Below are 55,467 nucleotides of genomic sequence, written 5' to 3' on the forward strand. Positions count from 1 at the left end.
CGTATCACCAAAGCTTATGTCGAGAGCGTCATCGACCAGTCGTTGCGGCGGCTCAACCTCGACCGGCTCGATCTGGTTCAGTTCCACTGGTGGGACTACGCGGCGCCGCGCTGGCAGGAAACCGCTGGCTGGCTGGACGAGTTGCGACAGGCCGGCAAGATCGACCGGATCGGCGGTACCAATTTCGACACCGATCGCGTCGAGGCGATCGTCGGCGCAGGCGTCCCGCTGACTTCGATGCAAGTGCAGTATTCGCTGCTCGATACCCGCCCGGCGAAGCGGATGGCTGCGCTCGCGGCGGAAAAGGGCATTGCCTTTCTGTGCTATGGCACCGTTGCCGGCGGCTTCCTCGGTGACCGCTGGCTCGGCACGGCTGAGCCTGTCGAACCTTATGAAAACCGGTCGCTGGTCAAATACAAACTGATAATCGACGATTTCGGCGGCTGGGATCTGTTCCAGGCGCTGTTGCGCAGCTTGCGTGCGGTGGCGGACCGGCATGACGTCGACATCGCCACCATCGCCAGCGCTGCAATGCTGTCGCGGCCTTCGGTGGCAGCCGTCATCGTCGGCGCGCGCAGCCGGGCCCATCTTGCCTCGAACCTTGCGATTTCGAGCATCGCCCTGACCGACCAGGATCAGCAGCAGATCGCCGCTGTGCTCGATCAGGCGCGGCAGATCGAAGGCGACGTCTATACGCTCGAGCGCGATCGCCACGGCCGCCATGGCGCGATCATGAAATACAACCTCAACAAGGGGGCTGCCTGAACGAAGGCAGCCGCTTCGCAGACCAACGAGGCCGTGTCGGGAGCTCGGCCATAACAAAGGGGAGTACAATGAAGAAACATCTGTTCGCCACCACCATGCTCGTGGCGTTGGCCGCCTCGGCGGTGCCGTCACTTGCCGCCGATTGCGACATCACCGTCGGCCTCGTCATGGAATTGACCGGCCCTGCCGGCGAATACGGCCAGGCCGGCGCAAAATCCGTCGAAATGGCTTTCCGTGATTTCAATGAGGCTGGCGGCGTCGGCGGCTGCAAGCTGGTCACCGATACACGCGACAGCCAGAGCCAGGGCAATGTCGCCGTCGATCAGGCGACGCAGCTCGTCAACATCAAGAAAGTGCCGGTGGTGATCGGCGGCATCATCTCGTCGGTCTCGATTCCGATCCTGACTTCGGTGACCGCGCCGGCAGGCATCGTGCAGGTGTCGCCAGCGTCGTCTTCGCCGACGCTGACCGCGCTCGGCAAGGATGGCAAGACCAACGGGGTGTTCTTCCGCACCATCACCTCCGATGCGCTGCAAGGGACCGCTGCAGCCAAATACGCGATCGACCAGGGCCTGAAGAAGCTCGCCATCATCCACGTCAACAACGACTTCGGCGTCAACATGGTCAAGGAATTCGCCGACGCGTACAAGAAGCTGGGCGGCACGATCACCTCGACGACGCCCTACAACGAAAAGCAGGCGAGCTATTCAGCCGAGGCCAGCGCCGCGATGACCGGCGAACCGGAAGCGCTTTATCTGGTCAGCTATCCGGTCGACGGCGCGACGATCGCACGCGCCTGGATCTCGGGCGGCGGCGCGCAGAAATTTCTGCTCAACGATGGCATGAATTCCGCCGAGTTCATCGATGCGGTCGGCGCGCAATATCTCAACGAGGCCTATGGCACTTCGTCGGGCACCAGCAAGACGGCGTCGACCGACTATTTCTATGGCGCCTATGAGGCTTTCTCCGGCGGCATCAAGCCTGATGCGCCTGCCGCCGACCGTTCCTACGATGCCGGCGCGATCGTGGCGCTGGCCATCGCCAAGGCAGGCAAGAGCGACGCCGCCGCGATCAAGGCCGCCATTCCGGAAGTGGTCTCTGTCAAGGGCGAGCCGATCCACGCCGGCAAGGAAGAGTTCGCCAAGGCACTGGCCCTGATCAAGGACGGCAAGCCGGTGAAATATGAAGGTGTCATCGGTCCGGTTTCCTTCGACCAGTACGGCGATATCACCGGTCCGTTCCGGCTTTGGAAGGTCAAGGACGGCAAGGTCGAGACGGTTGGCGAGATGAGCGCCGACGAGGTCGCCAAGACCAAGGCGGAAATTCAGAAATAGAATCGACGTCTTGTCATGGAAGCTCTTGGCCCGTTCTTCAGTCCGAAACGGCGGACGGGCCAAGTTTTTGGGCGATTAACCGGCCGCGCCTGATTAGGCCGGCGGCACGAACGAAAGGACCAATTCTTAGCGAAACAGCCTGGGAATTTGACCGAATAGACGCTCGCGGGAAAATCTTAAAGTTCTAACTTGCGGGACCTTGATCTGATCATGACTGTGGAGCAGTATGCGCGCCGCAGCAGTATTCATTTATTGAATTAAACATGATCAAAGGCGATCAAAGCACAACGCGCGCGTTGAACAGGCGGCTGGTTCTCAATTGCCTGCGCCGCGAGGGCGGACTCAGTCGCGTTGAAATCGCGGCCATGACCGGCCTCAGCCCCGCTGCGGTCACCGGGGTCACCGCTGAACTCATCAACGAAGGCATGCTCGTCGAAGGAAAGGGCATGCAAAGCACCGGTGGGCGCAAGCCCATCCCGCTCAACATCGACTATCAGCAGCATTGGTCGATCGGCTTCAAGCTCATGCCTGACAGGGTGGAGGGCACGCTGACGGATCTTTCGACGCGACCGATCAGGACATGCAAGGTGCCTTTGGCCAGCCATGATCCCGAGGCGGTTGCCGCTGCGGTGGAAACCGGTGTGGCCGTGCTGCAGAAGGAAAATGCGAATGCGCGAAAGCTTGTCGGCATCGGTGTTGCCATGCCGGGGCTTATCGACGTGAATCGCGGGGTCTGCCTGGAATTCCATGACTTCGGCTGGAATAATGTGCCTGTTGCCGATTTGATCACGGCGCGCATCAGCGTTCCGGTCTGGGTGGAAAACGACGTCAATGCCTTCGCCATCGCCCAGCACTTGTTCGGATACGGGCGCACACGTGGGTCTGCCCTGGTGCTTGTGATAAGCGCCGGCGTTGGGGCTGCGCTGATCTTCAATGGCCAGATCCATCGTGGTGCGCGCTTCGCGGCGGGTGAAATCGGCTTCGTGCACCCGGACAGGAATGGTGGGGCGACGAGTGATCGGCTGAGCTGGAACCGGCGCCTTTCGGTATCGGGAATCCTAAGAGGATGGCGGGAGCTGCGGGAGGGAGAGACGGGCGACGATTTGCTGGCCGCGGCTGAAAACGGTGACCCGCTGGCAGTGACCTATCTGGGTAAGATCGGCCGTGAGATCGGCGAACGGCTGGTCGGCATGATCGATCTCATCGATCCTGAGGTCGTCGTTGTCGGCGGCGAGGCGGTGCGGTTCGGCAAGGCCTTGATCGATCCTCTCGCCAGGGCGGTAAGCGAGAATTCCTTCGGGCCGCCGCCGCCGCTGGAGGTGGACTGGGACAACAATGTCTGGCTGCGTGGCGCGTCCGCGCTCGCCATCCAGAAGTTCTTCGATTTTGAAAGCGCGGCCGGGCATCAGCGGAAACTGGCCAACTGACCGTTACGGCCTCATCCCGATTGCGAGCCGTCAGCCGCCGCGCTCGATATGTGCGAGTGCGGTTCGCAATTGCGCGGAAAGTTCCGGGTCCTGCACAATACCCGCCGCGTCGAGATTGCGCCCCAGCAAGGGCAATGTGATCGACGCTTCTTCGATCAGCCGTGCCGACATGGTCTGCAATGTAAGCCGCAAGGCCGCGTCGGCATGCGTCGATCGCTGCGAGGCGTTGATGACGGCAACCGGCTTGTCCGGGAATTCGAAGCTCGAGACCAGCCAGTCCAGCGCATTCTTCATGACGCCGGCGACGCCGCGTGCATATTCAGGGCTGCAGATGAGCAGGGCATCAGCGCCGCCAACGGCTTCCCGCAGCCTCGACACCGGTGAGGGCGGCGTTTCCGTATCCCTGTCCGGATTGAAATGGGGCAGCGCTTCCAGCCCGTCGAAGATCGTGATTTCAAGCGATTGCGGCGCGAGCATCTGTGCCGCCTGGAGCACGGAAAGATTGGAGGAGCGAGCCCGCAGGCTGCCGCAGATGGCAAGGATATTCATCGTCTTCTCGTCTATGCCACACGCAGTTGGCAGCGGTACCGGGAATCGAAATCGACACAGTCTATCGCACGGATCTTCTTGATGGTCCTGTCTCGTCCTGCCGCCCGGCGCGCCGGTCCTCGCTCGAAGGGGATCTTATTCGCCTATCGAATGACCTGTTTCCAAAAGATCGCTTTGCCCAACAATCGTGCGAGCAAATACTGGGTCATCCCGGCGGACCACAGGTTGCTTGAGGTCTCGACACAAGGTGGCTTCGTAGATGTTTGTCCATATCATCCTGGCGAAACAGACCGCCGAATCCATTGAGCACTTCGAGCGTGCCGTGCGGGCGTATCCCCAAGTTCTGGAGTGTTTCGCGATCATCGGCAATGCGGACTACCACTTGAAAATCGACGCATCTGATCTCGACCAGTACGAAACCCTCCGCGAGAGCATCCTCAGTCGCCTTCCGGGCGTTCGCAGCATCAAGGTCAATGTCCCGATCCGGCGCATCGCGATACGCGCCGAACCGGGCAGCTGATATGCTGTTGCTATTGGATCTTTTCGCCTTCAACTTCCTCAAGGAGCCAGTTCCGAAACGCTAACAGCGGTGCGTAGTTGCCGCGCTCCGATGGATGCGCGAAATAGTATCGATCCTTGCCAGGCACGGCTTCGGACAGTGCTGGCATTAATTGTCCTGCGGCAAGTTCTTCCCTGATGAGGAAGGTTGGCACCAGAGCCAGCCCAAGCCCGTTGCGCGCTGCGCGGATCAGCATCTCGAACAGGTCGAACATCATGCCGTGGATGCCGTCTGCCTGGTTTCCATGACCCTCGAGCCAGCGCTCCCATGCGTCTGGCCTGGAAAGCAGGATCAGAAGAGGCGCCTTGCGAATATCCTGCGGCTTGCGGAATTCATGCCGTGCCACAAGATCGGGTGATCCAACCGGTAGGACGCTTTCGCCGAACAGGGGCGACATCGTGGCGCCCGGCCATTCGGCTTTGCCGAAATGAATGGCGGCATCGATCGAATCCAGATTGAAGTCGAACGGGGTAGAGCGGGTAAAGAAGTTGATGTTGATGCCAGGATAACGCGCCACGAAGCGCGGTAGCCGGGCGGCAAGCCATCGGGTGCCGAAGGTCGGCAAGATGCCCAGATTGAGCGTGCCGCCAAGCGGGTTGGCCCGAATGTTCAACGAAGCCGTGCTGACGCGGCGCAGGGCCTCGCGTATGTCGCGTGCGTAGCTTTGCCCCGCCAGCGTCAATCGGATGCTCTGTTTCTCGCGCACGAAAAGCTCGAGCCCCAACCGCTCCTCAAGTGTCTTGATCTGACGGCTGACTGCACTTTGGGTCAGGCTGAGTTCTCGCGCAGCATTGGAAATGCTGCCCGTTCGCGCGGCGGCTTCGAAGGCGTGGAGCTCGTGGGTCGGCGGCAGGAGGCGTCTGGGAATCTGCATGCTTATTCCATCTTGGAATGACCTATCCCCCTTTTATTGATTTCCTCGACTGATCTTTCAAGGGAGAGTTTCGGGTGTTGCAACCCGATCCCGGACCAGCGCACTCAACCCGTTCGGAGTGATCTCTCCATGTCCACGCTCCCATCGTCCGTAAATGTCGATCCTTTCCTGTTCTCCCTGACCCAGTTGGAGGATGCCGCGCGCGTCGTCCGAAAGGCGCTTGCCGCGACACCGCAGATCGCCTGGCCCCTCCTTGCCGAGAGAAGCGGGGCGCACGTGGTTTGGGTCAAGCATGAGAACCATTTGCCGACCAGCGCCTTCAAGGTGCGCGGCGGCCTGGTTCTCGCCGATGCGCTCAAGAAGGGTGTCTATGGCGAGGTGCCGAAGGGCATCGTTACCGCGACCGTGGGCAATCATGGATTGAGCCAGGCTTTCGCCGGCCGACAGGCCGGCTTCCGCGTTACCATCGTCGTTCCGGAGAACAACAACCCGGAGAAAAACAAGGCCCTGAAGGCCATGGGGGTGGATCTGATAGAAGCGGGGCACGACTACAGCGCCGCTTATGACATCTCCCTCGAAATCGCCAAGGAGCGCGGCCTGTTCCTGGTCGAGCCATTTCTGCCCGAATTGATGCGAGGCGTTGCCACCTATTCGTTCGAACTGTTCAATTCCGTGCCGGACCTCGATACCGTCTACGTCCCCATAGGCATGGGCTCGGGGATTTGCGGCATGATCCGCACCCGTGACCTGCTCGGCCTCAAGACCAGGATTGTCGGGGTCGTTTCCGAAAATGCTGCCGCGCACGCGCTCTCGTTCAAGGCGGGTGAGGTGGTCACGACAGACAGCGCCAACACGTTCGCTGACGGTGTGGCTGTCCGGATCCCCAAACCCGAACCGGTCGCCATCATCCGGCAGGGCGCCGAGCGCATCGTGGAAGTAAGCGATGGGGCCATCGAGGAGGCGATACGCGCCTTCCACGAGGACACACACAACATGGCGGAAGGTGCGGGCGCGATCGGCCTCGCGGCCTTGCTTGGCGAGCGCGAAAAAATGCGGGGCAAGAAGGTTGGCCTCGTCCTTAGCGGCGCCAACATCCGCCGGCCGCTGCTGGCCAAAATCCTCGCCAACTGACAGCGCTCTTCGGAATTGCGGCAGGAAAAGCCTGAACCATCATCACTTTGATCAACGGACAAGGAGATTGAACATGACTGGCCTGATCGAGGCGCGCCTCGCTGAACTCAAGATCGAATTGCCTCAGGCGGCAGCGCCTGTCGCCAACTACGTACCTTTCGCGGTGACCGGAAACCAGGTCCATACCGCCGGGCAGGTTTCACGCTGGAATGGCGAGTTCCTCCATGTCGGGACCGTCGGGAAAGACGTTTCCGTCGAGGATGCCTACAGGGCTGCACGCATATGCGGGCTTAACATCATTGCCCAGGTCCAGGCTGCCGTCGGCGATCTCGACCGGGTGAGACGTTGCGTGAAACTGAATGTCTTCGTCCGTTCCGACGACAATTTCACCGAACAGCCGAAAGTCGCCAACGGCGCCTCTGACCTGATGGTCGAGGTTTTCGGCGATGCCGGCCGGCATGCCCGCTCCGCCATCGGCGTGAAGCAATTGCCGTTTGGCGTATCGGTGGAAATCGACGCCGTATTCGAGTTCGCGTGAAGCGCGTCAAAGCCGGGGGCAAGGGGCGGTTAAATGGTTGGACTGAAGGTTACACCGCGTGGGTTATGGGAGGTGACCGCGCCGCCGGCGCCATCTCTCGTCGCGCTTGTGCAGACGGTTCAAGCTGACGTCGTCATCGTCGGCGCAGGCGTGACAGGCCTTGCCGCGGCACTTGAGCTTGCCAGCCACGGTGCCGATGTCGTCGTTGTTGAAGCCAACGATCCGGGCTCTGGCGCGATTGGGCGAAGTTCCGGGTTGGTCAACGCCGGAATGTGGATCCCGCCCGAGCAGGTGCGGTCCATCTTGGGCCGGGACCATGGAGATCGGCTGCTGCACGCATTGGGCGAGGCGCCAAGGGATCTTTTCGCGCTGATCGACAAATATGGAATTGCCTGTGACCCCGAAAGGGCTGGGACTCTACAATGTGCCGTCGGTGCGAACGGCCTGAAAGCAATAGAGGAACGTGCCAGATCGTGGCGAGGGATCGGCGCCGACGTCGAACTGCTTGATGCCGAGCAGACGCGGATGCGTATCGGGGCAGCCTGCTATCGTAGCGCGCTGCTCGATCGACGGACGGGAACCGTCCAGCCGCTTGCCTATGTTCGAGGCCTCGCACGTGCTGCCGTGGCGGCCGGGGCGCGGATCTTTATCCATTCGCGGGCTACAGGTTTCGAGTCGGCGCCAGGCCGTTGGTGCGTGCGGACCACCGAGGGCGAAGTCGTTGCCGACAGGGTTCTGATAGCAACCGATACCTATGCAATGTCGGACGACTTCGATCTCAAATCCGAATTCGTGAACTTGCCTTATTTCAACATCGCGACGCGCCCTCTAACTCAAGGGGAACTCGCTTCGGTACTGCCATCGCGGCAGGCGATCACCGACACGAGAAAGGTTCTCAGTTCTTATCGTCTCGATCGCGACGGTCGCCTGATCATCGGCAGCGTTGGGGCGCTTTCCGGGGGCGGCCGTTCTGCGCATGTGGCCTGGGCAAGTCGGGCAATCAACAGGCTTTTCCCGCATCTTGGGCAGGTCAGCCTGGATTTCGGCTGGTATGGCGCGATCGGCATGACGGACACTCATCTGCCGGCGATCCATGAACCCGCCCCGGGTATTCTCAGCGCCGGCGGCTACAACGGTCGCGGCATTGCCGCTGGAACCCTCTTTGGTCGCGAAATCGCGCAGTATTTCCTAGGCCGCCGCCACGCACGGGAGCTACCCGTGCCGATTTCCGTGGTGCGCCGAGCCAAGCACAAATACGTGCGTGGCATTTTCTACGAGTGGGGCGCACGCATGGTTCACTTTGCTGACAGGCTCCAAGTGAGAAGAAATCAAACCCAAACCGCAGCCAGCAGCAGGGCGGAAAGGTAGAGACCGACGCCGAAGGAGAAATGCGCCATCAGGCTGCGCAGTCGGGCCACGGTTGGCTTGGGTGTCCGCGAAGCGGCGATGCCGGCGCCGAAAGCGGGCTGCATCACAAAGAACGGGGCCACCACACCGGCAATGCCGACCGCGAGAGCGGGCAGGGGAGTTGGGTGGTGGATCCAGTCCAGGCCTGTAACCAACATCAGCAGAGCGGCGAACGCGATGCCGATGGCGTAGTGTGCCACCCACCCGATCGCCGCCTCTCCCGGAATGGTGGCGGCCTGCCCGATATTGGCATGTGCGAAGCGCCCTCTTGGAAAATGGCCGATCCAGCGCCCGACCCAGGCATAGTCGAGGGAAGGAATGCCGAAAGCGCGTTTCAGGAACAGCGCCCACAAATCCATCACCACCGTTGCCCCGACGCCGAGCGCGATGGTGCGCAGGGCAAACTCCAAACCGTTGTCCATCATACACTCCTGGCAACCATGATTGGCCGTACATAACGGTCAATGGAAAAACATTCAATGGATTGATTGAATGATTGTGTGATGCTAGAACGCACTCATGACAGACAGTGACAGCCATCATCCCATCTTCGACCTGTCGGCCGACATTGCCCGCACGCTCGGGCATGCGCATCGACTTGTGCTGCTCAATCATATCGCGGAGGGCGAGAAGGCAGTGGAGCGGCTGACGGAGCTGACCGGACTTGGTGTCGCCAACACGTCCCAGCACCTTCAACACCTGAAGCGCGCTGGCCTCGTGCAGACAAGGCGGGACGGCAAGCGAGTGCTTTACCGGCTGGCGAGCGGGCCGATCGAAACGGTGCTGGCGGCATTGCGCACCCTGGCCGAACACAACAACGCGCAGTTGCGCGACCTGATCGAAGGCGGCGCATCGAGCGCGGCGCGGCTCGAGAACATTTCCCGCGAAGAGCTCATTCGACGTTTGCAGGAAGATTCTATCGTGCTGCTCGATGTTCGGCCCGTAGACGAGTTCGCAACGGGTCGTCTGCCGGGCGCGATCAACATTCCGGTTGAGGAACTCGAATTGCGACTGGCGGAACTGCCGCGCGACAGGCTGGTCGTCGCCTATTGTCGAGGTGTTCGCTGCGTCTTGTCGGGTGAGGCGCTGGCGATCCTGCGGACGCATGGCTGGGTGGCGCGTCGTTTCGAGGACGGCATTTCAGACTGGCTCGGTGCCGGCCTGAACGTTGAAGGCGGGCACTACAACAGCGGTTGACGGTCCGCAGCGACCGAACCGCCTTTTCCAGAAACTGGACTGCAGGCTCGCGCGAGCGGGCCACGGACTTCTGCGTTCTATGAAAGGAACTGAAATGACGACCTCACCGGTGGCAAGACCCGGTCTTGCCTTCACGATGCTGGCTTTCGTGCAGTGTTCGCTGATCTTCACGATTGCATTGATCATGGTGCCACTGCCGAAGATCGCGGCCGAGTTCAACCTTGCTCCTACGGACGTGCTCCTGCTGCAGGTTGCCTATGGCCTGCCTTTCAGCGGCTTGCTCCTGTTTGGCGGCCGGCTGGCAGATCGTTATGGCGGCAGGCGCATGTTCGTGCTTGGCCTTGTCCTGTTCGCCGCCGCCTCCGTTGTTGCTGCGATGGCCCCGAGCTACGGGATACTGGCGGCGATGCGTTTCTTCGAGGGCGTTGGCGGCGCGATGATCGCGCCCGCCGCGATGTCGGTGCTGCACAGGCTGTTTCCAGGCCCGCGGGACTTCGGCCAGGCCATGGCGACATGGGGCGGCGTTTCGGTTCTTGGAGCCATTCTCGGTTTCGTGGCCTCGGGCATCGTCACGACATGGGTGTCGTGGCGTTTCATGTTTGCGGTGCCGATCCTGGTTGCGCTGATCGCCCTGATCACAAGCGGCGTGCTGCTGCCGCAGGATGGTGAGGCCGCCGCCGCCGAGAGGCCACGTCTCGATCCGCTCGGCGCGTTGTTGGCGACGGCAGGAATCGTTGTCGGCAGCTATGGTCTGATCATGACGGGTGACTATTCCTGGACGTCCATGCCGGTGCTGGCGCCACTGGCCGCTTCCGCGATCCTGCTCTCGGTGTTCTTCGCCGTGGAAGCAAAGACGCGCGATGCCTTGCTGCCACCAGCTTTTCTTGTCGATCCTTGCCGTATCACGGGGCTGCTCGGCATGATGCTGGCTGCCGTCGGTTCAATTGCCATCGAATACATCCTGTCGCTCTATCTTCAGCAGGTGCGTGGCTGGGCACCGCTCGCGACGACGCTGGCTTTCCTGCCCTTTGCCGTCGTCCTCATTGTCACCAACCATCTTTCGCCGGCTCTGGTTGGCCGTTTCGGTGCCGCACAGACGACCATCGGCGGTCTCATCGTCGGAGCGCTCGGGTTGGGGCTGCTTGCCGGGCTTGCCGGAGACACCAGCTATGTCGTCGGCTTGATGCCCGGAACCATCCTGGTCGCCATTGGCATGTCGCTGATGTTCTCAGGCTCGGCCGTGCTGTCCATGACGAATGTGCCGCTGCGCCAGGCAGGCCTGGCCGGCGGCGTCATGAACACGGCGATGGAACTGGGGCCGACGGTCGGGCTGGCGGTACTGATGTCGGTCGCCGCGACCCAGGCCGATGTGGTGCGTGGTTATGGCTGGGCGTTCGGCATCGCGTGCCTGCTCTACATCGTGCTGGCACTTGTCGCGGCCCGTTCCAGCAGGCAGGGAGCCTGTGCTGCCGTCGCGCACGGCTGATTGGCGCGAAAGCACCGGGCGACGCGACTACCGACTGGGCTTCGAGCCGACCGGATGGTCGCTTTGCGCGCTCTCTTTGGGCACATGCGTGTAGTCCGGTGAGTTGGCGCCATAGAGGTCGTTTTCGGCGATCTCCCGCCATTGCGCATCGACGTCTTCAGGCGCCGATGCCTTGGCCCTGTCGTGGCGCGCAAGGCGCCGCACCCAGCGCGGCATCATCTGTCCGAACAGGCTGGCCGTGTGTGACATCGAAATGCTCCTCCTGTTATCGTCGCCCGGCGGCGACGCATCTCATGTCATTGCCCGCCAACGCTCCGGCAGGCTGACGACGTTGGTGGTTTCGATGGGCTCGCGTGATCCGACGAGCTCGACTTCGGCCCGCTTGCGCAGGCGTGCTGCGTCGAGGAGCATGCTGCCGGCCCAGCGATAGACGTTGTTGTCGCGTACGATCTCGCGCATGCGGTGCATGCGATCGCGCTGCTCATCGGACGTCATCGTCAGCGCATGCCGCAGCGTTTCCCCCATCGTGGCGGCATCGAAGGGATTGACGATCATTGCCTCCAGCAACTCCTTGGACGCGCCTGCGAACATCGAGAGGATCAGCACGCCCTGTTCGTCGTCGCGCGCCGCGACGAACTCCTTGGCAACGAGGTTCATGCCGTCATGGAGGCTGGTGACCATGCAGACATCGGCCGCGCGATAGATCTCGTAGACCCGCTGTCGCGTGTGGTGTTCAGCGACGAACAGCACGGGGGTGTAGCCATCAGAGCCATAGCGCTGGTTGATCTCGTCCGCACAGTGCTCGCATTCGCGGTGCAGTTTCTCATAATCGGGCAGGGTGCCGCGGCTCGGTGCCGCGATCTGCAGGAACGTCACTTTGCCGATCCATTCGGGGTGTCGCTCGAACAATTCGCCCAATGCGCGGAACCGATCGACGATGCCTTTGGTATAGTCGAGCCGCTCCACACCCACGCACAGCTTTACGTCGTCGGCAATGCCGAACTGGGTCCGGATGCGCTCCCGACACTGTGCGACAGCCGGAACCTTGCCCAACTGCGCCGGCGGCCATTCGATCGAAATCGGATAGGCGTGAACCAGACTGATCTGACCCTGATAAGAGATCGCCGCGTCTTCGCGCTCGATGCGCGTCTCGAGGAACCGGTCGACGCTTTCGATGAAGTTGTTGCAATGGAATTGCGTGTGGAAGCCGATGATGGAACTGCCCAGCAGCCCGTCCAGGATGCGTTCGCGCCAGGGACAGATGCTGAAGACTTCCGAGTTCGGCCAGGGGATGTGCCAGAAGGTGATGATGATCGCGTCCGGCAACTGCTCTCGCAGCATGCGCGGCAGCAGTGCGAAATGATAGTCCTGGACCAGCACGATCGGCCGTTCGTTGCGGGCTTCGGCAACGACGGCATCGGCGAATTTTCGGTTGACGCTCTCATAGGTTTCCCAGTCAGACGCCCGGAAGTTCGGCCGGGTGAACGCGATGTGGCAGAGCGGCCAGAGCCCTTCATTCGCAAAGCCCAGATAGTAGCCTGCATGCTCTGCTTCGTTCAGCCAGACACGGCGAAGCACATAGGAGGGGGCATCGGGCGGTACGGCGACACGATCATGTTCGTCGACGGTAAGATGGTCCGCCGAACCACCGCCATAGGCGATCCAGGTGCCGGCACAGGCGCGCGTGATCGGCTCGAGCGCTGAAACCAGTCCGCTTGCCGGCACAACCAGCTCAACATCGTCGTCTCTGAAATTGTGGATGTACGGCTCGCGGTTGGAAACCACGATCACCTGGGCTTCGGGTAGCTCGGTGGCGAGAATCTTGCGAAGCGTGTCGGGCGACCATTTGACCAGCGCAGCGTCTGCCGAATGACCGTTCTTCTCAAATTCCCGCAGCAGTGTCCGCACCGTATCAGGGGTGGTGTCGGGAGGGGCGGAGGGGCGTCTGGACTTGCCGGACCGCATCAACGCTGCGGTGAGCGCTAAACCCGCCAGACAGAAGGTCGCCAGAACTGCAAACCACAGGACTGGAAGCGAGTTCGCGAAATCGCTGGTTGTCATAAATGGTTCTGCTTCCGACCGGGCAGTCGGTTGCATCTCCCGTGTTTCGAGAAGAATTGCCTGCGCTGCAGGTATGGTGTCCAACGCGACGTTGGCGCGATGGTTCCGGTTTTCAACTGCGCACGATCAACGGCACGAGCCCTTCATGCTGATCGGCAAGGAACGCACCGATGCGATCGCCGACGCGCTGAAAGGTGAGGTCGACGGCGACGGTTCCGACCTGGAGGTGACGGATCGTCAAATTGTCGATGCCGATCGGCAGGCGAGGGTGGGTCACTTCGATGGTGCCTGTCCATCCATCCACGTGAAGGCCGAGGCAGGTCTGCATCAGCATGAAGGCCGCTCCGGCGGACCAGGCTTGCGGCAGACAGGCGACCGGGTAGGCGATCGGCGCTTCGCCCGGCGCGCGCGTGAAGCCGCAGAAAAGCTCGGGCAACCTCATATTGAAATGCACTGCTGCCTCGAATGTGCCGCTGGTCAGCCGAACCACGTCTTCGCGAATGCCATAGCGGGCAAGTCCAGCGGTGCAGATTGCGGTGTCATGCGGCCAGATCGATCCGTTGTGATAGGACATCGGATTGAAGAACACGGCATCATCAGCGAGCGTGCGCAGCCCCCAGCCCGAATGAAATGACGCCGACAGCAATTGCTCTGCCACTTTTGCCGCGCGTTCCGCACGTGGCAGGCCGACATAAAGCAGATGCCCTGCATTGGAGGTGCGCACCCGGCACGGCTCACCGTCGCCGTCCAGCGCAAGCGCGTAGTAGTTGATATCGTCCATCCAGAATCGTTCCTCCACCCGGTCGCGCAATGCGTCAGCGAGAAGCCTCCACTGTTTGGCCTGTTCCGCTTCATCGCGGCGTTCGGCAAGGCCGGCCAATGCACGCAGTGCAGCAAAAACGTAACCTTGCACTTCCACGAGAGCGATGGGCCCCTTGGGGATGCGTCCGTCGGCGTGGAAGACGGAATCGTAGCTGTCTTTCCAACCCTGGTTGGCCAGGCCGGAGGCTGCGGCGCGTTGATAGGTCACGAAGCCTGTGGCCTTGGACGCATCGATCATCCAGTCAGCGGCTGCTACCAGTGAGGGCCAGAGCCGGTCGATGAAATCCATATCGCCGGTCCTGTCGGCATAGGAACAGGCGAGCAGGATGTAGAGCGGCGTCGTGTCGACGCCGCCATAGTAGCGCCCGAAGGGCAGCTCGCTGAGCGCCACCATCTCGCCCTTGCGGGTCTCATGCATGATCTTGCCCGGCTGGGCATCACTGAACGAGGATGTCTCCGTGGCCTGGTGCTGCGCGAGAAAGGCCAGCACGCCGCGCGCCAGTCCCGGATTAAGCCAGAGCATCTGCAGCGCTGAAACCACCCCGTCACGACCGAAGGCTGTCGAAAACCAGGGGATGCCGGCATATGGGTAAGGCCCGGTTTCGAGTTCCGTGGTCAACAGCGCGACGTCGGCGCGCGCTCGATTGATCCAGTCATTGAACACGCGGCCGGAACTGTGAACCGTGGCGCCATGGCGCCGCTTGGCGCGCATGGCGAACCGCGCACGTGCTGCGGCGGCTCGAAACCGTTCTCGATCGGGTGCCGCCACATGGGTGCCCACTTCGACATAAAGCGTCTGTTTGCCGCGCCTCGGAATGGTCAGGAAGAAATCGGCCTGGTCCGGCATCAACTGGTCCGGCATTTGCGAGAACGAGATCGCTGAAATCCGCTCGACGCTGTCGAGGCCCTGATAGCGCAGCACGATGGAGTTCTGCCCTGCCTCGGCAAGATGCGCGATGCCGCGCTTCTGCCGAACGGTACCTCGCACTTCGAACATGTCGCGGAAATCGGCGGCAAACCGGAGCGATAGAACGATGGCGGACTGCTCCTGGCCATAATTCGAGAGCGTTAGCCGCTCGTAGAGCCTGTCCTCCCAGATCAGCCGTACCCGTTCGATATGGATCGCCCCTTGCCGAATCTCCTTTCCGTCCATGGTCTTGACCGGCAGGTTGGTGAGGTTGGTAGAAAAGAGCACATTGTCCTGGCTCAGCGAAGCGCCAAGCAGGGAAGTCGAACGTCCGCCGACGGTGAGCCGAAACTCCGACAACATGCGCATGTCGTCGCGGAAGAAGCCGTCGCCAACTCCGCGTATATCGCCATAGGCGTCGGCGACGGCAAAACTGTCGCCATGCTTCAAGGCAAACAGGCGGTGCGGCTCTCGCGGCGCCGCTTCGTCGAGCGATGCCAAGGCGATGGCTGGATCGAGCTTGTGCTCATCGAGCGGTACGGTGTTCAATGGATTGCTCCAAGGGGATTTTCGCTGCGGGCGGCATGCCTGGTGTCTTTCGGGGAGGCGATCAACTGCCGGTAGGCGGTCACATAGTCCCCGGCCATGCGCGATGCCGAAAACCGCTCTTCGAAGGTGGTGCGGACGCGGCGCCGGTCGAGTGACAACAGGCCCGGCATTGTTGCCACGGCGTCTTCCATGGTCTCGACCAGGATGCCGGTTACGCCATGGTCGACCACCTCTGGCAGGGCGCCGCAACTCCAGGCCATCACTGGTGTGCCGCACGCCATAGCTTCGATGGCTGCCAGCCCGAAGGGTTCCGGCCAATCGATCGGGAACAGAAGCCCCGCGGCGTTGCCGAGGAAATCGTTCTTGGCATGCTCCGGGATCTCACCGACATATTCGATCTGATCGCCGTCGATCAGTGGCTCAACCACCTCGGCGAAATAGTCGCGATCGCCGTCGCCAATCTTGGCCGCCAGCTTCAGCTTGAGCCCGGTGCGGCGGGCGATCTCGATGGCTCGATCCGGCCGCTTGTCACGGGAAAGTCTGCCGAGGAACGCCAGGTAGGTGCTGCTCGTGCCGGCTTCGGAGTTGAGCGTGTACAGGTCTGGCGGGATGCCGTGATGGATGGTGGCAAGCCAATTGGCATCCGGCAGCCCGGTTTTCTGGCTTTGCGAAATCGAGATCATCGGGAATTGCGCAAACCGCGCATAGGCAGGTGCCAGGTCGGCATAGTCGAGCCGGCCATGTGGCGTCGTCACCGTTCGCTGCGCCATGGCGTCGAAGAACGGGAAATGCAGGAAGTGGCTGAGGTGGAAATGAATGATGTCGAATTCGTCGGCTCGCGCCTTGACGTCGTGCAGCATGGAAAGATGGGCGGCGATTTCCGACTTCAGCGGATTGGGATCGAGCCTTAGCGCCCGCTCGCGCCCCGCCACCAATGTCGCCGATGTCTTAGCATCTCCGGCGGCAAACAGGGTGACATCGTGACCGAGGTCGACAAGGGCTTCGGTCAGGTAGGAAATGATGCGTTCTGTGCCGCCGTAAAGTCGTGGCGGGACGGACTCAAAAAGCGGTGCGACATGGGCAATTTTCATGGCCCGGCAATCCTCCTATGGGTCGGTGATGGAAGCCAAATGCATCAGCGTCGGGATCGTTCCGACATTCATCCTCGACGCGGGCATCCTCGACGCGGGCATCGTCGATGCGGGGAATTGAATTGCCATGCGCCGGATCGGGATTCTGGGACGATCTTGATCGCGCCCGCGTGCTAGCCCCGTGCCGTTCTTCCCGTCGCATAATCGGTTTTCGAAGCGTTCGTGACAGCGATATCGCCACGCAGGATGTCGTCGATGATCTCCGCGACGCCGTCACCTGCGGGGGCAAGAGTGACCCGATCCGCCGTTTCCTTCAAACTCGGCAACGCGTTGGCCACTGCAACGCCGAAGCCTGCGCGGCGTAGAAGATCATGATCGTTCTCGGCATCACCGATCGCGACCACTCCCTCGATCGGCATGTCGAGATCGTCCAGCGCGGCTATCAGTCCGGTCGCCTTGTTGATACCGCTCGGTAGCACCATGACGGCGCCTTTGTTGAAGATGATCTCAAGTTCGAGGCCCTGACGCCGAATCTCGTCGAGAACGATCATCTCGTTCGGCACCAGTGTGCCAATCACAGATTGGCCGACGAGAAGTGGATCGATGCCGCGTTCTCTCAGCGCGTCGATGAAAGCCCGAGGAGGAGACGGAGCCAGAAGCCGTTGTTGCCCTGTCGTTGGATCATGCAAGACGGCTCCATTTTCGGCGACCACCCTGTCGAAGATGCCAAAGTTCGGAAAGACAGTCTTGAGGTCGGGCAGTTGCCGACCTGACACCAAAATGAGCCTGCAGCCGGTGTCCTTGAGCTTTTGCAGTGCGGCAAACGTGGTGGCGGAAACCACTCCTTCTTCCGCAAGCGTTTCATCATAGTCGGTGGCAAGCGCCGTCACATCCATCGAAAGACCTCTCCTTTGGGGTTCGGTTTCTCAACTGTGCAGGCGCTCTATTGTTCCGCCTTATTCATGCGCGCAACGCCTCTGGGCCTTCCAGGGCATAGATCAGGCCCGGCTGAACAATCCACTCGCCCGGGCGCAGATGTTCCACCGCGAAACGGCCGCCATGCGTACGCGGCATGACTCCGCTGAACCGGTAACGCCGACCATCCCGATCGATGACGGCCTCGCGGATCGGTTTGCCGGCAAGGTGCCCAACCACCGGCCCGTCCGACTGCAGGTTGGCCAGGATAAAATATTCGGTTGGTATGGCGTTGGTTCTGGTCAGCAGCCGGAACTGGGAAACGGGTTTGAGCATGGCAAAGGTCGTGGTGTTGTCGCCGGACCACGGCAACGTAATGCCATGCCGGCTGTCCTGGTATCTTCCTGTGATAAGCCGAGCCGGCATCAGAATTCGATTGGGGATCTGCCGGTCCCGGATCAAGAAAACATCAGGGCTCGGGCTTCCGTCATCTTTGGGGCAAGACAAAAGGCTGCGGCTCAAAACATTGCTGCTGCGAAGGCGCGAGGAGATAGAAAATTGTTGCGGCGATCGCTTCGGTTTTGGAACAGAATCTGCCTGTCAAAGGATGGTTCCGACGCCTATGTAATTGGTCCGCGAGGATGGCGGCTCATCTGTCAGCCACCCGCCGATCCGATGGGAGCCGAGAATGTCCGACCAATCCGCATACACGCCGCCGAAAGTATGGACCTGGGACAAGGCCAACGGTGGTGCCTTCGCAAGCACCAACCGGCCGATCGCCGGGCCGACGCACGACAAGGACCTGCCCATCGGCAAGCATCCGCTGCAGCTCTATTCGCTGGGCACACCGAACGGTGTGAAAGTGACGATCATGCTGGAGGAATTGCTGGCAGCCGGCCACAAGGGCGCCGAGTATGATGCCTGGCTGATCAAGATCGACGGCGAACAGTTCGGTTCCGGTTTTGTCGACGTCAATCCGAACTCGAAGATCCCGGCACTGCTCGACCGCAGTGGCAGCAAGCCGATCCGGGTTTTCGAGTCCGGCGCGATCCTGACGTATCTTGCTGAAAAGTTCGGTGCCTTCCTGCCGACCGAACAGCCGGCGCGGGCGGAGACGCTGTCCTGGCTGTTCTGGCAGATGGGATCGGCGCCCTTCGTCGGCGGCGGATTCGGCCATTTTTACGCCTACGCGCCGGAGAAGATCGAATATGCGATCAACCGCTACGCCATGGAAACCAAGCGGCAGCTCGACGTGCTCGACCGGCGGCTGGCTGACAATGAATTTGTGGCGGGCAGCGAATATACCATCGCCGATATCGCGATCTGGCCATGGTACGGCGGCATGGTGAAGGGCTGGAACTATGGTGCGGGTGAATTCCTTTCGGTGCACGAATACAAGAATGTCCTGCGCTGGGCCGACCAGCTTCATGCGCGCCCGGCGGTGAAGCGGGGGCGCATGGTCAACCGCGTTTCCGGCGACCCCGCAGGCCAACTGCGCGAACGTCACGACGCCAGCGATTTCGAAACGAACACGCAGGACAAGGTTGCAGCGGAATAGGGCCCGGCGACCTGACAGGATGCGTCGTGTTAGCTCTGGGGCATGATGACGATGCTCGAAACGGCGCGGCTGGAGCTGCGCCCATCAACGGCCGCTGACAAGGACGATCTCTTCGCGCTCGAGCAAGACGCGGAGGTGATGCGTTTCCTGAACGGCGGCCAGCCGACGCCTGTGGACGGCATTGATCCCGATGCCGATTTCCTGATGCCGAGGGGAGGTGAAGCCGGGCTCTGGGTGGCTGCGGAGAAAGCTTCCGGCAGCTTCGTGGGCTGGTTCTCGTTGTACGATCATGGGAACGGAAAAGCCGAACTCGGCTACCGTCTGCGGCGTGCCACCTGGGGGCAGGGCTATGGCTCCGAAGGCGAGAGAGCGCTTGTCGATGCCGGGTTCCTGCACTTCGGCTTCATCCGCATCGTGGCCAATACGATGGCGGTGAACAGGGAATCACGCCGGGTGGTGGAGAATGCCGGGCTCACTCACGTCCGCACCGTCCATGTCGAGTGGGCAAATCCGTTGCCCGGTTCTGAAGAAGGCGACGTCGAATACGAGATTACCCGTGAAGCCTGGAAAGCGGATCAGTCGACCGACTGACCCGCTTTTGTCGTGATGTCGTCAGATCTTCGCGGTCTCGATTGCAGCCAGGGAACGCTCGACGGCCTTGTTTAGGGATTGGCCGAGGGACGTGTCGCCGAGCTCCTCAAGGCTGACGGCGACCCGGGCGGCGAAACCAAGATGGAAGTCGACAAGCCATTCTGGATGCGGCTCAGGTTCGGGAATGGGCGGCCACCAGGGCGGTAGTTTGATCTTTTTCGGCCGTGTCGGGCACCAGTCGTCGAGATCGTCGAAGACCTGTTTCAAGTCCAGCCCGCCTCTCTCGACCAGCCAGGCCGACCGGATGAATTCGGCCGCGACGGCTGCTCCCAGATGTCCTGGCGGCAGTGGCTGCGGGTTGAGTGCGGCATAGGACAGCGAGGCCAGCGGTCCTCGTGGGATGACGTCATAGATGGCGGGAATGCGTTTCCCGATAATGGCGAGCAGTTTGGCATTCAGTTTCATCGGAACCTCCTTCCGCGGGCGGCGAACGCGCTGACTTGGTTTGAGGGGCGGGACCTGGGTCCACGTCGGGCCGCGCGGTGAAAAATGCGAAGGAGCCGCGGCTTTATCTATGAACGGCTTTACACAACGTCAGGAAATTTAGAGGTTTCTAATGGAAAACCCTGCCGTGGCGGGGTTTTTCGTGCATTGACCTGCGCCAGCCCTCATTTCCAGTCCGGCGGGCATCCAAGAGTTTCCACTACGGCATTCGACAGGATTTCGTCGAGCCGCATCAAGGTCATGCTGCCCTGCGTGGGCGATGTCTGCAGGAGGTGGACGATAGAACGGTGAAGTCTGTTCGCCTCGGCTTTGAAGGCCTCGGGTTCGACCGTGTAGGTCAGCGGTGGCTTGCCAAACGGCGTGGTGACTACGATTTGCTGCATTGCTGTTCCGATGGGGTTGGGATCAGTTGTGTCGTAGGCGTGATGGTCTGATTGTTCTCCTGCGTTGCGCTCATGTTCAGGACCGGCCGATGACGAGGTCCTCGATGCGGATCGGGAAGCGGCGCACGCGCACGCCTGTGGCATGCCACACCGCGTTGGCGACCGCGCCCACGGTGCCGGTGATGCCGATCTCGCCGACGCCCTTGATGCCGAGCGGGTTGACGAAAGGGTCATCTTCCGGGATCAGGATCGCGTCCAGCGAAGGCACGTCCGCATTGACCGGCACGTGATATTCGGCGAGGTCGGCATTCATGATCCTGCCGGTCCTGTGGTCGGTTATCGCCTCTTCATGCAGCGCGAAGGATGTTCCCCAGATCATGCCGCCGAAATACTGGCTGCGCACGAGCCGCGGATTGATCACGCGACCGGCTGCGAACGCGCCAACCAGGCGTGTTGCGCGGATCTGGCCGAGATCGGGATCGACCTTGACCTCGGCGAAGACCGCGCCGTGCGAGAACATGGCATGGCGAGACGCGGTCTCCTGGTCGCGCGCTGCCTTGGCCGTCCCGGTCACTTCGGCCAGGCCGGCGCGGGCGAGGATCTCGACATAGCTTTCGCTGCGGCTCTCATCGTCAAGCCGGTGAAGCCGGCCCGAGCGGGCGACCACCCCGATGTTGCCGGCTCCGAAAAGCGGCGATGCGGGATCGGCGGTGGCGAGCGCCGCAAGTCTGGCGATCGCATCTTCGCCCGCATTGTTCAGCGCCAGACCCGCGCTCGCCGTGTGGCCGGAGCCGCCTGCAATGCCGCCATCGGGCAGGCTTGATACGCCGGAGTGGAATTCTACCTGATCGGGGTCAAGGCCGAGCGCCTCCGCCGCGATCTGGGCGAGTGCCGTCCAGGCGCCCTGGCCCATGTCGGCGCCCGCGGTCTCCACCAGGGCAGTGCCGTCGGCCCGCAAGGTGGCGCGAGCCGCCGCCGGGAAATGCGGGCAATGGAAAACCGCCGTCCCGATGCCCCAGCCGACGAGGAAGCCGTTTTCGTCGCGCATCTGGCGAGGTTCGAGCGGCCGGCCAGCCCAGCCAAAACGTCTGGCGCCTTCCGAATAGCATTCCCGCAGCGCCTTGGAGGAAAATGGCCTGCCGGTGCCAGGCTCGGTCTCGGCATAGTTGGCGAGCCTGAAGTCGAGCGGATCCATGCCGCAGGCGACAGCAGCCTCATCCATCGCGACCTCGAGTGCGGCGGACCCGGAAGCGAGGCCGGGCGCCCGCATCGGCCCTGGCGTGCCGGTGTCCAGCCTGAGCCCTTCATGTTCGACAAGGATGGCAGGACTGTCATAGAGCGGCAGCGAAACATTGGCCGAGGCTTCGATGAATTCGTCGAAGCTGGAGGTCGCGGCAAGCGCGTAATGGTGCAGGGCGGTGAGGCGCCCGTTGCCATCCGTGCCGATGCGCAGTTTCTGCCAGGTGTCGCCGCGATGCCCGACCGGGCCATACATCTGCGCCCGGGTCAGCGCCAGCTTGACCGGCCGCTTCAGCATGCGGGCGGCGAGGATGGCCAATATCTGTGGCCCGTTGAGGATCGCCTTGGAGCCGAAACCACCACCCAGGAAGGGCGAACGGATCAGCACGTTTTCGGCAGGAATCCCGAAATAGGCTGCATAGGCGGCGCAGCTCAGCGCCATGGCCTGGTTGGGCATGTCGAGGGTGACCCTGTCGCCATCCCATTCGGCCACGACGGCATGGGGTTCCATTGCATTGTGGTATTGCGCCGGCGTCACATACGCGGCCTCGGTTACATGGGTAGCGCTGGCCATGCCGGCCTCGATGTCGCCATGGGCGGTGCGTGCCGGCACGCCGATGCCGACAACGGCGACGTTGAAACGGTCGCCATTCGAGAGCCCCGTGCGGGCATCGGCGATCTCATATTGCGGATCGAGCAGGGCGGCAGCTTCCGTTGCCGCTTCCAATGTCTCGGCGACGACGAGGGCGATCGGCTGTCCGACATAACGCACATCGTCGTTCTGCAGCACCTCCACGCGGAAGCCGAACGGCGGCATCTTTTCGTTCGGATCATGGGCCAGCAGCGGTCGGTTTGCTGGAGTGAGGATCTCGACGACGCCGGCATGCGCCTTGGCGGCGTCGATATCGAGTGCCGTGACACGTCCACGTGCAATGCGGCTGACGGCTGCCACGGCATAGAGCATGCCTTGCGGATGGTTGTCGGCGGCATAGGTGGCGCGGCCGGTGACTTTCAGCAGGCCGTCGCGTCGTGTCAGCGGCTGGCCGGCATTCGAGCCATGACGGCGAGATTGCGTGAGTGGGGAGACGGTGTCAGGCGACATGAGATGCTCCAGCGGAGAAGGGTGAAGCCGGCAGTGCCGGCATGACCTCTGGTGTTCCTGCAGCGGCGAGGCTGAGTGCGCGTACGACGATGCGGCGCGCCAACTCGATCTTGAAAGCGTTGTCCCCGGACGGAACCGCATCGGCCAGCGCCAGCCCGGCCGCCTTCGCGAAGGTTTCCTGCGATGCCTGCATGCCAGCCAGGGCTGCTTCTGCTTCGCGTGCTCGCCAGGGTTTGGCGGCAACACCGCCGAGTGCGACACGCGCCTTGCGGATGTGGCCGCCTTCGAGCTCCAGCGCTGCCATCGCTGAAACCACGGCGAATGCGTAGGAGGTGCGCTCGCGCAGTTTCAGATAGCGGGCGTTGCCGGAGAAGGCTGCCGCTTCCGCGGGCAGTCGCAGTGCAACGATGAGCTCGCCGGGAGCAAGCGCCGTTGCCCGTTCCGGCGTTGCGCCTGGCAGGACGTGCAACTGGTCGACAGCAATGTCGCGGCCGCCATGCGGACCCTCGACTTCAACCGCGGCATCCAGTGCAACCAGTGGCACGCAGAAATCGGAAGGGTGGGTGGCGATGCAATGCTCGCTCCAGCCCAGCACGGCGTGGAGGCGGTTCTCGCCGTCGCGGGCATCGCAGCCTGAACCGGCCGCGCGGCGATTGCAGGCGCTGGCGAGATCATGGAAATAAGCACAACGCGTGCGCTGCATCAGGTTGCCGCCGACAGTGGCGGCATTGCGCAACTGGGCCGAGGCGCCTGAAAGCAGTGCTTCAGCCACCGCCGGAAAGGTCTGTGCGAAGCGTGCGTCATAGGCGAGGTCGGAATTGCGGACCATGGCACCGATCCGCACGCTGCCGTCGGGCAACCATTCGATGCGGTCGAGCCCCGGCAAGCGTGTGATGTCGATGATGCGCTCCGGCCGCAGGGTGCCGACCTTCATCAGGTCGAGCAGGTTGGTCCCGGCGGCAAGGTAGGCCGATCCTGGAAGCGCCGCGGCTGCGACCGCTTCGGGCACGCTGGTGGGGCGGATGTAATCAAAACGGTTCATGCCGCGTTCCTCCGCTTGGTTTCGGTGGTCGCCTTCTGCGCTTCGAGGATCGCTTCGGTGATGCCCTGATAGGCGCCGCAGCGGCAGATGTTGCCGCTCATCAGCTCACGGATACGCTCCGCATCGCCATTTGCATGGCCCTCCTTGATAAGGCCGACGGCGCTCATGATCTGGCCGGGTGTGCAGTAACCGCATTGGAATCCATCATGGGCGATGAAAGCGGCCTGGACCGGATGCAGCGTGTCGCCTTCGGCAAGACCTTCGATGGTGGTGACCTCGGCTCCATCGAGGCTTGCTGCCAATGCCAGGCACGAATTGATGCGCCGGCCGTCGACCAGCACCGTGCACGCCCCGCATTGTCCGCGGTCGCAACCTTTCTTGGTGCCTGGCAGGTCCAGTCGTTCGCGCAGGAGGTCGAGCAGCGTCACACGCACGTCGTCGAGCACGACCGAGCGTGCTTGACCATTGATGGTGAGGCTGATGGAGAGTGACATCGCGGTACTCCATTCAGTGATCGTGATATATGGAAGCCGCTGTCCAGCGGCGAAGGATGCGGGCGCGCGGAGAGATCTGTTGCGAAGCGGTCCGTTGACCCTGACCGGAATCGCCTTTGTGCAAAGTTCCGATCTGCATTACTATATACGGAGGGTGCCTCCGTTTATCAAGAGGAAATGTCCCCCGTTGGAGAAAATGGAACCCAGGACCGAAAAGGCAAGGCGGAAACCGCGCGCTGACTCACTTCGCAACCGTGAGCTGCTGCTCGAAACGGCGACGCGAATTTTCAGTGTCGGCGGGTCGCAGGCCAGCCTCGAAGCGGTGGCAAGGCAGGCCGGCGTCGGCATCGGCACGCTCTATCGTCATTTTCCGACGCGCGAGGCTCTGTTCGAGGCGGTCTATCGCCACGAAGTCGACCAGTTGACCAGCCTTGCCGAACGGTTGGTCGAAGACACCGAGCCGGTCGAAGCATTGCGCAAATGGCTGCACGCCAACGTGCGCCTGGTGGCCACCAAGAAAGGCATGATCGAAGGGCTGCAACTCGGTGCGCATGGCTCCTCGGAACTGAAAGCCTACTCCTTCGAGCGGCTGACGGCAGCTATCGGTCTCTTGCTCGAACGTGGCGTTGCCGCTGGCGAACTTCGTTCCGACATATCGCCTGGAGACCTGCTGCGGACCCTGGTTGGCATCTTCTATTCGCAAGGCACGGGAGACTGGCAGCCCACGGCGCTTCGTCTCGTCGATGTCTTTGTCGACGGTCTGCGCCGACGCTGAGGTGCGCCCTGGCAGATTGCGTATCGCCGATGAAGGCGACACCAAGCGCGCAGCAATAGCATCCCAAGAGGCACGACATGTCTTTCCCTGGCCGCCCCGCTTCGATTTCCGACGCTGAAAGACAAGAACGGCTGCAGCAATTGCGCAGCAGGATGGAAGCTGCCGGCGTCGCGGCCGTCCTGCTCGGCTCAAGCGAAAGCTTGCGTTATTTCACCGGGCTGGTCTGGCACCAGAGCGAACGGCTGCTCGGCGCGGTGGTGACGCTGACGGCTCTGACCTATGTCGTTCCCGCGTTCGAACGCAGCCGGGTGGAAACGCTGCCGCACCTGGATGCCGATATCGCGACCTGGGACGAGGAGGAAAGCCCGGCTGCTCTCGTGGGAGCGCTGGTCGGATCCAAGGGTACCGTCGCACTCGACGACGCTCTGCCGCTTTTCATCTATCACGCGCTTGCCGCAGCCATTGGCGCCGAGCGCCTGGTCGACGGCACGCAACTGGTCCGCGAATTGCGGCTCTGCAAGTCGGAGGCCGAGATCGCGCTGATAAAATACGCCATGGAGCTGACGCTTGAAGTGCACAGGCGCGCCCATGCGATCCTGAAGCCGGGAATCCTTGCCTCGGAGGTCGTTCGCTACATCGACGAGCAGCACAGGGCACTGGCCGCGCGCGGGTCCAGCTTCTGCATCGTCTCGTTCGGCACGGCGACGTCGCTCCCGCATGGCGCGGATGGCGATCAGGTCCTCGAGAAGGGGCAGCCGATCCTTGTCGATACCGGCACGCGCATCGACGGTTATCATTCGGATCTGACGCGCTCCTACATGATCGACGAGCCGGATGCCGATTACGCACGCATCTGGCACATCGAACGTGAAGCCCAGCAGGCCGTCTTCGACGCTGCGCAAGTCGGCGCTCCGTGCCACCGGCTCGACGATGCGGCGCGTGCCGTGCTGGTTCGCCATGGTCTCGGACCGGATTACCGGCTGCCGGGCCTTCCGCACAGGGCCGGCCATGGCCTGGGGCTCGAGATCCACGAAGGCCCATACATCGTGCGTGGCAGCACGACAGCGCTTCAGCGGGGGATGTGCTTCTCCAACGAGCCGATGATCGTGGTTCCCGATCGCTTCGGAATCCGGCTGGAAGACCACATCTACATGACCGACGAAGGGCCGCAGTGGTTCACGAAGCCGGGCAAGGGGCCGACCGAGCCGTTTGGCTGATCGGCTCGAGCATTCCGGCGAGAAAAGTGTCCACGGTACACGGCACGAGCCACCTCAGGTGCGGCCGGCACGGCTTTCCACCGGCGTTCCGGAATGGATCCCCGACACTCCGCTCCCTTCGGTCGCTCCGAGGTCGAGGATGACGGTGGTAGGGAGCGCGCCGGTCAACCTCCAGCGTCGCTGATGACGCCTGACGAAAAACCGCTACGCACTTTTGCTGGAATTGCCCGGTCGCTCAAAGGAGCTGTCGCGCTGCCAGATTGCGCATGAGGTGTGAAGCCCCGAACACCCATGGCGGACATTCCGTGGACAGGCGAACCCGGTTCGTCAGAGAGCCGAGTTCGTCATTGGCGATCGTCACGACGTCGCCGATCTTGTGCGTGAAGCCTTGGCCAGGCGTGCCGCGGTCCTCGGTCGGGGCAAACAGCGTACCCATGAACAGCACCAGCCCGTCCGGATACTGGTGATGGCGGCCGATGGTCTGCGACACCAGGTCGAGCGGGTCGCGGCTGATCTCCTTCATCGAGCTGCGGCCGTCGAGCACAAAGCCGTCCTCACCGACCACTTTCAAACTGAGTTCCGCATTGCGCACGTCATCGATCGTATAGCTGGCGTCGAAAAGCCTGATGAACGGTCCGATCGAACAAGAGGCGTTGTTGTCTTTGGCTTTGCCGAGCAAGAGAGCCGAGCGGCCCTCTACATCGCGCAGGTTGACGTCATTGCCGAGCGTTGCGCCTTTCACCTGGCCGGCGGAGTTCACGACAAGCACGATCTCAGGCTCGGGATTGTTCCATTTCGAGACCGGGTGCAGGCCGACATCCGCACCATGGCCGACTGAGGACAGCACCTGCGCCTTGGAGAAGACCTCGGCGTCCGGACCGATCCCGACCTCCAGATATTGCGACCAGACGCCGTCCTCAATCAGCGCTTCCTTGACTTTCGCTGCCTCGGCTGAGCCCGCCTTGAGGTTGCGCAGGCTGTCGCCGACGATGGCAACGACCTTTTCGCGGATCTTGATGGCGAGATCCGGATTGCCTGCCGCGCGTTCTTCTATGACCCGCTCGATCATAGAGCGGGCGAAGGTGACGCCGCAGGCCTTGACCGCCTGCAGGTCATTCGGCGCCAACAAGTGCAGGTTCCGCTGATCCCGCTCCCCGGTGCCATACGATAGCACGTCGGCGAGGGATGCCAGGAGCCGACCGTCGGCTCGCGCGACGTAGTCAACCGCATCCTCGCGCTCGATCAGGTCACGCATCGTCGGCGTCGCCCTGGATGTGATGTCGACCAGCTTGCCATCACGGATCGTGACGAGGCAAGGACCGGCGACGGCTGGGTCCCAGACCCGGCCAACGAAGGTGCCGGTGGTGAAGACATCATATGGGCTTGTCACTGTCACTCGCTCCTGTTTGGAGCGATTAGGTTTGATTTTCTGTTTGTTCGCAAGCTCCAGCATGGCGGCAGCACCGCTTGGCAGTGGGCCACCCGACGGGGGCCCGGCGCGACAAACGAATGAGGATTACTCAAAGCTTCAATTTCTTTAGTCGTTTGACCGTCGTGACCGCTTGCGAGCAGTTTTTGTGCGTCAGGATCTTGAGGAGGCCACCTGCGGCGTTTCCGTTTTTCACGAAATGCACTGGTGGAAGAGCCGCGACAATCAAACAACAAATCACAGTGGGAGGGTTTACGTGTACACACGACGCAGCGTCCTGCAGCTGGCCGGCGCCTCGCTGACCATGCTGGCGACAAGGGGTTTGGCGCAAGCCGAGCCGGCCGCGCAATTGATCGCGGATGCAAAAGCGGAAGGGCAGGTGGTCTGGTACACCGGCCTGATCATCAAGCAACTGGTCCGGCCGCTGACCAAGAATTTCCAGGATAAATACGGCATCGAAGTCAAATACATGGAGGCTGGGGACTCCGACACCGTCCTGAAGATCACCAGCCAGGCGCGTGCCGGAAAGATCGAAGCGGATGTGTTCGATACACCCGGTACCGCGCTTGCACCGCTGGAAGCGGCCAATCTGATCGAGCCATACGCACCGAACTCGATGGCCGACTACGATCCGATGTTCAAGCCAGCGTCGAAGCTCTATTGCGGCAGCGACGTTCTTTATCTGACGACCACCTACAACACCGATCTCATCGCCGCAGACAAGGCGCCCAAGACGTTCGAGGACCTGCTCGACCCGCAATGGAAGGGCAAGATGGTGTGGACCGACACCCGCGGCATATCCGGCCCTCCCGGCTTCATCGGCAACATCCTGATGACGATGGGCGAGGAGAAAGGTCATGCCTATCTGCGCAAGCTTTCGGAGCAGAAAGTCATTCGCGAGCCCGGCAACCAGCGTGTGGTCATCGACAAGGTGATTTCGGGCGAACATCAGATCGGGCTGATGACCTACAACCATCACGCGGTGATCAGCAAGGGCAAGGGTGCTCCGATCGCGTGGATCAAAATGGAGCCGCTGGTCGCCAATCTCGGCGCGATCGCGCTGGTCAGGAATTCCCCGCATCCCAACGCTGCCAAGCTCTTCCTGGAATATTACTTCTCCGATGAGGCAGCTTATGTGATCCGCGATGCCGGCTATCCCCCGGTCGATGCCAAGGTGCCGCCGAAAGATCCGTCAATCAGCCCTGTCACCGGGCAATTCAAGATCACCATGATGAAACCGGAAATAGCGTCGCCTGAAACGGAGCCGCTGAAGTCTTGGCTGAAGATCTACGATGAGTTGTTCAGCTGACTGCTGACAACGCGGACTTCGGCACGATCGATCGTCCGTTGCAACTGGCGGCCATCCCTCGCAGTTCTGTCGCGGTGATGGCCGCCATTCTTCAGCCGTTCGCGGCTCACAGATGGAGAACCTGCGTGCAAGAACCGATCCTCGACCTGACCGACGACCCTGATCCGGAAATCCGCGAGCAGATCGGCGCGGTTCTTGTCCGCCACAATGAGGAACAGGTCGGCGCCTATGAACGTCGCGCCCTGTCGGTCACGGTTCGCGACGCCACGACGAACGCAATCATCGGCGGCCTGGCTGGCCGGACGGCACTCGGCCTACTTTTCATCGATCTTTTTGCGCTTCCCACCGACCTGCGCGGTTTTGGACTGGGCGGGCGCGTGCTCGGCCTCGCCGAGGAGGAGGGGAGGAAACGCGGCTGTCACGCGGTGCTGCTGAACACCGCCAATTTCCAGGCGCCGGATTTTTACACACGGCATGGCTATCGCGTTTTCGGTGAGATCGACGGCGCGCCTGGTGTAAAACGGATTTTCCTGACCAAGAATCTCTAGAGTGTTTCCGTTTTTCACCGAACCGCTCTAACTCCTTGTTTCTAAGCGATTCCGACGGTGACTGCTGCGCGCTTTTCCTGGAGTTGCTCCAGCGCGGCTGTCGAAGAACCGCCAGCAGGCAACAGCGAATGGTAGTGATGAACATGAACACGGCGACATCTGCCCACAAACTCAATGCCCGCGATCTTGGAATTCCCTTTGTGGGCACGCCGGGACCTGACAATGCCATCACCGACGTCGCCGGGGTCAAGGTTGGCTATTCGACGATCATCGAGGGCAGTGGCAAGCTCGAAGCCGGCAAAGGCCCGGTCCGCACCGGCGTGACGGCAATCCTGCCGCGCGGCCACAGCTTCGACCCGGTCTTTTCCGGCTGGTATTCGCTGAATGGCAATGGCGAGATGACGGGCACGACCTGGATCGAGGAGAGCGGCTTTCTGGAGGGGCCGATCACCATCACCAACACGCACAGCGTCGGCGTGGTTCGCGATGCCGTCATTTCGTGGTTGGTGCAACGCGGGCTCGAAGGGCCGCATTTCCGCGATCTGTACTGGCTGCTACCCGTGGTGGCCGAAACTTGGGACGGAATACTCAACGACATCAATGGCATGCATGTAAAACCGCAACATGTCTTCGAAGCGTTGGACCGCGCGGTCTCCGGCCCCATCGCGCAAGGCAATGTCGGTGGCGGCACCGGCATGAATCTCTTCAACTTCAAGGGCGGTACCGGTACGGCGTCCCGCAAGCTCGCCGACGAAGACGGTGCCTATACGGTCGGCGTGCTGGTGCAGGGCAACTTCGGCTCGCGCAAGGATTTGACGATCGCGGGCGTGCCGGTCGGCCAGGAGATCACCGACCTGTTGCCCGATACATCATGGCGGCGGGAGGAGACCGGCTCGATCATCGTCGTTGTCGCGACCGATGCGCCGCTGCTGCCGCATCAACTGAAGCGGCTGGCGCGCCGCGTCCCGCTCGGGATGGCGCGCACCGGCGGCAACGGCGCCAATGGCAGCGGCGACATCTTCATCACCTTCTCGACCGCCAACCCGGGCGCGTTCAGCCGCGACGAGACGACCACCCTGGAAATGCTGCCGAACGACAAGATGAACCCGTTGATAGAAGCGACGGCGCACGCGACGGAAGAAGCGATCATCAACGCAATGGTTGCAGCAGAGACCATGGTCGGGCGCGATGACAACGTGTCCTTCGCCATTCCTCACGATCGGCTGAAAGAGGTGCTGAAGAAGTACAACCGGCTCAATCGATAAGAGACACGGATTGGCCAAGGCCTGTCCGGTCGCGGGCTTTGGACCGTCCGGTTGTGAAATCCGGCATGCACTGATGTAAAGTTGTACCGGCACTGATTCCTTCCGGTGAAACTGGCTGATCGATATGAAAAAAGCTGCCGTCGCAGTGATTGCCGTGGTCGCGGCCGTCGTCGGACTGCTCCTGGTCCTTCCAACCCTGATTTCGAGTGATTGGGCCAGGTCCGAATTGAGCCGGCAACTGTCGTCGGCCAGCGGCATGGACATCAGCCTGAACGGACCGGTACGGCTGTCCTTCCTGCCCAGTCTGGCCGTGGTGGCCAAGGACATCACCGTTTCGTCCCCGACAGGCGATTTGTCCGCGAAAGTGCCCGGGTTTTCGACCGCGATCACGCTGTCGTCGCTGTGGTCGAAAAAGTTGGAAATCCAGTCCATCGCGCTGGTCGAGCCTGCCATCGCCATTCAACCGTCTGCCGAAGGCGGGAATGCGCAGCCGGCACCATCCGGCGAAACGGGTAATGATCCTTTCGCGGCCCTTGTCAGCACGCTGGAGCGCCTGGCCGTCAATCGGATCACCATTGAAAACGGCAGCCTCAGCTCGGTTGACGGAACCGGGGCGACAAGCTCCGTCGGTGCCATCGATGTCGATCTGAAGGCGCCGGATCTCGACCGCGAGGCGGTGTTCTCACTGGCGGCGACACAGGATGGCCGGCGGCTGCAACTGGACGGCACGCTTTCGGCGCTCAGGCCGATCCTGCAGCGGCAACCGGCCAAGCTCGCCCTCGACGCGAAGTTCGAGCCCGCACCGTCTCCTCTGCTTTCTTCCCTGAAGGCGAGCGGCGAAATCCGGTTGAACGAGAATGGCGGCTACCAGATCAGGGGCGGACAGTTCGAGCTCACCGACCAGTCTTTCCAGCTGGACGCGCTGTTCCAGCCCGGCAAACCGCATCGCTTCCTTGCCGATCTGTCGACAAAGCGGATCGACATCGGTGCGCTCGCGAGTGGCGGAAGCGGGAAATCTGCACCGGGCGATGCCGGCGAGCCCAGCCTGGCGATGCTTTCGAACATCGACGCTGATGTCAGCGTCACCATCGATCAATTGGTCAGCGGTGCGCTGACCGCCTCCGATGTCCAGTTTGCAGCGACCCTGCGCGACGGGCATCTCGAAGCGAATTTGCAGCATCTGGGTCTCGATGCAGGCAATATCGCCGCATCGGTCTCAACCAATGTGAGCAAGACACCTCCGATGTTCCAGGGCAAGCTGACCAGCTCCGGGCTGGATATCGGCGCCATTGCCAAGCTTGCCGGCCAGACCGCGCCGCTGTCCGGAAAGATAACCTTGAACACGTCCTTTGCCTTTCACGGGTTGGACGCGGGCAAGATACGCGAAAGCCTCAACCTGCGGGGCATGGTGGGCATCCGCCAGGGCAAGGTTCCGCTGGCGGCGCTTGCCGGCCAAAAAGGCGGTGACATCACCGGCCTGAGCCTCGACGCGAAAATTCAGGACATCGCCGAGCCGGTCGATGTCGCAGGCAAGCTGACCTGGCAAGGCCAGGAGATCGCTTTCCAGTCGCAGGTCGCACCAGCCGATTTCCTTGCGAGCCCATCGATCGCCGAGGCCTCGGGACCAGTCAGCCTCTCCGTGACGTCGAAGTTGCTGCGTGCCAGCGCGAACGGCACGGTCGGTGCCGGAGGCACGTTCAAGGGGCAGGTTTCCGCCGCGACACCATCGCTCGACAGGCTTATGCAATGGCTGGGGCAGGGAGCTTCCGGCGGCCTGCAGGATTTCGACTTCAAGGGCACTGTTGACGCCAGCCCGGCAGGGGTCTCGTTCGCGAAGGCCAATATCGGCCTCAACGGCATCAAGGCGTCCGGCGACGGTGCGGTCAAGCTTGGCACGCCGCTCAACATCCGCACCTCGCTGCAGTTCGCGTTGCTCGATTTCGCTGCGCTGACGGGAGGAGGCAAGACCGCGGCCAGTGGAAAGCAAAGTTCGGCCGGTCCAAGCGACGCCCCCATCGACCTTGCCTTCCTCAAAGGATTGGACGCCAAGATCGACGTCGCGGCAGACAGGATCGGCTACGGCAAGGTGTTTGCGGGTCCGGTAAAGACAACGCTCGTCGTGGCGAATGGGGATGCCGACCTGAACCTGCCGCAAAGCCCATTCTACGACGGCACCATTGCCGCGAAAATGTCGGCGAGCGGCTCCGGCGACGTGCCGGCGATAAAACTGGACCTCGCCGTTGCGGGCGCTACCGCCGCGGCGCTGTTCAACGATGCGGCGGGCTTCAACAAGCTGGAGGGCCGGCTCGATACGACCATCGTCGTCGCGGGGGCCGGAAAGACCAGCAAAACGCTGAGGCGATCGCTTGCCGGCAACGCCTCGCTGAAACTCAGCGATGGTGCATTGCGCGGCATCAACATCGCGGAAGTCTACAACAATCTGGCCGGGCTGCTTTCCAGCGGCTTCAAGGCGGATGACAGCAAGAAGACCACCTTCACCGAACTTGGCGCGTCGTTCACCATCGAAAACGGTGTTGCTGAGACACAGGACATCAGCCTGCTCGGCCCGCTTGTCCGCATGGACGGTGCCGGCAAGATCGACCTTGCGGAGCAGACACTGGAAATCAACCTCAACCCGCGGGTCGTTGCCTCGCTCTCCGGGCAGGGCGGTGACATCGCCGCGAAGGGTATCGGCGTGCCTGTTATTGTCGACGGCTCGCTGTCCGCGCCGCGGATCTATCCCGACCTGCGCAAACTGCTGCAGGACCCGAAGGGCGCGCTCGAAATGCTGAACCGTCTCGGCTTGCCGACGGGCAAGCTCAACCTCGACAAGCTGCTTCCCGGCGAAACCGGTGCCGGCGACCTCATCGGTGACCTGATCAAGGGCGGCAAGGACAAAAGCGGTAAATCCGGGCTCACCGACATCCTCAACGGCGTCTTGCCGGGTCAGCAGCCGGAACAGGGCGCCTCCGATCCGGTGCCCGCTGAGACGCCGACGGAAGGTGGGGGCGAGGTGGCTCCGGAGGCTGCCCAGCCGCCTGCACCGGAAGCGCCGAAGAAAGACAAGATCGGAACGATCCTCGATCAGCTCCTGCAATAGAACGGTTCATCGTTCGCGGGATCGCTCTATCTCTTCAGGCTCTCGATCTCAGGCGGCCCAATCAGGGCGTCTGGTCGCTCGCGGCCTCGACCGGATCGACCACGATGTTCGGCTGGATTTGCCATGACACCGTCTGGACTCTGATCGGCTCGACAGGACCGCACAGCACCGCCGCGACGATTTCGCCCGCACTGCAGGGCACGCGCAGCTCGAATCGGCCATAGCCTCCGTCGACGGCGCCGACATCCGTGGCCACGACGCGCGTCGCCGTCAGATCCAGGGTTCCAGCCTTCTCTCGAAGGGAGCTGAGTTCCTGCGCCCGCTCGGCATAGGGGCGATCCAAAGCGACATTCTCCAGGAAGATGGCATCCGCTGTTTTGGCGTCCCAGGCTTCTGCCAGCAGTCGCTGAACGCCATCGGCCAGCTGTTTGACGGCGACGGGCACCAACTCTTCGGCCACGGTCATGGCTGCAAAGGCGTCCAGGATCAGGACCAAGGCATCGGCGGTCGGGCTCCAGGCGCCCGAATAGGTGGCGTTCTCGACCGCGACGACGCCGAGGCGTGCTGCCGGATTCCACCGCATATGCGCGCTGAAACCGGGATATCCGCCGGAGTGGGAGATGATCGGGCCGAAGCGCGCGTGGTCTTCGATCACCAGACCGTATCCATAGCCCTTCAGCCGCAGTTCGTCCTTTGCATCGAAGGCGATGGGACAGTGGATGCGCTGCATCTCTCGGCGGCTGGCACTTGAGAGGGGGCCATCGTCGTCACGTTGCGGATGGAAGGCCGCGCACAGCCAGCCTGCCCACCGCGCCAGGTCCGAAGGGGTGGTGACGAGGCCGCCAATGGATGAGAAGGCGCCGGGACCGCTGAACGGCAGTGCCACCCATTCGTCGCCGACCTTGCGGTATCCGGTCGCCATCGCGCCTTCCGGGACGGCGGCGGTATCGAAACCGGTTTCGTCGAGTCCAAGCGGCTTGAGCAGGTTCTCGGTCACGAATACGGGAAAGGACTGGCCAGTGACGGCTTCGATCACTTGCCCAAGCAGCGCATAGCCCAGATTGGAGTATTCATAGCGCGTTCCCGGTGCCGTCGCGAAGCGGACACCGTTGCGCAAAACCGAGCGGAAGGTTTCGTTGGAGATCGATTCCTGCCGATCGGCCCACGGATCGTCGGTCGGAAAGCCGCCGGCCATCGACAGCAGCATGCGAAGTGTCGGCGCCTCCGGCTGATCGACCGGCAGGGTCGGAACAAGTTCGGGAACGTAGTTCGTCACAGGGGTGTCCAGCGACAGCAGCCCGCGGTCGCGCAGCAAAAGGACCGCGGCGGCGGTAAAACTCTTGGTGCAGGAAGCGACGCGGAAGCGGCTGTGCGGCCCGGGCGGCGTTCCCGCAGCTCCGGCAGTGCCGAAGCTGCCTTCCAGCACCGGCCCGGAAGCATCGAACACCACATAGCGTGTGCCTGGGCAGGCCTGTTTGGCGACGCGTTGCGCAAAGACCTCCGCCACGGCGGCGGCAAGGGCTTCGCGTTCGGCTAACTCGTTCAGGCGGGGCATCGCTTCACATCCTTCAAGCCAGACCAGAGTTTCGAAAAACAGACAGAGGACCGGCCGGATCAGGCGCACCCGAATCTGCTTCGAAGTCCCGTTGAGGTTCTAGAAAACATCCACGCGCTCGAGGAAGGCTTTCGGCTGTCAAATCTCGGATAATTTTGAGTGGCGGGATGAGGGGCCGTCCAGGCAAAGACCCCTGCACCATAGCCCTTAAGGCTCACCCCGTCCTGGCCTGGCGATAGCGCTCCTCGCGCCAATCATTGCTGCGTGATTGCCGAACCAAGGCGATGTGGAGTGTCAGCAGCGCGCCCGCTGTGTTGAAGACGAAGAGGCCGGTGCGCGAAATCGGGTTACGACGGGCGCGCGCTTCGTTTCGGCTCATCTGCTTCAGCGAAGGCAGAAGTTCTATGAATTTGCTGTGGTTCAGCGCATCCATGCTGTTGGCGTCCGACATGTTGATGACCCTAAGGCCGTACTGCGCGATGGTGTCGTGGGTCTCTTTTGTGTCTTCGATCAGAACGTTGCCGACGCGTGGCAAATCTCCTGACAGCCACTGTGAAACCGCCAGGGCCTCGTCATCCGCGGAGATAGCGACCGTAATCGGGGGATTGCGTTTGCCGATCACAGCGAGTTGGGTGGCGAAGACATCGAGGTCGATATCGGGCGACATTAGGAAAACCTCGCCGAGTTTTGGCAGGAAAGCGGATTTGCCTCGTATTGCCGCCTGACGCAGCGTCTCCATGGCAAGCAGATTGCCCATTGAATGCGCGATGATGTTGATGCGACGTATCCCGGATGTGCGGGCCAGGCTGTTCAGCATCTGCTCGAGATAATCACGTGAAAAGGTGGCACTCTCGCGGTCTGTGAGATAGTCGCCAACCGCATCGCGAGATGGCCAGGCGAACGCTACGATCGCGTCCGGGAAACGGCTATCATGTTTCAGCTGCGCCGCCCGGAACACGGCTCTCTCATAGCTGGTCTTGTAGCCATGAACGAAGACCGTGACTTCGCCGGTGCCATTCGCGTCTTGAATGACGTTTCGGTTGAAGCTTGCCTCGTCGAGAGGCGCTGACTTGAGTGCGACAAAGTCGGTCGCAGGGTTCCCCGGCAACTTGCTTGGCCACTCTATCTCGTTCGCAACATGCCTGGCCGGCACTGAAATCGTATAGGATCCATAGGCTAGGCCATAATTGCGCTCATTGGTGAAATCGCGCTTGTCTGCCTCCGAGCGCTTGCGCGTGGTGGCAACCAGGACATTGACGGTAGAGCCGGCCTTAGCCGTGGCGGCAACCGGATGCAGCACGGCGCTCCCGGGGCCGCCAGCACAGGACGTTATGCTTGCGCTCGCTATGACGAGGACGAACCAGCACAAGAAGCGAGAAGTCGAGGATGTCACGCTAGCCTCATCAAACAAACGATCGACATGTCACTTAATGCGCTCATAGAGCGGTGCCGCCTCGGTGATCCTATCCGACACCGGCAGTGTCGTGCGCTCGATGAAGCCTCGATTCGAGGCCATCAAAAAAGCCCCCGCCGCGTGGCAGGGGCTGATTTTTGCCTGAGATGGAAAATTATGGGTGCCTATGCAGCAGCCCCATCAAACATTGCGACTCAGCTGCACCCGCTGGTGGCGCCGCAGGTGTCGCACTTCTCGCAGGTGCCGTTGCGCACCATCGTGAAGTTCTGGCACTCCGAGCAGCTGTTGCCGGTGTAACCCTGCAGCAGCGACTTGGCGCGGCGGTCGGCGGCTAGCTTCTTGGCCTCGGCGACTTCCTGTGCGGCCGCGTCGGTGAACAGTGCCGAAGTCGCGGTTTCTTCCACCTCTTCGAAGGCGATGTCCTCGGCCAGTTCCTTGGCGCGCTCCTCATAATCGCGCTTGTAGGCGAGCGCGTCTTCGGCGCTCGGCTTCAGCGCCAGCACGTTGGAGCCGGCGAAGGCGGTCGACGCCGGGCGGGCAGGGGCGGCCGGTGCCGGGCTGCCACCGAAACCCTTCGGCTCGGCGCCGAGGTTCGACACCAACTTCACCGGCGAGGCGCCGCGATAGAGACCCTTGGAGAAAGGCGTCGTCTTGCCTTCGGTGATGCCTTTGCCGAGCGAAGTCTTGTCGAGGTCCGACTGATCGACATGGGCGAGGTCGTGGCGTGACAGGTATGAAACAGCCAGTTCGCGGAACACGTAGTCGAGGATCGAGGTGGCATTCTTGATGGCGTCGTTGCCGACGACCATGCCGGCCGGCTCGAACTTGGTGAAGGTGAAGGCCTCGACATACTCGTCCAGCGGCACGCCGTACTGGAGACCCAGCGAGATGGCGATGGCGAAGTTGTTCATCATGGCGCGGAAGGCAGCGCCTTCCTTGTGCATGTCGATGAAGATCTCGCCGAGACGGCCGTCATCGAATTCGCCGGTGCGCAGGTAGACCTTGTGGCCACCGACGATCGCTTTCTGGGTGTAGCCCTTGCGACGGTTCGGCAGCTTCTCGCGGTCGCGGTAGAGGCGTTCCACGACGCGCTCGACAATCTTTTCCGTCACCTGCACGGCCTTGGCGGCGGCGGGTGCTGCGATCAGCGCCTCGATGGCATCGTCTTCGTCCTCGTCGTCATCGGCGATGAGCGAGGCGTTGAGCGGCTGCGACAGCTTCGAGCCGTCTCGGTAGAGCGCATTGGCCTTCAGCGCCAGCTTCCACGACAGCATGTAGGCGCTCTTGGCGTCTTCGACCGTCGCTTCGTTCGGCATGTTGATGGTCTTGGAGATAGCACCCGAGATGAACGGCTGCGCGGCGGCCATCATGTGGATGTGGCTTTCCACCGACAGGTAGCGCTTGCCGATCTTGCCGCACGGGTTGGCGCAATCGAACACCGCATAGTGCTCGACCTTCAGGAACGGCGCGCCTTCCAGCGTCATCGCACCGCAGACATGGACGTTGGCGGCTTCGATCTCTTTCCTGGAGAAGCCCAGTGCCGGCAGCATTTCGAAGGAGAAATCGCCGAGCTGCTCGTCGGTGAAGCCGAAGGTCTCCTTCACCCAGTCGGCGCCGAGCGTCCACTGGTTGAAGACGAACTTGATGTCGAAGGCGCTCTTGAGGGCCGCATTCAGCGCCTCGATCTTATCGTCGGTGAAGCCCTTGGCCTTCAGCGACGACGGATTGATGCCCGGCGCCTGGTTGAGGTTGCCATGGCCGACGGCATAGGCCTCGATCTCGGCGATCTGGTTTTCGGCATAGCCGAGCGTGCGCAGCGCTTCCGGAACGGCGCGGTTGATAATCTTGAAATAACCGCCGCCGGCCAGCTTCTTGAACTTCACCAGCGCGAAATCGGGTTCGATGCCGGTGGTGTCGCAATCCATCACCAGGCCGATCGTGCCGGTCGGTGCGATCACGGTCGCCTGCGCGTTGCGGTAGCCGTGCTCTTCGCCGAGTTCGATGGCGCGATCCCAGGCAGCCTTGGCATGCTGGCCGAGTTCGGCCTGAGTCAGGTCGGCATGGACGAGCGGAACCGGATTGACGGCCAGCTTCTCGTAACCGTCCTTGTCGCCATAGGCGGCACGGCGATGGTTGCGCATGACGCGCAGCATGTTGACGGCGTTGCGGTCATAGTCCGGGAAGGCGCCGAGTTCGGCGGCCATTTCGGCCGAGGTGGCGTAGGCGACGCCGGTCATGATCGCCGTCAGTGCTGCGCAGATGGCGCGGCCTTCCGCCGAGTCGTAAGGAATGCCGGACGTCATCAGCAGGCCGCCGATGTTGGCGTAGCCGAGGCCGAGCGTGCGGTAGTCATAGGAGAGCTTGGCGATCTCCTTGGACGGGAACTGCGCCATCATCACCGAGATTTCGAGCACGATGGTCCACAGGCGAGCGGTGTGCTCGTAGGCTGCGATGTCGATCGCGCCGTTGTTCTGGCGGTAGGGCAGAAGGTTGATCGAGGCGAGATTGCAGGCCGTGTCGTCGAGGAACATGTATTCCGAGCACGGGTTCGAAGCGCGGATGGCACCGGCCGACGCACAGGTGTGCCAGTCGTTCATCGTGGTGTTGAAATGCAGGCCCGGATCAGCCGAAGCCCAGGCGGCGTAGCCGATCTTTTCCCACAGATCCCGCGCCTTCAGCGTCTTCAGGACCTTGCCGTCCTTGCGGGCGGTCAGGTGCCAGTCGCCATCGGCTTCGACGGAGCGCAGGAAGTCGTCCTTCAAAGAGACCGAGTTGTTCGAATTCTGGCCGGAGACGGTGAGATAAGCTTCCGAATCCCAGTCGGTGTCGTAGGTCTTGAAATCGAGCGCGGTGTAGCCCTGGCGCGCAAACTGGATGACGCGCTGGACGTAGTTCTCCGGCACGGCGTTCTTCTTGGCGGCCTTGATCTCGCGCTTCAGCGCGGTGTTGATGGCCGGGTCGAAGCAGTCGTCATCCTGGCCTTCGCAGTTGACGCAGGCCTTCATGATGGCGTCGAGGTGCTTCTTGACGATCTTGGAGCCGGCGACCAGCGAGGCGACCTTCTGCTCTTCCTTCACCTTCCAGTCGATGAAGGCTTCGATGTCGGGGTGGTCGGCGTCGACGATGACCATCTTGGCGGCGCGCCGCGTCGTGCCGCCCGACTTGATTGCGCCCGCTGCGCGGTCGCCGATCTTCAGGAAGCTCATCAGGCCGGACGACTTGCCGCCGCCGGACAGCTTTTCGCCTTCGCCACGCAGATAGGAGAAGTTCGAGCCGGTGCCGGAGCCGTATTTGAACAGGCGTGCCTCACGCACCCACAGGTCCATGATGCCGCCTTCATTGACGAGGTCGTCGCCAACCGACTGGATGAAGCAGGCATGCGGCTGCGGGTGTTCGTAGGCGGACTTCGACTTGGTCAGCTTGCCGGTGAACGGGTCGACATAATAGTGGCCCTGGCCGGGGCCATCGATGCCATAGGCCCAGTGCAGGCCGGTGTTGAACCACTGCGGCGAATTGGGCGCAACGCGCTGGGTGGCGAGCATATAGGCGAGTTCGTCACGGAAAGCGGCTGCGTCTTCCTCGGACGCGAAATAGCCGCCCTTCCAGCCCCAGTAGGTCCAGGTGCCGGCAAGACGGTCGAAAACCTGACGGGCATCGCGCTCGGAACCATAGCGCTCGTTTTCGGGCAGTTTGGCCAGCTCGGCTTCGTCAGCGACTGAACGCCAGAGGAAAGAGGGGACGTCGTTTTCCTCGACCTTCTTCAGGCGCGCCGGAACGCCGGCCTTGCGGAAGTACTTCTGTGCCAGGATGTCGGCTGCGACCTGCGAGAACTGCGCGGGCACGTCGATGTTGTCGAGGCGGAACACCACGGAACCATCCGGATTCTTGATCTCGGAAAGTGCTTTGCGGAATTCGATCTCCGCATAAGCCGATTGTCCTGGCTTGGTGAAACGCCGCTCAATGCGCATCGTTGTGGTTCCTTCTTATCTATATATAGCGCTTTTTGCGGGTGTTTGCCCGATCCCTTTCCAAAAAGCGCACGCCCCAGCTTTCCGGCTGCCTCGCAACAACCGGTGTTCCTTGCCGCGCCCTGTCGCCGCCCTGCTTCATTCCGCTTCTTGCGAAGCCTCGTTCAGCTTGTCGGCAGACCCGCGCGGGTCTCTTTGATCTGAAAAATTTCGATTCCCTCATCGGAGGGTTCTTCACATTATCTAGGGCCGAGACTGCCTGCAAACACTAAATATAGTGTTAACAGGTCATTTATTCCAGCCGTAAAAGTCTCCTCTTCGGTGTTTCGCGCCCGACAAATGCCACGCCTCCGCCGGCCTAGTGGTTAAGGCGGAAAACGGGCGAAAACGCACAAATTCCTGGGAAAAAGACCGGGCTCGAAACTTTCCGGTCGCGCCCGAAACGCGAGCACATGACCTATAAAAGTCGACTCGCCCCGGGGCGTCAAGAGTTCGTTTTTGTAGATTTTGTGACCCCAACATATTGTGTGTCACATATGTGGATAATGGGGAGAAAGCTCTCCCGGCAAAATGATCGTCGGCATCAGGAATTTCTACGCGACGGCTTGCTTGTTTGGCTCGCACGCGTAAAAGAGGCGCGGGGGAATATGGCTGAGAGGGAACAGCCGTCACGCGACTGGGGTGACAGTTGAAGGCCTATTTCGTCCGCAAGTCTGGCGACCGCGAGGTCGTTGGGCTGTTTGTTGCGCCATCACTCATATTGCTCGCTGCGCTGGTCGACGAATGCTGCGACCCGTCGATCTGCGACTATGCGCTCGCGCCGATGGGCGGCCTGCTGGTCCCGGGCGCGACGCAGACACAATGGCCGTTGAACGAGGACGACTCGGAATGCGGTTTCGAGCATGTCGCCCTGTCCCAGCAGTGGGATGACGAATTGCGCGAAGGCGGCGAACTCGAATGGAAGCCGCTGAAGGCAGCGGCCCTCAAGATGCTGCGCGAATGGTCCGGCACCACAGCCTCGTCAGGCGGTGGTTCCCAGAAGCGCTCGGCACCCCTCGGCGAAACCGCCTGATCCCATCGCGAAAGGCAACCGTTCCGCACAGGGCGGGCAGGCTGAAGTCAGCCTTGCCGCGGTTCAGGCTGCGAAGCGCTTCGGGTTCTCGCCGAAGTGAGCGATGATCAGGCCGAGATCCGGCTCATTGACCATGCGGGCTGCCTGGGTCGGTGTCACCCATTTGCGCTCGCGTTCATGCCGCTCCTTCCACTTGGTGGCGACATCGACGACCTTGAGTGGAAAGACAAGCACCTCGCAAGGCACCTGCTGTCCGGTTGACAGGGCTTTGGCGTAGAAATAACGGCCGACTTCGAGGGTCGATATGGTGCCTGTCAGGCCGGCTTCCTCACCGGCCTCGCGCGCCGCGGCCTCACACAAGGGTTCGCGCGCTTCCGGCCAGCCTTTGGGCAGGACCCAGCGGCCGGTGTCACGGCTGGTGATGAGCATCACTTCGACGGAGCGATGGTGCCGGCGCCAGGGCAATGCGGCGACCTGCAGGCGCAACGGAACCGTGCCGAAAAGTTTTCTCACCCTTTCAGCCAGACTGGCGTTCGCTAGAGGTCCGTTCAACATTCGAAAGCCGCCGCCAAGAAACCGAAACTTCTTTGCCGTCTCACGAAATATGGGCGCTATTTTGCGAAACAAAAGTAAAAACCGCACATAACTCCCCGAAAACAGGGGTAAGGACGGAAAAAATTGTGAAAGGTCGGGCACAAAACAGTGCAAAGCCGCCTTGCGGGGGCCTTGCAGCAAATGATCGGCGCGCAATCGCAGGTCTGATTCGGGTGCCGGGCATCCGAAACAGAACGAAAGTGAGAACGAAAACCTGACCGGTTCTAGCCGGCGTGGTCGTCGGCGATCGGCTTCTGGTAGGTGAAACCCATATCCCAGGGGAAGTAGATCCAGGTGTCCTGGCTGACTTCGGTCACGAAAGTGTCGACCAGCGGGCGGCCTTTCGGCTTGGCATAGACGGTGGCGAAATGCGCCTTTGGCATCATCGCGCGAACGATGCCGGCGGTTTTGCCGGTGTCGGTGAGGTCGTCGATGATCAGGACGCCTGCGCCTTCTTCGACGAGCAAAGATGGTTCGACCTGTTTCAGCACCTGAAGCTGACCTTGCGACGTGTAGTCGTGATAGGAGGCGATACACACCGTCTCGATGATCCGAATGCCGAGCTCACGCGAGATGATAGCCGCTGGCACCAGGCCGCCGCGGGTGATGCATACGATTGCCTTCCATTGCCCGTTCACGCCGGATAGCCGCCAGGCGAGCGCACGCGCGTCGCGGTGGAACTGATCCCAGGAAACTGGAAAGGCCTTTTCGGGAAGGGACATCGCGCACTCCGCAGGCGCGCCGGTCGCGCGCAGGATTTGAGGAATGCGGGCGGAATTAGCCGGAAAGCCGCGCCCTTGGCAAGAGGCGTGCGGTTTGTACGATGGTCGGGTGCCAGGATATCCACGGCGATGACACGAGCACGCCGGCCAATGTGCCGAAGCGCCGGTACTGAAGTGTCGCAAGATGCGATTTGACGACTGTCCGGAAGGCGATCGTCACCGCGACAGGAAAGCTGTCACCGGCGAGGAGCGCAGCACGGTCCTCGTCACGCCGCCATAGAGCAGCCGGTGCAGCCAGGAATGGCTGTAGGCTCCGATGACGATCAGATCCGCCCCGGTTTCGACAAGCCGGTTCTGAACGGCATCCTCGACGGTGCCACCCTTTGTTTGCCGTGTCGCAACGCTCGCCTTTACGCCGTGACGGCTCAGGGCTGCTGCAATTCCGGCACCGCCGAGGCCTTCCTCGTCGCTGTCCTCGCCAGGGTCGACCACGAAGATCTCGACCTTTTCGGCTTCGATCATGAAGGGCAGGGCGTCGAAGGCGGCGCGCGCAGCCTCGCGGCTGCCGTTCCAGGCCAGCATCACATGGCGGAAGCTGGCAGCGATGGGGCCGGTGTGGGGAACCACAAGCACCGGTCGGCCGGCATCGTAGACGAGCGAACCGATATCGGCATTGGTGTCGCTGTCGGCATCGCGCTGTGCCGCGACCACAATGTCCGCGGTGCGCACGCTGGCGAGGCTGGAAAGCGCGCTGTCGCCCGAAAATGTCTCTTCGGCACGCCATTCGAAGGACAGGCCGGACGGCTGCAATTTCTTCTGGAAGACGGTACGCAGTTTCGCCGATCGTTCCTTGTTGAGATCGGCCGAGACCTGCATGAATTCGGTGTCCGGGAAGCCGGTGGCCGAAGTGTATGGCATCGGCAGCGCTTCGGCATGGACGCCGATGACATGTGCCTTGAAGCGGGAGGCCAGCGCCACCGCGCCGTCCAGAACGCGCTCCGCATCCTGTTCGCTTTGTACGATGGCGACGATGGTCTTGAACGACATGGGAAACCTCCTGCGCTTTCCGTCCACTGCCGGGCCCACACCGGACATTTCAGCACTGGCTCAGATATCACCAGAACGTCGAGGATATAGGACAGGTTCCCGGTCGGCCAGCGGGCTCAGCCTTCCTGGGCCAGTCCCGCCACCATGGCTTCGATTTCGGCCCGCACCGTCTCCAGCACCTCCGGCGAACGGGCGCGCACCACCAGTTCCGTCCAGAACGTGCCGTCGGCATATTTCGGATAGGAGCCGATGATGGTGTCGGGATGCGCTTTCTGGATTTCACCGAGCGGGCCGCCGATGCGGCCCTCGCCATAGGGACACTGCACCGTGGCCGAAAGCAGCTTGGTTCCGGTCCTCAGCGTCGGCACGACATTGTCCAGCATTGCCTGGAAGATCGACGGCACCCCGGCCATGACATGGACATTGCCGATGCGGAAACCCGGCGCGACCGAAACAGGGTTGTCGATGTGTTCGGCGCCGCGCGGCATGCGCGCCATGCGCTTGCGCGCCTCGTTGAATTCGATGCCGCGCTTCTCGTAACTCTCCGCAAGCATGGCGAGCGCCCTGGCGTCATATTCGCAAGGCACGCCAAATGCTTTGGCGATGGAATCGGCGGTGATGTCGTCATGGGTCGGGCCAATGCCGCCGGTGGTGAAGACATAGGTGTAGCGGGCACGCAGCGCGTTGACCGCCGTGACGATCTCGTCCTCCTCGTCGGGCACGACGCGGACTTCCTTGAGATCGATGCCGATCGCCGTCATCATATCGGCAAGGTGGCCGATGTTTTTGTCCTTGGTGCGCCCCGACAGGATCTCGTCGCCGATGACGATCATGGCGGCTGTTACAATGTCTGGCATGGCGCACTCCGGATTGGGTCGCTGTCGAATAGCGCGGCGGCCGGACGCGGGCAATGCTCCTGAAACGGTGAACAGTGCGTGTCAGATTTGGCGGCTTCCGGTGAACGGTCCGAACACTAGATTGCGTCGCAACGGAACGAGGGCGTTCCTGCGATCCAATCATTCGGAGATACGGCATGGCAAAGGTATTGGTGCTTTACTATTCGAGCTGGGGCCATATGGAGCAGATGGCGAAGGCCGCTGCCGAAGGTGCGCGGGAAGCCGGCGCCGACGTGACCATCAAGCGGGTGCCCGAACTGGTACCGGAAGCTGTCGCCAAGGCGGCTTACTACAAGCTCGACCAGGAAGCGCCGATCGCCGATCCGCTCGAACTGGAAAATTACGATGCCATCATCCTGGGCACCGCCACGCGTTACGGCGCCATGGCTGCCCAGATGAAGAACTTTCTCGACCAGACCGGTCCGTTGTGGGCCAAGGGTGCGCTGCTCAACAAGGTTGGATCGGTGATGGTTTCGACCGCGACCCAGCATGGTGGCGCGGAACTGGCGCTGATCAATGCCCAGGTGCTGATGCAGCATCACGGCATGATCATCGTGCCGCTTTCCTATGCGTATCAGGGCCAGATGGGCAATGATGTCGTGCGCGGCGGCGCCCCTTACGGCATGACCACCACAGCGGATGGCGACGGCTCGCGCCAGCCTTCGGCGCAGGAACTGGAAGGCGCGCGTTTCCAGGGCAAGCGCGTGGCCGAAATCACTGCCAAGCTGCACGGCTGAGCGTCTCACGGCTGGCATTTGGCAGGCGGGCGGCTCACAAGGGCCGCCCGCTTTGCGTGAAAGGGGCCGGTTTCATCACGGCCGATGATATTTCCGTGAGGCTGGAACGCCGTTTCTCCCGACGCATTTCCTTCCCGCGGATCGGGAACTTCCGGCGAGCACAGCTAATCGCGACAGGTGGAACCAGACGGTCCAGCAGCGGAACGGGCTGCGGAGCGGACGTTGCTTGTTCTCAATTCAAGAGGAACAACCATGTCTTCCTTCTCATCAAGACTGCTTCTCGTCGCCTCCGTCGTCGCAGTCATTCCGATCGCGGGCGGCGCATTTGCAGCCGAACACCGGCATGCGCGCGGCGCGGCTCACGACGCCGCAATATCGAGTTCCGACAGCAGCATGGCGCGGACGATCTACAACCAGGCAGATGGCGTCGGACAAGGTATCCGCGATGCCGAGCGGCTCAACCTGATCGACGCCTCGAAGGCACGTGAGCTGGCATCGGATGTGCGTCAGATCCGCGCCGAGGCCGCGCGTGGCGACGGTTCGAGGCAATTGCTTGCCCGCCTCGATGACGTCTCGCAAAGCCTTCGCGCCGCGACCGGCGAAGCAACGCCCAACGGCAATGGCGGCGACGGTGGATATTATCCGGACGGATACAGCTCAAGCTTCCCGCGATAGGCGCATCGCCGGGTCTTTCTGAAGACATCGCTGTCAGCAGCGAAGAATATGCCGGCTTCGTGGGCATGACCCGTGGGGCCGGCATGATTTTGTCCGGAGCGTTGGTTAGCCGCCATCGGTAATATTTGTGTGAGTGCGGAACGCTGGTGTGCCTGAGGCATTGAATGCTGGCGGATCGGGAACTTCCGGCGGCAATCGCGACAGGTGGAACTTGACGATCCGGCAGCGGCACCGTTCGTCGAACGACGGTGCAGTGCATTCCAAGGAACAATCATGTCTTCTTCCAGGACTTTTCTTATCGCGACGATCGTCGCTTTGGTCCCGATCGCCAACGGCGCGCTGGCGGCAGAGCGCCCCGCAGCCCCGAACGACATCACGGCGCGGGCAATCTACAACCAGGCAGAAGGTGTCAGTCAGGGCGCCCGCAGCGCCGCCAGGCTGAAATTCGTCGATGCGGCCAAGGCACGAGAACTGGAGGCCGAGGCGCTGAGCGTTCGCAACGAGGCGGCACGCGGCAACGGTTCACGTGAGTTGCTTGCACGGCTCGACGACATCTCGCAGCGCCTGCGCAATGCAAGTGGTGAAGGCCAGTTGTTCGGCAATGGCGATGATGGCGGCTATTATCCTGCCGGCTACGAAGCCAATTTCCCACGCTAGCAGCCAGAGCCGACGGTATTTTCTCAAAAAGGCAGTCCGAAATACGGCATTTGCCGTATGCCACGACCGCATTTCCCCCGCTATTCTGATGCGGTGTGGTCTGGTTCCTGGGCAGGGCTTTACGGACCAGCGGGAAATCCGGGCTGGCAACAGCTCGGATTTCTGCATTTTCTCCGAGCTTGCACTGGCGCGAGAAGGGCGAATTGTTCCCCGCCGCAGTTCCATTCCAACGCACTGATCCAGACGAAGAAGGCTTCTCTTGACAGCGGCCATCTACGGACGCCGATATGCAACGACGTCTGGATTAGAGATCGCTGATGTTGCTGACCGTGTTTCTTTGGCTGCTTGCCGCAGTGGTCCTGGCGGCTCTCGCCGTCGTCGGTTTCTTCGTTTTCAAGACACGCCGCATCGTCGCCTGGGTCGAGCGCACCATGCCGCCGGCCGGCAAATTCATCGACATCAAGGGCAACCGTATCCACTATGTCGATGTCGGAGAGGGGCCACCGATCGTTTTCCTGCATGGCCTCGGCGCGCAACTGCACCATTTTACGCATCCGCTGTTCCGGGTGTTCGGGCCGGGTTATCGGCTGATAGCGCTCGACCGGCCGGGTTCCGGCTATTCGACACGCGCCCGCGGCTCGACGGGGCGCTTGCCCGAGCAGGCCGATATCGTCTGCGCCTTCATGGAAAAGCTCGGTCTCGAAAAACCAGTGATCGTCGGCCATTCGCTGGGTGGTGCGGTGGCGCTTGCGATCGCGGTCGAACATCCGCAAGCCATCTCAGGCCTGGTGCTCCTGGCGGCGCTCACCCACAAAGAGGTCGACCTTCGCCCGGAATTCAAGGCGCTGTTCGTCTCTTCACCGCTGAAGCGTTTCATTCTTGCGCATACGGTTTCCGCGCCGGCTGGGCTGAAATACGGCATGAAGACGATGGCGCTGATCTTCGCGCCACATACGCCGCCGCAAAACTACATGACCGAGAATGGTGGCTATATCGGGCTGCGCCCCAGTCACTATTACGCCAGTGCCACCGATTTTGCCGTGATCGAGATGGACCTGCCGCGCCTGTCGGAGCGCTACAGCGAGATCAAGGTGCCGTCCGGACTGCTGTTCGGCGGGGTTGACCCCATCATCACGCTCGCGGTGCAAGGCACGCCGGTCAAGGAGAAGATCGCGGGGCTGGACCTGGAGATCGCCGAAAATCTCGGCCACATGCCTCAATTCATCGGCCCGGAGCAGGTGGCTGCTTTCATCCGTCGTATCGCGGAGCGTGCCTTCGCTAATCGTGTTTCAGCCTGATTTTGGCTGGAACACTTCGGTTGCTCGGCTGTCAGGCAGCAGAATCGTCCCGTACCTCTGTTTCCGGGCGGTCGCGTCCGTCTGCGAGCTCCGAATGCCATTTGCCATCGGCATCCTCATATTCGATGCCATCGGTCTGGCCGGCGATCTGCTGCTCGGAAGACGCAATCCGGGCCGCCTGCAAGGCATCCGAATGGCTCGGAAAGGTTTCCGAATAGGTGTCGCCAACCTTGTAGGCCCACCCCCCATCATGCTCGACGATCTTGTAAGTCAACTTCGTCATGAAAAGCCTCCGGTGACGGCACTCCTTCCAGCCCTGACTTTCCTGCACTTTGAGACGGATTTCAACCTCTTGCGGCCTTAGCCGGCAACTAGAGCGCCGCGCGCCCATTCGGATGCGCAAAGGACGCTCTAGCACTTTGATTTGGCGCATGACGGGTGACGCATGTCACCCCGGGTGACGCATGTCACCCCGGGTGACGCATGTCACCCCGGGTGACGCATGTCACCCCGGGTGGCGCTGGCCGCCCCCACTTTCCGAAAATCGATTCCGATTTTCGGGGTCATGCGCTCGCGGGCCAGCCTCAGCCTTCGTCATGAATCCAGTGCTCCATCGTGGTGACGGAGCGGGCAAGCTGCGGTGCCGGCTGGATCTTCTCGCCGAGGCTCGCGGCTGCGCGCCAACCCCAGCGTGGATCGGCCAGGAATGCCCGCCCAAGGGCCACGATGTCGGCCTTGCCCTCGGCAACGATCGCATCCGCATGCTTCGGATCGGTGATGAGGCCAACGGTCCGCGTGGCGATGCCGACAGCCTTGCGGATCGCTTCGCCGAGATGCACCTGATAGCCTGCGCCGGTCGGCAGTTTCTGCAGCGGAGAATTGCCGCCGCTGGAGCAGCACAGATAGGCAACACCGACGTCCTGCAGCGCTTTCGCCACTTCGATGGCATCCGGCACATCGAAGCCGCCATCCACCCATTCCTTCACCGAAAGCCTGGCACCGAGCATCAGTTTGGGGGCTGCGACTTTCACGGCCCTGGCGACCTCGATCGCGAAGCGCATGCGGTTTTCAAGCGATCCGCCCCAGCGGTCTGTCCGCCGGTTGGAGAGTGGAGAGAGGAACTGGAAGATCAGGTAGCCGTGAGCGGCGTGCAGTTCGAGGAAGTCGAAGCCGGCGCGGTCCGCGCGCCGTGCCGCATCGGCAAAGTGCTGGATGACGCCGAGCACTTCCTCGTCACTGAGTTCGTGCGGCACCTGCCAGCCGTTATCGTAGGCGATGGCTGAGGCCGAGACGATCGGCCAGGGGTCCTGTTCCGGCTTCAACGGACCGCCGCCTTCCCAGGGGCGCTGGCAGGAGGCCTTGCGTCCGGCATGGGCAAGCTGCACGCCGAACTTGGCTCTCGGCAGCGCCACGCGGCGCGCCGCGTCCAGCGTGCGTTTGGCCGCCGCCTCGTTGTGATCCGAATAAAGCCCAAGGCAGCCATGCGAGATGCGACCACGTCGTTCGACATCGGTCATCTCGACCGTGATCATGCCGGCACCCGACATCGCGAGGTTCATCCAATGGTAGAGATGCCAGTCGGTCGCGGAGCCATCGTCGGCCGAATACTGGCACATCGGCGCCACGGCGATGCGGTTCGGCAGGTCGAGGCCATCAAGTGAAATGGGTTGGAAGAGGGCGGCTGTCATGATGGCTCCAGTTCGACGTGGTCTTATCTCTAGTCCAGGCACAGCACTGCCCGCCAGATTGTCGGCAACGCAACCGTTTGGCCCAGCGGGCGGGACATCATTGCGGTCCGACCTGTCGCGCGCTATCCCATCGCATCCCCCAAGACGAGGCAAGCATGGACGACCGCATCCGCATCCTTTCGCAGGAAATCCTTTCCGACGACTGGGCCATTCTGAAAAAGACCACCTTCGACTATCGCCGCCGCGACGGTGTCTGGGAAACGCAGGTGCGCCAGACCTACGATCGTGGCGATGGCGCTGCCATTCTGCCCTTCGATCCCGACCGAGGCACGGTGCTTCTGGTCAAACAGTTCCGCTGGCCAGCCTTTGTCACCGGCCACAAGGAGCCGTTGATCGAGGTTTGTGCCGGCTTGCTCGACAAGAACGATGCAGAAACCTGTATCCGCAAGGAAGCGGAAGAGGAACTGGGCTATCGTCTCGACAACGTGAAGCTTCTGTTCAACCCCTATATGAGCCCGGGCAGCGTCACGGAGCGGCTGTGGCTGTTTGCTGCGCGCTACTCACCCGCGGATCGTATTTCCGAAGGCGGAGGCGCGCCGGACGAGGGCGAGGACATCGAGGTGCTCGAGATGCCGGTCGACGATGCGCTGGCTGCGATCTCGGACGGACGCATCATCGATGCCAAGACAATCTTGTTGCTGCAGCACCTGAAGCTCAATCCTGGCCTGTTCGCCTAGAGCAATTGCGGGAAAACTGCATGGGAGGGCGACACCGGCGCGAGCCTCAAAGTTCGCGCGGGCAACGCTGCTTGCGGCTGGCTTCGATGGCTGCTTCCTGCGCCTGGAGGCGTTCGATATCCGCGGTTCGCCGATCCTTGAGCACGGACACCGCCTTCTGGCCGCCGGGTAGCCAGAACGGGATGCGCGTGTTCGAAATGTTGGCGCGGCTGATCGCGGTCGAGGTCACCCCGGTCGCCAGTTCGCCGAGCGCGACATTGAGCTCGGCACAATTCATCGATGCATATTGCGATGGGTCGACCGATCGCATCGAGCCGCAGCCCGCCAGCAGGAGCAGGCCAAGCAGAAACGCGGTTGCCAAAGGCGTGCGGGCGATCGCTTTCATGAGGACAAGCTAGCAAGGTCGCTCGCGAAAGGGAACGGCTGAACACGTGTCGGAAAAGTGAGGTCGGGGCCTGATCGTCAGACGCTCAGCCCCGATAGAAATTCATCCTCTCGCGCAGGGCGCGCGGTGAAAAGAGATTTTCAGCGGTTTGCCGGGCGTTATGGCCCACGGCGGCCCGCAGGGCCGGATCCGCTCTAAGCACCGCCAGGATTTGGCGGGCTTCCTGGCTTGTCTCGAACAGGTAACCGTTTTCGCCCTGCCTGATGTGATCAGCGTAGCCGCCATGCTTGTGGCAGACCACCGGCAAACCGCATGCCATTGCCTCCAGCACGACACGGCCGAACGTCTCCACATGCGTGCCGCTTCGATAATAAAAGACGTCGAGTGTCGACATGAAGTCGGCCGCGTCGAACAGGCCTTCCGGCAGCAGCTCCAGCTGTGGATGTGGTGCCAACTTGCCCCGAAGAAGCGCTCCGCCCTGGATCCGTACTTTGGCGCCATCTGCGAGCAGGGACTGATAGATCGGCAGGTCATCGGCGTGATGCTTGGCGGCTGAATTGCGGCTCATGCGCCCCACCGTGAAAGGGCGGCCCTCGATGACGGATCGTGGTGCAAACCGCTCGATGTCGATTGGCGAGGGATGTACGACGCCGTCGACCTGCAGCAGACGCTTCTGAAAATCAGAAATCAGCACCATCTCGGCCTTGGGCCAACCCAGAATCTGCGGCATCCGGGTCGTCAGTGCGAGGATTTTCGGATGAAAGGTGTTGAACACATAAATCAACCGGCGTGGGCGCGATATCAGATAGGGCCAAACCTTGCTGCGCCAATGTGCCCCGAGAAAGACATAGGTGCCGCCATTCGGCACATCCCGCGTCAGCGGCGAGGGGCGGCGGATCGGATAGCGGCGCGTCAATTCGTTCGAGGCTCTGGAAGACGTTGCCCAAAGACGGACCTCTGTATCCACATTCAAGTGTCGATACAGTTCCAGTGCCTCCAGGTCGCTGCCGCCAAAGGGGCTCATAAAGCCATTAAACAGGTGGATCATGAAGTGCGCGAGGAGCAACCGGATTGAATTGGTCGAACTGAGGCCTGGGCGCGGGACTCCAGCTATGGTTGATGCAGCAACGGTGCGAGGGCTTCGCGGACACTCTGTTCGATCTCGATCTCGAGCTGGTGCCGTCGCCTGATCTGGGCCCGCTTGTTGGGCTTGTATTCGTCCGGAGAGCGCCGGATCTTCGCCAGCGGGAGCTCGAAGATCGTGGAGCGCACGCGCCTGCCTCCGGATTCTGTCCAGAAGCCATCATAGTCAGCCGCAATCCGGTGGCGTAACGTGATGTCCGATGCAAACACATGGCCTCTGTTGGAGGCGGCAAAAACGCCGGAGAGCTTCAGGCTGCCGGCGACGCTCTGTGCGACGAGCAGGAGCAGGCTCTTGGGCCGCAGGCCGGCCAGGTTCTTGGTCAGGATCCGCGCATCGTCGAGCCCGTGTGCGCCGACAGCTATCGTCTTGAGGGCACCGATCCAGAGGACTGGTCCCGTCCCCTCGATGCGAAGAAGGCGGCTGTCGACGATCGCAATACCCATCTCGACGACAGCCCTGCCATTCCAGGACAGCAGAAGCCGCCACTCGGCTTCGCGATAGAGCCCTTGCTGGCCCGTGAGGTCCACGGAGATGTCGCCTACCGGGCTTTCCAGCGTCAGCAGACGTTTGCCCGTAATGTGGCTCTCGACAAAAGCCTTGCTGTTCAGCAGACGAAACGCAGTCGCGTAATGTCCCACAAGCGCGGCCGTGCGTTGCGCAGGCCGCAGCCCGCTGAGGAGGTAGGAGCGCACCGGTTTGAATGGAATGTCCGGATAGGCCTCGACGATACGGCAGAATGGATCTGCACTGAGTGCGTTTTTGATGGTGGAGATTTCACGCTGGAATATCCGCCGCACGATCGCCTGTTTCGTCGTGCGGATCCATGCGTTCAGCACCCGGCGAGGTGTGGAGTGTCTTCTGCGCGAGAATTTGGCGCGCAGCGGAGCGTCTGAGGCCGTCATGAGGTTTTGCGCTTCCCGCAGCTGAAAATCATTGTGGCGCGCGTCGAGCCGATGCTGCGCAAGGCTGCTATTCTGAAAACATCCGCGTGGAGAGAGCGTGGAGAAACAGTGGAGGACGCGTTCGGATGATCGGAGGATGGCAGCTTTCTGCCACCTCGCTGAGATCATTCATCGTGTGAGCAAGAGGCGGTCGACACAGACGCCTGGGAAAGCATCGGCGTCGCTTGGTGAAAACCGACCGTCGACGACCAGCGCCCGCCGTCGAAATGCACGCCATCGATTTGTTTTGAAAACGATTTATCGCAAATGGTGCGGACGACGGGAATCGAACCCGTACGATCGAGGATCGAGGGATTTTAAGTCCCTTGCGTCTACCAGTTCCGCCACGTCCGCACGCGCAGTCACTTCAAATACTTAGAGGACGTAGTCAACAGATGTTTTGCCTGCCCGGGCGAAACTTGTGAGGAGGGGGCTCAGCAGCAAACCCGTCCCACAACTGCGTCAGAGGCGTGGTCAACGCCTGTTCAGAAGTCTGCGCAATCGCATGGGGAAAGACCGGAACAGGCCTAATGCCAGACTGATGCAAAGCCACTGCACCAGCAGTGCCGCGGCTATGCCGGCTGGCAACCAGATGCCGGTGCGAGAGATGCTGACGCATCCCTCGCAGATAAGATCGAAGGCAAATTTGACGAGCATTTCTGACCGGTGTTCCGTCGAACGTGGGCAAATCGTTGCCAGTGGTTCTTACGTCGTCGTCCGGAGCACGGCAAGTGACGCGTTCGCTGGAGTGTTGCCGCTTTTCACGGAAACGCTCTCAGTTTTGTTTTCACCGCATTTCCGTAACGCCAGGTGATCCCACTTGGCTACAAAATGCTCTTGCAGGACGTCATAGCGCAAATCCACCGAAGCCGGCGACACTCGGCTTCACGGTGATGTATTTGGTGTCTTCAGGTACCAGGATCTTGGAGCGGCGGGCAAAGGCAAGAAACGCATTGCGCGCGATCTGGGGATCCAGTTCTCCGGACTGGGCGGCATTGCACGCCTTCATGGCGATTTCCCAGGTCTTGCTCTCTCCGGTCTTGGCCCATTCGGTGAGGAACTCGACCATATCGCAGAGCGAGGAGATTTCACGTTTGTCGCCAACCTCGGCAGTGACAATGACAGGCTTGAACGCCAGCAAATTGTGCATCGGAAGGCCTTTCTGAAAATGGAGGGAGGCCAAAAACGAACGCTGGCCTCGGCAGGAGAACGCACATGAACGTTCCAGCACGGCTGTGGTTCCGTGCTTAAATCCATCTTCGCTTATATCATGCCTCCAGTCGAGGATTCAGAAAGTCATTGGGTCGAAAGACATCGGCGAAAGCTCGCTGCAATGTTGCTGGCGTCAGTGGATCGAGCATTGGCAGCCGACCCAGGATCCTGATTCTGCCAAGCTCGCCTATGATGCTTGCCGTCTCCGGTTGAGCCTCGCCGACAAAGGCTACGCCGACAACGGGAATTGTGCGGGCACGCAGCGCTTCCAGCGACAGAAGTGTGTGGTTGATGGTGCCAAGCCGGGTGCTCGCGCACAACACCACCGGCAACTTCCAGCGCGCGAAGACGTCGGCGAAGGTAGCGGTGCGGGTCAGTGGTACCAGAACCCCGCCGGCGCCCTCGATGATCAGCGGGCGATCGACTTCTGGTAGCGTCAGGTCTTCGGGGACGATGGTGACCTCGTCGACCGCCGCGGCATGATGTGGCGAGGCCGGCGCCCCCAGCCGCCATCTCTCCGGCAGGATGCGGCTCGGCGGAATTTCGCCGAGCCGCCC

53 protein-coding genes and 1 tRNA gene (2 of these 54 running past the window's edge) are annotated in these 55,467 nt (G+C 61.8%); 24 read left to right on the forward strand and 30 right to left on the reverse strand.

Features of this window, described 5'->3' with window-relative positions:
- From AC3WTO_RS04665 to AC3WTO_RS04675, 3 genes are all read left to right on the forward strand, one after another.
- Positions 1-765, forward strand: partial view of an aldo/keto reductase gene (locus AC3WTO_RS04665; RefSeq protein WP_492459509.1) — the 3' portion only. It extends 285 nt beyond the left edge of the window; 765 of the gene's 1,050 nt are visible here — the last part of the coding sequence; its start codon lies off the left edge, out of view; its stop codon occupies positions 763-765.
- Between the two features lie 68 nt (positions 766-833).
- Entirely contained in the window at positions 834-2,099 is a 1,266-nt protein-coding gene (locus AC3WTO_RS04670; protein WP_492459510.1) for an ABC transporter substrate-binding protein, read from the forward strand.
- 263 nt (positions 2,100-2,362) lie between these two features.
- Complete coding sequence (locus AC3WTO_RS04675; protein WP_492459511.1) at positions 2,363-3,526, forward strand: ROK family transcriptional regulator; 1,164 nt, start codon at positions 2,363-2,365, stop codon at positions 3,524-3,526.
- 30 nt (positions 3,527-3,556) lie between these two features.
- On the opposite strand, the gene AC3WTO_RS04680 is transcribed toward AC3WTO_RS04675, so the two are convergent.
- Positions 3,557-4,075, reverse strand: coding sequence for an NADPH-dependent FMN reductase (locus AC3WTO_RS04680; protein ID WP_492459512.1), 519 nt, complete (start codon positions 4,073-4,075; stop codon positions 3,557-3,559).
- Positions 4,076-4,334: 259 nt separating this feature from the next.
- Here AC3WTO_RS04680 and AC3WTO_RS04685 point away from each other — a divergent pair, with 259 nt between their 5' ends.
- Positions 4,335-4,595, forward strand: coding sequence for an Lrp/AsnC ligand binding domain-containing protein (locus AC3WTO_RS04685; protein ID WP_492459513.1), 261 nt, complete (start codon positions 4,335-4,337; stop codon positions 4,593-4,595).
- Positions 4,596-4,605: 10 nt separating this feature from the next.
- On the opposite strand, the gene AC3WTO_RS04690 is transcribed toward AC3WTO_RS04685, so the two are convergent.
- Positions 4,606-5,508, reverse strand: coding sequence for a LysR substrate-binding domain-containing protein (locus AC3WTO_RS04690; RefSeq protein WP_492459514.1), 903 nt, complete (start codon positions 5,506-5,508; stop codon positions 4,606-4,608).
- A 129-nt stretch (positions 5,509-5,637) separates the two neighbouring features.
- On the opposite strand from AC3WTO_RS04690, the gene AC3WTO_RS04695 reads away from it, so the two are divergent.
- From AC3WTO_RS04695 to AC3WTO_RS04705, 3 genes are all read left to right on the forward strand, one after another.
- Complete coding sequence (locus tag AC3WTO_RS04695) at positions 5,638-6,639, forward strand: threonine dehydratase (RefSeq protein WP_492459515.1); 1,002 nt, start codon at positions 5,638-5,640, stop codon at positions 6,637-6,639.
- Positions 6,640-6,712: 73 nt separating this feature from the next.
- The gene (locus tag AC3WTO_RS04700; protein WP_492459516.1) at positions 6,713-7,177 is read left to right on the forward strand and encodes a RidA family protein; all 465 of its coding nucleotides are present in this window, start codon (positions 6,713-6,715) and stop codon (positions 7,175-7,177) included.
- A gap of 33 nt (positions 7,178-7,210) precedes the next feature.
- A complete protein-coding gene (locus AC3WTO_RS04705) occupies positions 7,211-8,545 on the forward strand; it encodes an NAD(P)/FAD-dependent oxidoreductase (protein ID WP_492459517.1) in 1,335 nt (444 codons plus the stop codon).
- Here AC3WTO_RS04705 and AC3WTO_RS04710 read toward each other — a convergent pair.
- Complete coding sequence (locus tag AC3WTO_RS04710) at positions 8,506-9,006, reverse strand: DUF2938 domain-containing protein (RefSeq protein WP_492459518.1); 501 nt, start codon at positions 9,004-9,006, stop codon at positions 8,506-8,508. The two genes, AC3WTO_RS04705 and AC3WTO_RS04710, sit on opposite strands and share 40 nt — an antisense overlap.
- Positions 9,007-9,103: 97 nt before the next feature.
- Between AC3WTO_RS04710 and AC3WTO_RS04715 the strand changes: the two genes are divergently transcribed.
- Positions 9,104-9,781: an ArsR/SmtB family transcription factor gene (locus tag AC3WTO_RS04715; RefSeq protein ID WP_492459519.1), complete on the forward strand. Its 678-nt coding sequence runs from the start codon at positions 9,104-9,106 to the stop codon at positions 9,779-9,781.
- Positions 9,782-9,875: 94 nt separating this feature from the next.
- Positions 9,876-11,267, forward strand: a complete 1,392-nt coding sequence (locus tag AC3WTO_RS04720) for an MFS transporter (RefSeq protein ID WP_492459520.1) — start codon at positions 9,876-9,878, stop codon at positions 11,265-11,267.
- Positions 11,268-11,294: 27 nt separating this feature from the next.
- Here the strand turns inward: AC3WTO_RS04720 and AC3WTO_RS04725 are convergent, their stop codons facing one another.
- The 4 genes from AC3WTO_RS04725 to AC3WTO_RS04740 all read right to left on the reverse strand — a co-directional run bounded on the left by AC3WTO_RS04725 (position 11,295) and on the right by AC3WTO_RS04740 (position 16,697).
- Entirely contained in the window at positions 11,295-11,516 is a 222-nt protein-coding gene (locus tag AC3WTO_RS04725) for a hypothetical protein (RefSeq protein WP_492459521.1), read from the reverse strand.
- A gap of 42 nt (positions 11,517-11,558) precedes the next feature.
- Entirely contained in the window at positions 11,559-13,328 is a 1,770-nt protein-coding gene (locus AC3WTO_RS04730; RefSeq protein ID WP_492459522.1) for an alpha,alpha-trehalose-phosphate synthase (UDP-forming), read from the reverse strand.
- A 112-nt stretch (positions 13,329-13,440) separates the two neighbouring features.
- Positions 13,441-15,606 carry an amylo-alpha-1,6-glucosidase gene (locus AC3WTO_RS04735; protein WP_492459523.1) on the reverse strand — a complete coding sequence of 722 codons (2,166 nt, stop codon included), beginning with the start codon at positions 15,604-15,606 and terminating at the stop codon, positions 13,441-13,443.
- Complete coding sequence (locus AC3WTO_RS04740; RefSeq protein ID WP_492459524.1) at positions 15,603-16,697, reverse strand: glycosyltransferase family 4 protein; 1,095 nt, start codon at positions 16,695-16,697, stop codon at positions 15,603-15,605. Before AC3WTO_RS04740 ends, AC3WTO_RS04735 begins: the two co-directional genes overlap by 4 nt.
- Between AC3WTO_RS04740 and AC3WTO_RS04745 the strand changes: the two genes are divergently transcribed.
- Complete coding sequence (locus tag AC3WTO_RS04745; protein ID WP_492459525.1) at positions 16,696-16,818, forward strand: hypothetical protein; 123 nt, start codon at positions 16,696-16,698, stop codon at positions 16,816-16,818. The genes AC3WTO_RS04740 and AC3WTO_RS04745 overlap by 2 nt on opposite strands.
- 52 nt (positions 16,819-16,870) lie before the next feature.
- On the opposite strand, the gene AC3WTO_RS04750 is transcribed toward AC3WTO_RS04745, so the two are convergent.
- Both AC3WTO_RS04750 and AC3WTO_RS04755 read right to left on the reverse strand, forming a co-directional pair.
- On the reverse strand, positions 16,871-17,593 hold the full coding sequence (locus AC3WTO_RS04750; protein ID WP_492459526.1) for an HAD family hydrolase: 723 nt from the start codon (positions 17,591-17,593) through the stop codon (positions 16,871-16,873).
- 64 nt (positions 17,594-17,657) lie between these two features.
- Positions 17,658-18,038 carry a hypothetical protein gene (locus AC3WTO_RS04755; protein ID WP_492459527.1) on the reverse strand — a complete coding sequence of 127 codons (381 nt, stop codon included), beginning with the start codon at positions 18,036-18,038 and terminating at the stop codon, positions 17,658-17,660.
- A 262-nt stretch (positions 18,039-18,300) separates the two neighbouring features.
- On the opposite strand from AC3WTO_RS04755, the gene yghU reads away from it, so the two are divergent.
- Together yghU and AC3WTO_RS04765 are read left to right on the forward strand one after the other, a co-directional pair.
- Positions 18,301-19,170 carry a glutathione-dependent disulfide-bond oxidoreductase gene (gene yghU / locus AC3WTO_RS04760; RefSeq protein ID WP_492459528.1) on the forward strand — a complete coding sequence of 290 codons (870 nt, stop codon included), beginning with the start codon at positions 18,301-18,303 and terminating at the stop codon, positions 19,168-19,170.
- A gap of 45 nt (positions 19,171-19,215) precedes the next feature.
- A complete protein-coding gene (locus tag AC3WTO_RS04765) occupies positions 19,216-19,761 on the forward strand; it encodes a GNAT family N-acetyltransferase (RefSeq protein ID WP_492558401.1) in 546 nt (181 codons plus the stop codon).
- A gap of 21 nt (positions 19,762-19,782) precedes the next feature.
- On the opposite strand, the gene AC3WTO_RS04770 is transcribed toward AC3WTO_RS04765, so the two are convergent.
- The 5 genes from AC3WTO_RS04770 to AC3WTO_RS04790 form a co-directional block, all read right to left on the reverse strand.
- A complete protein-coding gene (locus AC3WTO_RS04770; protein ID WP_492459530.1) occupies positions 19,783-20,226 on the reverse strand; it encodes a hypothetical protein in 444 nt (147 codons plus the stop codon).
- 203 nt (positions 20,227-20,429) lie between these two features.
- Positions 20,430-20,648 (reverse strand): hypothetical protein, encoded by a 219-nt coding sequence (locus AC3WTO_RS04775; RefSeq protein WP_492459531.1) that lies wholly within the window; start codon positions 20,646-20,648, stop codon positions 20,430-20,432.
- Between the two features lie 76 nt (positions 20,649-20,724).
- The gene (locus AC3WTO_RS04780; protein ID WP_492459532.1) at positions 20,725-22,989 is read right to left on the reverse strand and encodes a xanthine dehydrogenase family protein molybdopterin-binding subunit; all 2,265 of its coding nucleotides are present in this window, start codon (positions 22,987-22,989) and stop codon (positions 20,725-20,727) included.
- On the reverse strand, positions 22,979-24,031 hold the full coding sequence (locus AC3WTO_RS04785) for an FAD binding domain-containing protein (RefSeq protein ID WP_492459533.1): 1,053 nt from the start codon (positions 24,029-24,031) through the stop codon (positions 22,979-22,981). Before AC3WTO_RS04785 ends, AC3WTO_RS04780 begins: the two co-directional genes overlap by 11 nt.
- Positions 24,028-24,525: a (2Fe-2S)-binding protein gene (locus AC3WTO_RS04790; protein WP_492459534.1), complete on the reverse strand. Its 498-nt coding sequence runs from the start codon at positions 24,523-24,525 to the stop codon at positions 24,028-24,030. The genes AC3WTO_RS04785 and AC3WTO_RS04790 overlap by 4 nt, the downstream gene beginning before the upstream one ends.
- 196 nt (positions 24,526-24,721) lie before the next feature.
- Between AC3WTO_RS04790 and AC3WTO_RS04795 the strand changes: the two genes are divergently transcribed.
- Together AC3WTO_RS04795 and AC3WTO_RS04800 are read left to right on the forward strand one after the other, a co-directional pair.
- Positions 24,722-25,300, forward strand: coding sequence for a TetR/AcrR family transcriptional regulator (locus AC3WTO_RS04795; RefSeq protein WP_492459535.1), 579 nt, complete (start codon positions 24,722-24,724; stop codon positions 25,298-25,300).
- A 77-nt stretch (positions 25,301-25,377) separates the two neighbouring features.
- A complete protein-coding gene (locus AC3WTO_RS04800; protein ID WP_492459536.1) occupies positions 25,378-26,517 on the forward strand; it encodes a M24 family metallopeptidase in 1,140 nt (379 codons plus the stop codon).
- Positions 26,518-26,752: 235 nt separating this feature from the next.
- Here AC3WTO_RS04800 and AC3WTO_RS04805 read toward each other — a convergent pair whose 3' ends face one another.
- Complete coding sequence (locus tag AC3WTO_RS04805) at positions 26,753-27,907, reverse strand: fumarylacetoacetate hydrolase family protein (RefSeq protein ID WP_492459537.1); 1,155 nt, start codon at positions 27,905-27,907, stop codon at positions 26,753-26,755.
- A gap of 295 nt (positions 27,908-28,202) precedes the next feature.
- Here AC3WTO_RS04805 and AC3WTO_RS04810 point away from each other — a divergent pair, with 295 nt between their 5' ends.
- The 4 genes from AC3WTO_RS04810 to AC3WTO_RS04825 all read left to right on the forward strand — a co-directional run bounded on the left by AC3WTO_RS04810 (position 28,203) and on the right by AC3WTO_RS04825 (position 34,168).
- Positions 28,203-29,255, forward strand: coding sequence for an ABC transporter substrate-binding protein (locus tag AC3WTO_RS04810; protein ID WP_492459538.1), 1,053 nt, complete (start codon positions 28,203-28,205; stop codon positions 29,253-29,255).
- 125 nt (positions 29,256-29,380) lie between these two features.
- Positions 29,381-29,803 (forward strand): GNAT family N-acetyltransferase, encoded by a 423-nt coding sequence (locus AC3WTO_RS04815; protein ID WP_492459539.1) that lies wholly within the window; start codon positions 29,381-29,383, stop codon positions 29,801-29,803.
- A 137-nt stretch (positions 29,804-29,940) separates the two neighbouring features.
- Positions 29,941-31,068, forward strand: a complete 1,128-nt coding sequence (locus tag AC3WTO_RS04820) for a DmpA family aminopeptidase (protein WP_492459540.1) — start codon at positions 29,941-29,943, stop codon at positions 31,066-31,068.
- Positions 31,069-31,192: 124 nt separating this feature from the next.
- Complete coding sequence (locus tag AC3WTO_RS04825; RefSeq protein WP_492459541.1) at positions 31,193-34,168, forward strand: AsmA family protein; 2,976 nt, start codon at positions 31,193-31,195, stop codon at positions 34,166-34,168.
- 61 nt (positions 34,169-34,229) lie between these two features.
- Here AC3WTO_RS04825 and AC3WTO_RS04830 read toward each other — a convergent pair whose 3' ends face one another.
- From AC3WTO_RS04830 to AC3WTO_RS04840, 3 genes are all read right to left on the reverse strand, one after another.
- Positions 34,230-35,723 carry a serine hydrolase domain-containing protein gene (locus tag AC3WTO_RS04830; protein ID WP_492459542.1) on the reverse strand — a complete coding sequence of 498 codons (1,494 nt, stop codon included), beginning with the start codon at positions 35,721-35,723 and terminating at the stop codon, positions 34,230-34,232.
- Positions 35,724-35,937: 214 nt separating this feature from the next.
- Complete coding sequence (locus AC3WTO_RS04835) at positions 35,938-37,023, reverse strand: alpha/beta hydrolase (RefSeq protein WP_492459543.1); 1,086 nt, start codon at positions 37,021-37,023, stop codon at positions 35,938-35,940.
- A 308-nt stretch (positions 37,024-37,331) separates the two neighbouring features.
- Positions 37,332-41,105, reverse strand: a complete 3,774-nt coding sequence (locus AC3WTO_RS04840; RefSeq protein ID WP_492459544.1) for a vitamin B12-dependent ribonucleotide reductase — start codon at positions 41,103-41,105, stop codon at positions 37,332-37,334.
- A gap of 688 nt (positions 41,106-41,793) precedes the next feature.
- Here AC3WTO_RS04840 and AC3WTO_RS04845 point away from each other — a divergent pair.
- On the forward strand, positions 41,794-42,177 hold the full coding sequence (locus AC3WTO_RS04845) for a hypothetical protein (RefSeq protein WP_492459545.1): 384 nt from the start codon (positions 41,794-41,796) through the stop codon (positions 42,175-42,177).
- 63 nt (positions 42,178-42,240) lie between these two features.
- On the opposite strand, the gene AC3WTO_RS04850 is transcribed toward AC3WTO_RS04845, so the two are convergent.
- From AC3WTO_RS04850 to AC3WTO_RS04865, 4 genes are all read right to left on the reverse strand, one after another.
- Complete coding sequence (locus AC3WTO_RS04850) at positions 42,241-42,732, reverse strand: NUDIX hydrolase (protein ID WP_492459546.1); 492 nt, start codon at positions 42,730-42,732, stop codon at positions 42,241-42,243.
- 263 nt (positions 42,733-42,995) lie between these two features.
- On the reverse strand, positions 42,996-43,493 hold the full coding sequence (gene gpt / locus AC3WTO_RS04855) for a xanthine phosphoribosyltransferase (RefSeq protein ID WP_492459547.1): 498 nt from the start codon (positions 43,491-43,493) through the stop codon (positions 42,996-42,998).
- A 216-nt stretch (positions 43,494-43,709) separates the two neighbouring features.
- On the reverse strand, positions 43,710-44,540 hold the full coding sequence (locus tag AC3WTO_RS04860) for a universal stress protein (protein WP_492459548.1): 831 nt from the start codon (positions 44,538-44,540) through the stop codon (positions 43,710-43,712).
- 116 nt (positions 44,541-44,656) lie between these two features.
- Positions 44,657-45,397, reverse strand: coding sequence for a competence/damage-inducible protein A (locus AC3WTO_RS04865; protein WP_492459549.1), 741 nt, complete (start codon positions 45,395-45,397; stop codon positions 44,657-44,659).
- A gap of 176 nt (positions 45,398-45,573) precedes the next feature.
- Between AC3WTO_RS04865 and wrbA the strand changes: the two genes are divergently transcribed.
- The 4 genes from wrbA to AC3WTO_RS04885 all read left to right on the forward strand — a co-directional run bounded on the left by wrbA (position 45,574) and on the right by AC3WTO_RS04885 (position 48,803).
- Positions 45,574-46,173 (forward strand): NAD(P)H:quinone oxidoreductase type IV, encoded by a 600-nt coding sequence (gene wrbA / locus AC3WTO_RS04870; protein ID WP_492459550.1) that lies wholly within the window; start codon positions 45,574-45,576, stop codon positions 46,171-46,173.
- 252 nt (positions 46,174-46,425) lie between these two features.
- Complete coding sequence (locus tag AC3WTO_RS04875) at positions 46,426-46,848, forward strand: hypothetical protein (protein ID WP_492459551.1); 423 nt, start codon at positions 46,426-46,428, stop codon at positions 46,846-46,848.
- Positions 46,849-47,121: 273 nt separating this feature from the next.
- Positions 47,122-47,505, forward strand: a complete 384-nt coding sequence (locus AC3WTO_RS04880; protein ID WP_492459552.1) for a hypothetical protein — start codon at positions 47,122-47,124, stop codon at positions 47,503-47,505.
- Between the two features lie 317 nt (positions 47,506-47,822).
- Positions 47,823-48,803, forward strand: coding sequence for an alpha/beta fold hydrolase (locus tag AC3WTO_RS04885; RefSeq protein WP_492459553.1), 981 nt, complete (start codon positions 47,823-47,825; stop codon positions 48,801-48,803).
- A gap of 31 nt (positions 48,804-48,834) precedes the next feature.
- Here the strand turns inward: AC3WTO_RS04885 and AC3WTO_RS04890 are convergent, their stop codons facing one another.
- Complete coding sequence (locus AC3WTO_RS04890; RefSeq protein ID WP_492459554.1) at positions 48,835-49,086, reverse strand: DUF2188 domain-containing protein; 252 nt, start codon at positions 49,084-49,086, stop codon at positions 48,835-48,837.
- Positions 49,087-49,387: 301 nt separating this feature from the next.
- The gene (locus AC3WTO_RS04895) at positions 49,388-50,491 is read right to left on the reverse strand and encodes an NADH:flavin oxidoreductase/NADH oxidase (protein WP_492459555.1); all 1,104 of its coding nucleotides are present in this window, start codon (positions 50,489-50,491) and stop codon (positions 49,388-49,390) included.
- A 155-nt stretch (positions 50,492-50,646) separates the two neighbouring features.
- On the opposite strand from AC3WTO_RS04895, the gene AC3WTO_RS04900 reads away from it, so the two are divergent.
- Entirely contained in the window at positions 50,647-51,228 is a 582-nt protein-coding gene (locus AC3WTO_RS04900; protein WP_492459556.1) for an NUDIX domain-containing protein, read from the forward strand.
- A 46-nt stretch (positions 51,229-51,274) separates the two neighbouring features.
- On the opposite strand, the gene AC3WTO_RS04905 is transcribed toward AC3WTO_RS04900, so the two are convergent.
- From AC3WTO_RS04905 to bioD, 6 genes are all read right to left on the reverse strand, one after another.
- Positions 51,275-51,613, reverse strand: coding sequence for a hypothetical protein (locus tag AC3WTO_RS04905; protein ID WP_492459557.1), 339 nt, complete (start codon positions 51,611-51,613; stop codon positions 51,275-51,277).
- An 85-nt stretch (positions 51,614-51,698) separates the two neighbouring features.
- Complete coding sequence (locus tag AC3WTO_RS04910; protein ID WP_492459558.1) at positions 51,699-52,661, reverse strand: glycosyltransferase family 4 protein; 963 nt, start codon at positions 52,659-52,661, stop codon at positions 51,699-51,701.
- 62 nt (positions 52,662-52,723) lie between these two features.
- Positions 52,724-53,827 carry a DUF535 family protein gene (locus AC3WTO_RS04915; protein ID WP_492459559.1) on the reverse strand — a complete coding sequence of 368 codons (1,104 nt, stop codon included), beginning with the start codon at positions 53,825-53,827 and terminating at the stop codon, positions 52,724-52,726.
- A 139-nt stretch (positions 53,828-53,966) separates the two neighbouring features.
- Positions 53,967-54,052, reverse strand: a tRNA-Leu gene (locus AC3WTO_RS04920).
- A 493-nt stretch (positions 54,053-54,545) separates the two neighbouring features.
- Positions 54,546-54,848 (reverse strand): DUF982 domain-containing protein, encoded by a 303-nt coding sequence (locus tag AC3WTO_RS04925; RefSeq protein ID WP_492459560.1) that lies wholly within the window; start codon positions 54,846-54,848, stop codon positions 54,546-54,548.
- 118 nt (positions 54,849-54,966) lie between these two features.
- Positions 54,967-55,467: the 3' portion of a dethiobiotin synthase gene (bioD, locus tag AC3WTO_RS04930; RefSeq protein WP_492460036.1), read on the reverse strand. It continues 138 nt past the right edge of the window; the window shows 501 of its 639 coding nt (coding positions 139-639); its start codon lies beyond the right edge, outside the window; its stop codon occupies positions 54,967-54,969.

It is taken from the genome of Mesorhizobium sp. EU05-FHT14A09, assembly GCF_058790995.1.

What these genes read in the sequence shown, in the direction of transcription:
- AC3WTO_RS04865 (WP_492459549.1), bottom strand. Translation starts at nt 45,397, where the DNA reads ATGCCAGACATTGTAACAGCCGCCATGATCGTCATCGGCGACGAGATC.
- AC3WTO_RS04925 (WP_492459560.1), bottom strand. Translation starts at nt 54,848, where the DNA reads ATGCACAATTTGCTGGCGTTCAAGCCTGTCATTGTCACTGCCGAGGTT.
- AC3WTO_RS04880 (WP_492459552.1), top strand. Translation starts at nt 47,122, where the DNA reads ATGTCTTCTTCCAGGACTTTTCTTATCGCGACGATCGTCGCTTTGGTC.
- AC3WTO_RS04695 (WP_492459515.1), top strand. Translation starts at nt 5,638, where the DNA reads ATGTCCACGCTCCCATCGTCCGTAAATGTCGATCCTTTCCTGTTCTCC.
- AC3WTO_RS04670 (WP_492459510.1), top strand. Translation starts at nt 834, where the DNA reads ATGAAGAAACATCTGTTCGCCACCACCATGCTCGTGGCGTTGGCCGCC.
- AC3WTO_RS04690 (WP_492459514.1), bottom strand. Translation starts at nt 5,508, where the DNA reads ATGCAGATTCCCAGACGCCTCCTGCCGCCGACCCACGAGCTCCACGCC.
- AC3WTO_RS04800 (WP_492459536.1), top strand. Translation starts at nt 25,378, where the DNA reads ATGTCTTTCCCTGGCCGCCCCGCTTCGATTTCCGACGCTGAAAGACAA.
- AC3WTO_RS04895 (WP_492459555.1), bottom strand. Translation starts at nt 50,491, where the DNA reads ATGACAGCCGCCCTCTTCCAACCCATTTCACTTGATGGCCTCGACCTG.
- AC3WTO_RS04715 (WP_492459519.1), top strand. Translation starts at nt 9,104, where the DNA reads ATGACAGACAGTGACAGCCATCATCCCATCTTCGACCTGTCGGCCGAC.
- AC3WTO_RS04770 (WP_492459530.1), bottom strand. Translation starts at nt 20,226, where the DNA reads ATGAAACTGAATGCCAAACTGCTCGCCATTATCGGGAAACGCATTCCC.
- AC3WTO_RS04795 (WP_492459535.1), top strand. Translation starts at nt 24,722, where the DNA reads ATGGAACCCAGGACCGAAAAGGCAAGGCGGAAACCGCGCGCTGACTCA.
- AC3WTO_RS04750 (WP_492459526.1), bottom strand. Translation starts at nt 17,593, where the DNA reads ATGGATGTGACGGCGCTTGCCACCGACTATGATGAAACGCTTGCGGAA.
- AC3WTO_RS04680 (WP_492459512.1), bottom strand. Translation starts at nt 4,075, where the DNA reads ATGAATATCCTTGCCATCTGCGGCAGCCTGCGGGCTCGCTCCTCCAAT.
- AC3WTO_RS04820 (WP_492459540.1), top strand. Translation starts at nt 29,941, where the DNA reads ATGAACATGAACACGGCGACATCTGCCCACAAACTCAATGCCCGCGAT.
- AC3WTO_RS04705 (WP_492459517.1), top strand. Translation starts at nt 7,211, where the DNA reads ATGGTTGGACTGAAGGTTACACCGCGTGGGTTATGGGAGGTGACCGCG.
- AC3WTO_RS04710 (WP_492459518.1), bottom strand. Translation starts at nt 9,006, where the DNA reads ATGGACAACGGTTTGGAGTTTGCCCTGCGCACCATCGCGCTCGGCGTC.
- AC3WTO_RS04740 (WP_492459524.1), bottom strand. Translation starts at nt 16,697, where the DNA reads ATGAAAATTGCCCATGTCGCACCGCTTTTTGAGTCCGTCCCGCCACGA.
- wrbA (WP_492459550.1), top strand. Translation starts at nt 45,574, where the DNA reads ATGGCAAAGGTATTGGTGCTTTACTATTCGAGCTGGGGCCATATGGAG.
- AC3WTO_RS04675 (WP_492459511.1), top strand. Translation starts at nt 2,363, where the DNA reads ATGATCAAAGGCGATCAAAGCACAACGCGCGCGTTGAACAGGCGGCTG.
- AC3WTO_RS04775 (WP_492459531.1), bottom strand. Translation starts at nt 20,648, where the DNA reads ATGCAGCAAATCGTAGTCACCACGCCGTTTGGCAAGCCACCGCTGACC.
- AC3WTO_RS04765 (WP_492558401.1), top strand. Translation starts at nt 19,216, where the DNA reads ATGACGATGCTCGAAACGGCGCGGCTGGAGCTGCGCCCATCAACGGCC.
- AC3WTO_RS04745 (WP_492459525.1), top strand. Translation starts at nt 16,696, where the DNA reads ATGGCCCGGCAATCCTCCTATGGGTCGGTGATGGAAGCCAAATGCATC.
- AC3WTO_RS04790 (WP_492459534.1), bottom strand. Translation starts at nt 24,525, where the DNA reads ATGTCACTCTCCATCAGCCTCACCATCAATGGTCAAGCACGCTCGGTC.
- gpt (WP_492459547.1), bottom strand. Translation starts at nt 43,493, where the DNA reads ATGTCCCTTCCCGAAAAGGCCTTTCCAGTTTCCTGGGATCAGTTCCAC.
- AC3WTO_RS04875 (WP_492459551.1), top strand. Translation starts at nt 46,426, where the DNA reads ATGTCTTCCTTCTCATCAAGACTGCTTCTCGTCGCCTCCGTCGTCGCA.
- AC3WTO_RS04900 (WP_492459556.1), top strand. Translation starts at nt 50,647, where the DNA reads ATGGACGACCGCATCCGCATCCTTTCGCAGGAAATCCTTTCCGACGAC.
- AC3WTO_RS04860 (WP_492459548.1), bottom strand. Translation starts at nt 44,540, where the DNA reads ATGTCGTTCAAGACCATCGTCGCCATCGTACAAAGCGAACAGGATGCG.
- AC3WTO_RS04910 (WP_492459558.1), bottom strand. Translation starts at nt 52,661, where the DNA reads ATGATCCACCTGTTTAATGGCTTTATGAGCCCCTTTGGCGGCAGCGAC.
- AC3WTO_RS04905 (WP_492459557.1), bottom strand. Translation starts at nt 51,613, where the DNA reads ATGAAAGCGATCGCCCGCACGCCTTTGGCAACCGCGTTTCTGCTTGGC.
- yghU (WP_492459528.1), top strand. Translation starts at nt 18,301, where the DNA reads ATGTCCGACCAATCCGCATACACGCCGCCGAAAGTATGGACCTGGGAC.
- AC3WTO_RS04840 (WP_492459544.1), bottom strand. Translation starts at nt 41,105, where the DNA reads ATGCGCATTGAGCGGCGTTTCACCAAGCCAGGACAATCGGCTTATGCG.
- AC3WTO_RS04885 (WP_492459553.1), top strand. Translation starts at nt 47,823, where the DNA reads ATGTTGCTGACCGTGTTTCTTTGGCTGCTTGCCGCAGTGGTCCTGGCG.
- AC3WTO_RS04725 (WP_492459521.1), bottom strand. Translation starts at nt 11,516, where the DNA reads ATGTCACACACGGCCAGCCTGTTCGGACAGATGATGCCGCGCTGGGTG.
- AC3WTO_RS04685 (WP_492459513.1), top strand. Translation starts at nt 4,335, where the DNA reads ATGTTTGTCCATATCATCCTGGCGAAACAGACCGCCGAATCCATTGAG.
- AC3WTO_RS04825 (WP_492459541.1), top strand. Translation starts at nt 31,193, where the DNA reads ATGAAAAAAGCTGCCGTCGCAGTGATTGCCGTGGTCGCGGCCGTCGTC.
- AC3WTO_RS04720 (WP_492459520.1), top strand. Translation starts at nt 9,876, where the DNA reads ATGACGACCTCACCGGTGGCAAGACCCGGTCTTGCCTTCACGATGCTG.
- AC3WTO_RS04890 (WP_492459554.1), bottom strand. Translation starts at nt 49,086, where the DNA reads ATGACGAAGTTGACTTACAAGATCGTCGAGCATGATGGGGGGTGGGCC.
- AC3WTO_RS04830 (WP_492459542.1), bottom strand. Translation starts at nt 35,723, where the DNA reads ATGCCCCGCCTGAACGAGTTAGCCGAACGCGAAGCCCTTGCCGCCGCC.
- AC3WTO_RS04915 (WP_492459559.1), bottom strand. Translation starts at nt 53,827, where the DNA reads ATGATCTCAGCGAGGTGGCAGAAAGCTGCCATCCTCCGATCATCCGAA.
- AC3WTO_RS04850 (WP_492459546.1), bottom strand. Translation starts at nt 42,732, where the DNA reads ATGTTGAACGGACCTCTAGCGAACGCCAGTCTGGCTGAAAGGGTGAGA.
- AC3WTO_RS04700 (WP_492459516.1), top strand. Translation starts at nt 6,713, where the DNA reads ATGACTGGCCTGATCGAGGCGCGCCTCGCTGAACTCAAGATCGAATTG.
- AC3WTO_RS04785 (WP_492459533.1), bottom strand. Translation starts at nt 24,031, where the DNA reads ATGAACCGTTTTGATTACATCCGCCCCACCAGCGTGCCCGAAGCGGTC.
- AC3WTO_RS04780 (WP_492459532.1), bottom strand. Translation starts at nt 22,989, where the DNA reads ATGTCGCCTGACACCGTCTCCCCACTCACGCAATCTCGCCGTCATGGC.
- AC3WTO_RS04730 (WP_492459522.1), bottom strand. Translation starts at nt 13,328, where the DNA reads ATGACAACCAGCGATTTCGCGAACTCGCTTCCAGTCCTGTGGTTTGCA.
- AC3WTO_RS04755 (WP_492459527.1), bottom strand. Translation starts at nt 18,038, where the DNA reads ATGCCGGCTCGGCTTATCACAGGAAGATACCAGGACAGCCGGCATGGC.